54 protein-coding genes and 1 tRNA gene (2 of these 55 running past the window's edge) are annotated in these 56,211 nt (G+C 63.6%); 27 read left to right on the forward strand and 28 right to left on the reverse strand.

Translation table 11 applies throughout. The features are described 5' to 3' along the window. Positions 1–1,019, reverse strand: the start of a protein-coding gene (locus AC1TQG_RS10115; RefSeq protein ID WP_482136787.1) for an arabinosyltransferase domain-containing protein. It extends 2,308 nt beyond the left edge of the window; the window shows 1,019 of its 3,327 coding nt (coding positions 1–1,019); the start codon lies at positions 1,017–1,019; its stop codon lies off the left edge, out of view. A gap of 95 nt (positions 1,020–1,114) precedes the next feature. After that, complete coding sequence (locus AC1TQG_RS10120) at positions 1,115–4,444, reverse strand: arabinosyltransferase domain-containing protein (RefSeq protein WP_482136788.1); 3,330 nt, start codon at positions 4,442–4,444, stop codon at positions 1,115–1,117. Between the two features lie 72 nt (positions 4,445–4,516). On the opposite strand from AC1TQG_RS10120, the gene aroQ reads away from it, so the two are divergent. From aroQ to AC1TQG_RS10135, 3 genes are all read left to right on the forward strand, one after another. Further along, positions 4,517–4,981 carry a type II 3-dehydroquinate dehydratase gene (gene aroQ / locus AC1TQG_RS10125; protein ID WP_482136789.1) on the forward strand — a complete coding sequence of 155 codons (465 nt, stop codon included), beginning with the start codon at positions 4,517–4,519 and terminating at the stop codon, positions 4,979–4,981. A 323-nt stretch (positions 4,982–5,304) separates the two neighbouring features. Next, positions 5,305–6,228 (forward strand): phosphatase PAP2 family protein, encoded by a 924-nt coding sequence (locus AC1TQG_RS10130; RefSeq protein WP_482136790.1) that lies wholly within the window; start codon positions 5,305–5,307, stop codon positions 6,226–6,228. Next, entirely contained in the window at positions 6,225–7,808 is a 1,584-nt protein-coding gene (locus AC1TQG_RS10135; RefSeq protein WP_482136791.1) for a hypothetical protein, read from the forward strand. The genes AC1TQG_RS10130 and AC1TQG_RS10135 overlap by 4 nt, the downstream gene beginning before the upstream one ends. A 146-nt stretch (positions 7,809–7,954) precedes the next feature. Here the strand turns inward: AC1TQG_RS10135 and AC1TQG_RS10140 are convergent, their stop codons facing one another. From AC1TQG_RS10140 to dprE1, 5 genes are all read right to left on the reverse strand, one after another. Next, a complete protein-coding gene (locus AC1TQG_RS10140; RefSeq protein WP_482136792.1) occupies positions 7,955–9,118 on the reverse strand; it encodes an HNH endonuclease signature motif containing protein in 1,164 nt (387 codons plus the stop codon). Positions 9,119–9,404: 286 nt separating this feature from the next. Next, positions 9,405–9,968: a dihydrofolate reductase family protein gene (locus tag AC1TQG_RS10145; RefSeq protein WP_482136793.1), complete on the reverse strand. Its 564-nt coding sequence runs from the start codon at positions 9,966–9,968 to the stop codon at positions 9,405–9,407. Positions 9,969–10,113: 145 nt separating this feature from the next. After that, entirely contained in the window at positions 10,114–11,997 is a 1,884-nt protein-coding gene (locus tag AC1TQG_RS10150; RefSeq protein WP_482136794.1) for a galactan 5-O-arabinofuranosyltransferase, read from the reverse strand. A 4-nt stretch (positions 11,998–12,001) separates the two neighbouring features. Next, positions 12,002–12,763, reverse strand: a complete 762-nt coding sequence (gene dprE2 / locus AC1TQG_RS10155; protein ID WP_482136795.1) for a decaprenylphospho-beta-D-erythro-pentofuranosid-2-ulose 2-reductase — start codon at positions 12,761–12,763, stop codon at positions 12,002–12,004. Between the two features lie 34 nt (positions 12,764–12,797). Further along, positions 12,798–14,219 carry a decaprenylphosphoryl-beta-D-ribose oxidase gene (dprE1, locus tag AC1TQG_RS10160; protein ID WP_482136796.1) on the reverse strand — a complete coding sequence of 474 codons (1,422 nt, stop codon included), beginning with the start codon at positions 14,217–14,219 and terminating at the stop codon, positions 12,798–12,800. Positions 14,220–14,294: 75 nt separating this feature from the next. On the opposite strand from dprE1, the gene AC1TQG_RS10165 reads away from it, so the two are divergent. Continuing rightward, positions 14,295–15,089 carry an SDR family oxidoreductase gene (locus AC1TQG_RS10165; protein ID WP_482136797.1) on the forward strand — a complete coding sequence of 265 codons (795 nt, stop codon included), beginning with the start codon at positions 14,295–14,297 and terminating at the stop codon, positions 15,087–15,089. An 11-nt stretch (positions 15,090–15,100) separates the two neighbouring features. Here the strand turns inward: AC1TQG_RS10165 and AC1TQG_RS10170 are convergent, their stop codons facing one another. After that, positions 15,101–16,636 carry a phytoene desaturase family protein gene (locus AC1TQG_RS10170; RefSeq protein WP_482136798.1) on the reverse strand — a complete coding sequence of 512 codons (1,536 nt, stop codon included), beginning with the start codon at positions 16,634–16,636 and terminating at the stop codon, positions 15,101–15,103. Between the two features lie 257 nt (positions 16,637–16,893). Here AC1TQG_RS10170 and AC1TQG_RS10175 point away from each other — a divergent pair, with 257 nt between their 5' ends. Beyond that, positions 16,894–17,331 (forward strand): DUF4259 domain-containing protein, encoded by a 438-nt coding sequence (locus AC1TQG_RS10175; protein WP_482136799.1) that lies wholly within the window; start codon positions 16,894–16,896, stop codon positions 17,329–17,331. Here AC1TQG_RS10175 and AC1TQG_RS10180 read toward each other — a convergent pair. Continuing rightward, positions 17,309–18,271 carry an LLM class F420-dependent oxidoreductase gene (locus AC1TQG_RS10180; protein WP_482136800.1) on the reverse strand — a complete coding sequence of 321 codons (963 nt, stop codon included), beginning with the start codon at positions 18,269–18,271 and terminating at the stop codon, positions 17,309–17,311. The genes AC1TQG_RS10175 and AC1TQG_RS10180 overlap by 23 nt on opposite strands. A 166-nt stretch (positions 18,272–18,437) precedes the next feature. On the opposite strand from AC1TQG_RS10180, the gene AC1TQG_RS10185 reads away from it, so the two are divergent. Beyond that, positions 18,438–19,817 carry a WS/DGAT/MGAT family O-acyltransferase gene (locus tag AC1TQG_RS10185; RefSeq protein WP_482136801.1) on the forward strand — a complete coding sequence of 460 codons (1,380 nt, stop codon included), beginning with the start codon at positions 18,438–18,440 and terminating at the stop codon, positions 19,815–19,817. Positions 19,818–19,833: 16 nt separating this feature from the next. Here AC1TQG_RS10185 and AC1TQG_RS10190 read toward each other — a convergent pair whose 3' ends face one another. From AC1TQG_RS10190 to AC1TQG_RS10200, 3 genes are read right to left on the reverse strand one after another with little or no spacing between them, the layout of a single operon-like run. After that, entirely contained in the window at positions 19,834–21,111 is a 1,278-nt protein-coding gene (locus tag AC1TQG_RS10190) for a lysine N(6)-hydroxylase/L-ornithine N(5)-oxygenase family protein (protein WP_482136802.1), read from the reverse strand. A 5-nt stretch (positions 21,112–21,116) separates the two neighbouring features. Next, positions 21,117–21,965, reverse strand: coding sequence for a GNAT family N-acetyltransferase (locus tag AC1TQG_RS10195; RefSeq protein ID WP_482136803.1), 849 nt, complete (start codon positions 21,963–21,965; stop codon positions 21,117–21,119). Further along, positions 21,952–23,553, reverse strand: coding sequence for an MFS transporter (locus AC1TQG_RS10200; protein ID WP_482136804.1), 1,602 nt, complete (start codon positions 23,551–23,553; stop codon positions 21,952–21,954). The genes AC1TQG_RS10195 and AC1TQG_RS10200 overlap by 14 nt, the downstream gene beginning before the upstream one ends. 332 nt (positions 23,554–23,885) lie before the next feature. Between AC1TQG_RS10200 and AC1TQG_RS10205 the strand changes: the two genes are divergently transcribed. Then, positions 23,886–24,311 (forward strand): GtrA family protein, encoded by a 426-nt coding sequence (locus AC1TQG_RS10205; RefSeq protein ID WP_482137313.1) that lies wholly within the window; start codon positions 23,886–23,888, stop codon positions 24,309–24,311. A gap of 16 nt (positions 24,312–24,327) precedes the next feature. Here the strand turns inward: AC1TQG_RS10205 and AC1TQG_RS10210 are convergent, their stop codons facing one another. Next, positions 24,328–25,005: a DUF4352 domain-containing protein gene (locus AC1TQG_RS10210; RefSeq protein WP_482136805.1), complete on the reverse strand. Its 678-nt coding sequence runs from the start codon at positions 25,003–25,005 to the stop codon at positions 24,328–24,330. 155 nt (positions 25,006–25,160) lie between these two features. Between AC1TQG_RS10210 and AC1TQG_RS10215 the strand changes: the two genes are divergently transcribed. Both AC1TQG_RS10215 and AC1TQG_RS10220 read left to right on the forward strand, forming a co-directional pair. Next, the gene (locus AC1TQG_RS10215; protein WP_482136806.1) at positions 25,161–26,390 is read left to right on the forward strand and encodes a sensor histidine kinase; all 1,230 of its coding nucleotides are present in this window, start codon (positions 25,161–25,163) and stop codon (positions 26,388–26,390) included. 45 nt (positions 26,391–26,435) lie between these two features. After that, positions 26,436–27,089, forward strand: coding sequence for a response regulator (locus AC1TQG_RS10220; protein WP_482136807.1), 654 nt, complete (start codon positions 26,436–26,438; stop codon positions 27,087–27,089). A gap of 1 nt (position 27,090) precedes the next feature. Here the strand turns inward: AC1TQG_RS10220 and AC1TQG_RS10225 are convergent, their stop codons facing one another. Further along, positions 27,091–27,969 (reverse strand): LLM class flavin-dependent oxidoreductase, encoded by an 879-nt coding sequence (locus AC1TQG_RS10225; RefSeq protein WP_482136808.1) that lies wholly within the window; start codon positions 27,967–27,969, stop codon positions 27,091–27,093. Between the two features lie 105 nt (positions 27,970–28,074). On the opposite strand from AC1TQG_RS10225, the gene AC1TQG_RS10230 reads away from it, so the two are divergent. From AC1TQG_RS10230 to AC1TQG_RS10240, 3 genes are all read left to right on the forward strand, one after another. Next, positions 28,075–28,410 (forward strand): YciI family protein, encoded by a 336-nt coding sequence (locus AC1TQG_RS10230; RefSeq protein WP_482136809.1) that lies wholly within the window; start codon positions 28,075–28,077, stop codon positions 28,408–28,410. Further along, a complete protein-coding gene (locus AC1TQG_RS10235) occupies positions 28,407–29,618 on the forward strand; it encodes an RNA polymerase sigma factor (protein WP_482136810.1) in 1,212 nt (403 codons plus the stop codon). The genes AC1TQG_RS10230 and AC1TQG_RS10235 overlap by 4 nt, the downstream gene beginning before the upstream one ends. Before the next feature lie 106 nt (positions 29,619–29,724). After that, positions 29,725–30,213, forward strand: a complete 489-nt coding sequence (locus AC1TQG_RS10240) for an SRPBCC family protein (RefSeq protein WP_482136811.1) — start codon at positions 29,725–29,727, stop codon at positions 30,211–30,213. 65 nt (positions 30,214–30,278) lie between these two features. Here AC1TQG_RS10240 and glfT1 read toward each other — a convergent pair whose 3' ends face one another. The 4 genes from glfT1 to AC1TQG_RS10260 form a co-directional block, all read right to left on the reverse strand. Beyond that, on the reverse strand, positions 30,279–31,181 hold the full coding sequence (gene glfT1 / locus AC1TQG_RS10245) for a galactofuranosyltransferase GlfT1 (protein WP_482136812.1): 903 nt from the start codon (positions 31,179–31,181) through the stop codon (positions 30,279–30,281). Further along, entirely contained in the window at positions 31,174–31,971 is a 798-nt protein-coding gene (gene wzt / locus AC1TQG_RS10250; protein ID WP_482136813.1) for a galactan export ABC transporter ATP-binding subunit Wzt/RfbE, read from the reverse strand. Before wzt ends, glfT1 begins: the two co-directional genes overlap by 8 nt. A 4-nt stretch (positions 31,972–31,975) precedes the next feature. Then, entirely contained in the window at positions 31,976–32,812 is an 837-nt protein-coding gene (wzm, locus tag AC1TQG_RS10255; RefSeq protein ID WP_482137314.1) for a galactan export ABC transporter permease subunit Wzm/RfbD, read from the reverse strand. Between the two features lie 83 nt (positions 32,813–32,895). Then, the gene (locus AC1TQG_RS10260) at positions 32,896–33,438 is read right to left on the reverse strand and encodes a bacterial proteasome activator family protein (RefSeq protein WP_482136814.1); all 543 of its coding nucleotides are present in this window, start codon (positions 33,436–33,438) and stop codon (positions 32,896–32,898) included. Between the two features lie 92 nt (positions 33,439–33,530). Here AC1TQG_RS10260 and AC1TQG_RS10265 point away from each other — a divergent pair, with 92 nt between their 5' ends. Further along, entirely contained in the window at positions 33,531–34,727 is a 1,197-nt protein-coding gene (locus tag AC1TQG_RS10265; protein ID WP_482136815.1) for a cysteine desulfurase-like protein, read from the forward strand. An 83-nt stretch (positions 34,728–34,810) separates the two neighbouring features. Here the strand turns inward: AC1TQG_RS10265 and AC1TQG_RS10270 are convergent, their stop codons facing one another. Next, positions 34,811–35,779 carry an NAD(P)H-quinone oxidoreductase gene (locus AC1TQG_RS10270; protein WP_482137315.1) on the reverse strand — a complete coding sequence of 323 codons (969 nt, stop codon included), beginning with the start codon at positions 35,777–35,779 and terminating at the stop codon, positions 34,811–34,813. Positions 35,780–35,925: 146 nt separating this feature from the next. On the opposite strand from AC1TQG_RS10270, the gene AC1TQG_RS10275 reads away from it, so the two are divergent. The 6 genes from AC1TQG_RS10275 (at position 35,926) to AC1TQG_RS10300 (ending at position 40,496) form a co-directional block, all read left to right on the forward strand. After that, positions 35,926–36,411: a MarR family winged helix-turn-helix transcriptional regulator gene (locus tag AC1TQG_RS10275; protein WP_482136816.1), complete on the forward strand. Its 486-nt coding sequence runs from the start codon at positions 35,926–35,928 to the stop codon at positions 36,409–36,411. A 13-nt stretch (positions 36,412–36,424) separates the two neighbouring features. Then, positions 36,425–36,512, forward strand: a tRNA-Ser gene (locus AC1TQG_RS10280). A gap of 305 nt (positions 36,513–36,817) precedes the next feature. Beyond that, on the forward strand, positions 36,818–37,132 hold the full coding sequence (locus AC1TQG_RS10285; protein WP_482136817.1) for a hypothetical protein: 315 nt from the start codon (positions 36,818–36,820) through the stop codon (positions 37,130–37,132). Positions 37,133–37,158: 26 nt separating this feature from the next. Beyond that, on the forward strand, positions 37,159–38,481 hold the full coding sequence (locus AC1TQG_RS10290) for an acyltransferase family protein (RefSeq protein WP_482136818.1): 1,323 nt from the start codon (positions 37,159–37,161) through the stop codon (positions 38,479–38,481). Then, the gene (locus tag AC1TQG_RS10295) at positions 38,478–39,383 is read left to right on the forward strand and encodes an SGNH/GDSL hydrolase family protein (RefSeq protein ID WP_482136819.1); all 906 of its coding nucleotides are present in this window, start codon (positions 38,478–38,480) and stop codon (positions 39,381–39,383) included. The genes AC1TQG_RS10290 and AC1TQG_RS10295 overlap by 4 nt, the downstream gene beginning before the upstream one ends. 207 nt (positions 39,384–39,590) lie before the next feature. Then, a complete protein-coding gene (locus AC1TQG_RS10300) occupies positions 39,591–40,496 on the forward strand; it encodes an exodeoxyribonuclease III (RefSeq protein ID WP_482136820.1) in 906 nt (301 codons plus the stop codon). An 18-nt stretch (positions 40,497–40,514) separates the two neighbouring features. On the opposite strand, the gene AC1TQG_RS10305 is transcribed toward AC1TQG_RS10300, so the two are convergent. Beyond that, on the reverse strand, positions 40,515–41,237 hold the full coding sequence (locus AC1TQG_RS10305) for a LysR substrate-binding domain-containing protein (protein WP_482136821.1): 723 nt from the start codon (positions 41,235–41,237) through the stop codon (positions 40,515–40,517). A 47-nt stretch (positions 41,238–41,284) separates the two neighbouring features. On the opposite strand from AC1TQG_RS10305, the gene AC1TQG_RS10310 reads away from it, so the two are divergent. Then, the gene (locus tag AC1TQG_RS10310) at positions 41,285–41,656 is read left to right on the forward strand and encodes a DUF5997 family protein (protein WP_482137316.1); all 372 of its coding nucleotides are present in this window, start codon (positions 41,285–41,287) and stop codon (positions 41,654–41,656) included. A 73-nt stretch (positions 41,657–41,729) separates the two neighbouring features. On the opposite strand, the gene biuH is transcribed toward AC1TQG_RS10310, so the two are convergent. Both biuH and AC1TQG_RS10320 read right to left on the reverse strand, forming a co-directional pair. Beyond that, on the reverse strand, positions 41,730–42,455 hold the full coding sequence (gene biuH / locus AC1TQG_RS10315; RefSeq protein ID WP_482136822.1) for a biuret amidohydrolase: 726 nt from the start codon (positions 42,453–42,455) through the stop codon (positions 41,730–41,732). Positions 42,456–42,495: 40 nt separating this feature from the next. Continuing rightward, on the reverse strand, positions 42,496–43,851 hold the full coding sequence (locus tag AC1TQG_RS10320; RefSeq protein WP_482136823.1) for a cytosine permease: 1,356 nt from the start codon (positions 43,849–43,851) through the stop codon (positions 42,496–42,498). A gap of 194 nt (positions 43,852–44,045) precedes the next feature. On the opposite strand from AC1TQG_RS10320, the gene AC1TQG_RS10325 reads away from it, so the two are divergent. Continuing rightward, on the forward strand, positions 44,046–44,768 hold the full coding sequence (locus AC1TQG_RS10325) for a GntR family transcriptional regulator (protein ID WP_482136824.1): 723 nt from the start codon (positions 44,046–44,048) through the stop codon (positions 44,766–44,768). Here AC1TQG_RS10325 and AC1TQG_RS10330 read toward each other — a convergent pair. Further along, on the reverse strand, positions 44,688–45,743 hold the full coding sequence (locus AC1TQG_RS10330; protein ID WP_482137317.1) for a beta-ketoacyl-ACP synthase 3: 1,056 nt from the start codon (positions 45,741–45,743) through the stop codon (positions 44,688–44,690). The two genes, AC1TQG_RS10325 and AC1TQG_RS10330, sit on opposite strands and share 81 nt — an antisense overlap. A gap of 247 nt (positions 45,744–45,990) precedes the next feature. Here AC1TQG_RS10330 and AC1TQG_RS10335 point away from each other — a divergent pair, with 247 nt between their 5' ends. Next, positions 45,991–47,016 carry an alpha/beta hydrolase gene (locus AC1TQG_RS10335; RefSeq protein ID WP_482136825.1) on the forward strand — a complete coding sequence of 342 codons (1,026 nt, stop codon included), beginning with the start codon at positions 45,991–45,993 and terminating at the stop codon, positions 47,014–47,016. 13 nt (positions 47,017–47,029) lie between these two features. Here AC1TQG_RS10335 and AC1TQG_RS10340 read toward each other — a convergent pair whose 3' ends face one another. Next, positions 47,030–47,944 carry an oxygenase MpaB family protein gene (locus AC1TQG_RS10340; RefSeq protein WP_482136826.1) on the reverse strand — a complete coding sequence of 305 codons (915 nt, stop codon included), beginning with the start codon at positions 47,942–47,944 and terminating at the stop codon, positions 47,030–47,032. A gap of 132 nt (positions 47,945–48,076) precedes the next feature. Beyond that, the gene (locus AC1TQG_RS10345; protein WP_482136827.1) at positions 48,077–48,664 is read right to left on the reverse strand and encodes a TetR/AcrR family transcriptional regulator; all 588 of its coding nucleotides are present in this window, start codon (positions 48,662–48,664) and stop codon (positions 48,077–48,079) included. A gap of 71 nt (positions 48,665–48,735) precedes the next feature. Here AC1TQG_RS10345 and AC1TQG_RS10350 point away from each other — a divergent pair, with 71 nt between their 5' ends. The 3 genes from AC1TQG_RS10350 (at position 48,736) to AC1TQG_RS10360 (ending at position 52,411) form a co-directional block, all read left to right on the forward strand. Beyond that, on the forward strand, positions 48,736–50,166 hold the full coding sequence (locus tag AC1TQG_RS10350; RefSeq protein ID WP_482137318.1) for a guanine deaminase: 1,431 nt from the start codon (positions 48,736–48,738) through the stop codon (positions 50,164–50,166). Between the two features lie 8 nt (positions 50,167–50,174). Beyond that, on the forward strand, positions 50,175–51,131 hold the full coding sequence (locus AC1TQG_RS10355; RefSeq protein ID WP_482136828.1) for an antibiotic biosynthesis monooxygenase: 957 nt from the start codon (positions 50,175–50,177) through the stop codon (positions 51,129–51,131). Positions 51,132–51,496: 365 nt separating this feature from the next. Beyond that, positions 51,497–52,411 carry an alpha/beta hydrolase gene (locus AC1TQG_RS10360; protein ID WP_482136829.1) on the forward strand — a complete coding sequence of 305 codons (915 nt, stop codon included), beginning with the start codon at positions 51,497–51,499 and terminating at the stop codon, positions 52,409–52,411. 14 nt (positions 52,412–52,425) lie between these two features. Here the strand turns inward: AC1TQG_RS10360 and AC1TQG_RS10365 are convergent, their stop codons facing one another. Then, positions 52,426–53,142 carry a GAF and ANTAR domain-containing protein gene (locus AC1TQG_RS10365; RefSeq protein WP_482136830.1) on the reverse strand — a complete coding sequence of 239 codons (717 nt, stop codon included), beginning with the start codon at positions 53,140–53,142 and terminating at the stop codon, positions 52,426–52,428. A gap of 241 nt (positions 53,143–53,383) precedes the next feature. Between AC1TQG_RS10365 and AC1TQG_RS10370 the strand changes: the two genes are divergently transcribed. After that, positions 53,384–53,830, forward strand: coding sequence for an Hsp20/alpha crystallin family protein (locus AC1TQG_RS10370; protein WP_482136831.1), 447 nt, complete (start codon positions 53,384–53,386; stop codon positions 53,828–53,830). Between the two features lie 83 nt (positions 53,831–53,913). Then, a complete protein-coding gene (locus AC1TQG_RS10375; protein WP_482136832.1) occupies positions 53,914–54,957 on the forward strand; it encodes an isopenicillin N synthase family dioxygenase in 1,044 nt (347 codons plus the stop codon). A gap of 72 nt (positions 54,958–55,029) precedes the next feature. Here AC1TQG_RS10375 and AC1TQG_RS10380 read toward each other — a convergent pair whose 3' ends face one another. Continuing rightward, entirely contained in the window at positions 55,030–56,022 is a 993-nt protein-coding gene (locus tag AC1TQG_RS10380; RefSeq protein ID WP_482136833.1) for a magnesium transporter CorA family protein, read from the reverse strand. 27 nt (positions 56,023–56,049) lie between these two features. Further along, positions 56,050–56,211, reverse strand: partial view of a D-alanine--D-alanine ligase family protein gene (locus AC1TQG_RS10385; protein ID WP_482136834.1) — the 3' portion only. It continues 927 nt past the right edge of the window; the window shows 162 of its 1,089 coding nt (coding positions 928–1,089); the start codon falls outside the window, past its right edge; it ends in the stop codon at positions 56,050–56,052.

Here is a 56,211-nt window from a genome sequence, read left to right on the forward strand (position 1 = left end):
CGCGAGAGGATGAACCAGGACGCCAGACCGGCCAGCAGCGAGGGGATCCGCATCCACAGACCGGATGTCGACACCTCCGACCAGGCGGCGAGGAACGAGTAGTACCAGTCGAACGGGGCCTCGGCGATCCCGTAGAAGCGGTAATAGTTGGCCAGGTAGCCGGCCGATTCCGAGGCCCGGCCCATGTTCAGGATGTAGCCGTCGTCGGGCGATCCGGCGCCGAGGAAATGCCAGATCACCAGGACCGCGGTGACGGCGAGGTCGCTGACCCGCGGCCGCAGCAGTCGCTTCCAGGTACGTTTCCCGATCCGGCGGTGGTAGCCGTCGATCCGGTCAAGCAGGGCCAGGCACACCAGTGAGATCGCGATGGCGATCAGGCCGAGGACCAGGACGATCGTCTTGATCGCGGTCGGGGAGCTGTCGAAACGGTTGTCGACGGTGGTGGTCGCCGAAAGTCCTTGCGCAGTAGCAGCTTCCACGTCACCGGTGGACAGGTCGGTGAATACGCCGTCGAATTGCGGACGCGAGTCGATCCCGAGGAGGCCTGCGGGACCGAGCCCGACGAACTCTGCGCCTGCACCGGTCGGCGTCGACCAGACGTGTAAGTCGCGGCACTGCGGGGTGCCGATGTCGGCGCGCGCTGCGGATGTCGCCAGTTCGTTGCGGAACACCACCGAGACGGAGTTCGCAGACGCGTCGACCACGAGGGCGTTCTGGTTGTAGCGCTCGGCTCCCGGCGGCATGGTCGCCAGGACCAGTCCGCCACCTTCTGGCAGCGTCCCGATCAACGAACAGGGGATCGTCGCGTCGAAGGCCTGCGGGGTCTGCGCGATCAGCGGCGCGGTGACCGATGCGGTCTCGGGAGAAAGCTGCTGGCCGGTGGGCCATTCGATGGTCGCGGTCGACTGTTTGACGGGTAGCAGGGGAGAGACCGCGCAGAACACGATCCCCACGAGACCGGCCACTATTGCGACCCAACGGACTGTCCCCGCACTGGGGAGGTGAGAGGACACAGGCACGAGAGACGATGGTATTGCACTGACCTGAGAACCCGTACCTGCCCCGCGACCAGGGCAAGGTCCGGTTCGTTCTCAGGGTCGGTTCGTTCTGGGTCTCAATAGCGGATCGGTGCCGGACTCCACAGACCCGAGCGGGTTGCGGTTCCCAGGTCCAATTTGGCCACCGTGGCGGGTTCACCGAACGGCTCGTACCGCACCAGCGAACCCCAGTCGCGACCGATGTCGCCCTCGAGGTAAGACGGCACCGTCGTCTTGTCCAGGGCCACCTCGATCCATCCCAGCGGTCCGCCACCGAAGGCATCGGACCACGCACCGACGGCCGCGGACAGGTCTGCGCCCGGTGCGATCCGCCACTTCGGGATCTCGGCGACGCCGTACTTGTGACCGAACGGACGCTGGCACGGGAAGGCCAGTCCGTTGGTCCAGTCGATCTGTACGGGCGCCTTGCTGCCGACCATCGCCTGCAGCGTCTCCAGCCGCGGTACCCGGGGTGGGGTCACGGCGATGAAGTTGTCCTGGGCCAGATTTTCGTCCTTGGCCACGATCCTGATGGCCGTGGTGTCGGCCGGGAACGAACTGCGGTAGGTGCGCAGGTCGCGCCACGACGGACGCGGGCCCGGATCGATCAGGTCGACCTCTCCGGCCACCTGGTAGTCCTCGTTGAGGTCGCCCGAACCGGTCGAGTACTCCAACTTGATGTGCTCGATGTCGAACTGGCCCGCCACGGCCATCGTGACCAGCGGGGTGTCGGCGGTGCGCGCAGGCAGTCGGTACCACGATGAGGTCAGATACGAGGGGAACTGGTCGTCCTGCGAGTAACTGCCGAGGACCGGTGTCTTCGCCGGGTCGAGCCCGAACGGCAACTTGGCCGTGCTGCCGTTGATCCCGGCTTGGTCGGACTCGCCGCCGCCCGTACCGCCTGCGTTCGAGTTGAGGACGTCGGGCGAGGCCGCGACATTTGCGCCGAGAACACCGAGGCTGCCGGCGCTGGCGGTCGAATTGAGTGACAGCGGCAGGCCGTTGGGTGTGAACCCGGACGTTGCCGGGGGTACGCCACCGGCGGGCTGGGTGCCGGACAGACCGTCGACGATGTTGCCGTTCACCGGTTCGAGTAGATCTGCGGAAGGATCGGGCTCGACGAGGACCTTGTCGGCCATCCCGCAGACCTCACCGGTCAACGCATCGATGTTGGACGAGGGGACCGAGAACGACCCGCTCTGCTTCACCGCCGAGGCCATCGAGGTGGCCAGCAGGAAGACGACTACAAACATGGCCGCGATGGCCAGTGGTGAGGCGGCGAGCGTGCCCACCCACCGGCGGCGGCCGCTGGTTTCGGGTGTGTTTGCCGTCTCGGGTTCCCGGAACGGCTCCCGGAAATGGAACCAGAAGGCGGCCAACAGGGCCAGCACGCTCAGGAACAGCAGCAGGCTACCGAGGGCGACGCCCATCCGTACCGGGAGCACGCCCCACGGCATACCCCAGTTGGAGACGTAAAACGACGCGTTGGGTGCGGTGAACGACAACCCTGTGACGAACAGGACCAACGCGACGAACAGCGTCCGGTTGCGCCGGGCATGCATGGCCTCGGCGCTCACGGCGATCGCCGCGATCGCGGCCAGCGCAGCGGCCAGACCCGCGAAGACACCGAACTGGTGCGTCCACTTGGTGGGCGTGAACATCAGGAAGATCAGCGATGCGAACGTGATCCCGACGATGCGCCGCGACGGGCCGAGCGCGGTTCCGGGGATCCGGCTCTTGCGGATCAGCATCGCACCCGAGACCACCAGGCCCACCAGCATCGCGAGCACGGCGAACCGGCGACCCACCGAACCGTTGGCGGAGAACTCGAACAGCGCCGTGTAGCGGTCGAACTCGTTGTACCAGCTCAGTGAGGGTCCCAGTGCCGTCTTCATACTCGTCGACTGGGTGAACGCAGCGAGTGTGAGGTCGGAGAACACCACGAACATCACGAAGACGCCGGCGGCGCCGATCGGCGCGAGCAGCGCGAGGTAGCTCCGGACTCCGCCGCCGATGGTCTTGGCTCTCTTGATGAGCGACATCACCATCGGGCGGGCGCCGGCGATCAACGCGGCCACGGCCATCAGGCCGGTCGGACCCGCGGCGAGACTGAACGCGCCGATGGTGCAGGCCACCGCCGCAGGCAACATCCGACCGGTGGCGATGGCACGTTCGACCGAACACCAGGTCAGCAGTGCGCCGAGGCAGATGATGGGTTCGGGACGCAGACCGTTGTTAAACGGGAACCACGATGCCATGAACACAAACGCTGCGGTCCACGGCACGATGCGATTGACGGTCGCCGCGCGTCCCAGCCGGGGTAGCACCTCATGGGAGATGATGAGCCACACCAGGATTCCGCATACCAACGCGGGCAGCCGCATCCACGGGCTGGCGGTCGTGACGTGCGCGAGCCATCCGAAGACTTGGTAATACCAGCCGAACGGAGCCTCGGGTGCGCCGTACCAGCGGTAGTAGTTCGCCGTATATCCGGCATCCTCGGCGACCCTCGACATGGTCAGGATGTAACCGTCGTCGGACGTGTTGACGCCGACGATGTGCCAAATCAGCAGGCCGCCGATGACCACGGCATCGCGGGCGTTGAATCGCCACCAATTCTGCGGCAGGATCCGTCGGTGTCTACGGCCGTCGGTGCCGTCGAGGACGGCGAGTGCGCCGAGTGAGATCAGAGTCAGCACCACCCCGACCGCGATGGCCATCCACTTGAGCACCGTGGGAGCCGTTGTGTAGCGATCGTCGATGGTCGCGTGCGCCTTCAGGTCCGGCAGGGTGCTCGCCGAACCGGTGAGGTCGGTGTAGACACCGGTGAGCTGCGGGCGCTGATCGCCATCGGTGGTCTCGCCGACCAGCGGCTCGCCCTCGGCGTTCGTCATGCCGACGAACTCGGCCCGCACCGACTCGAAGGTCGCGGTGACGTTGATGCTCTGGCAGTCCTGCGACCGGATCTGGGCGAGGGTGGCGGAGGCGACCGGGGTGTTGCGGACCACGACCTCGACGGACTGGCGATCCAAAGCGTCGGTGGTCTGGCCGGACTTGCGAATGAACAGGCCTCGGGCGACCGATTTCTCGGCCTCCTTCGGGAGGGTCGAGACCAATACGGTCTGCCCTGGTTCGGTCAGCTGGTCGAGGGCAACGCAGGGCACCGAGATCTCGAGGTCGATCGGCACATAGGACACCAGTGGTGCCAACACCGATTCCAGCTTGTTCTGCTGCGGCCAGTTCAGATCGGCTGTGGTCTGGGTGACCGGGAGCAGCGGAGTGAGCAACGCAAGAAGGATTCCGGCAAGCCCTGCGATGATCGCGGTGATTTTCGCGATACGGACCCGGTCTCGGCCTGCGGTGCCGACAGATGGCGGCGTCTTGTCTGTCTCGGCGGCATCTGGCACAAGGACTGATGCTATCGGTCCTTGCGTGTCGGATTGACCAGCGGTGCGGTGGCGCGCAATACACTTTGCGCAATGAGCGAAAAACTGGGCGCGATGAGCGAAAAGCTGCCTGTCCTGTTGCTGAACGGTCCCAATCTCAACACGCTCGGGACCAGACAGCCCGAGGTGTACGGCTCCGACTCACTCGACGACGTGGTGGCGCTCGCGACCTCGACCGCTGCCGAGTACGGATTTACCGTCGATGCGCGCCAGACGAACCACGAGGGCGAGATGCTGGAGTGGATACAGCAGTCCCGGGGGCAGGTCAGCGGAATCGTCATCAATCCGGGCGCCTGGACCCATACCTCCATCGCGCTGCGAGATGCCCTGGTCATCCCGGAGGTACCGATCATCGAGGTACACATCAGCAACGTGCATGCCCGCGAGGAATTCCGGCACAAGTCGTACGTTTCCGGGATCGCATCGGGCGTTGTGGCCGGTTTCGGGGTTCGAGGATATGAGTTCGCGATTCGCCGGATCATCGATCTGATCGGCTGAACCTGACGTCTCCCGCCCGACCGACAGTGTGGTCAGGGTCACGCCCGATGGTGCAGAATGACCCCAGTACGCGGGGCCGAACCCGAAAGTGGACACGTTCGCCCTGTTCAGCGACTCTCGGGCGGCGCGTGGGAAGGATGTGCAGAGCTCCTCGGTTATGATCCAGCAGAGCCTTTGCGCCCACTCGGGCGTTGGATCTGTACGGAGTTGTGTCGGGCCGTGGTGTGAACGAGGTAGTTTCGCGGTCGGTCCCTTTCGAATAGGGACCCGCGTGTTTCTGAGTTGTCTAGGTGTGTGGAGGGTTCTATGCGGGAGTTGTGTGTATGACGCTCCGCGATGACCGCCGACCCGCCACTGCCGATCCGAAGAGCGGTGTGGTCGGCGCCGCGGAGTACGAATCCGCCGAGTTCGACGCGGCAGAATTCGATACTTATGAGTCCGAGCTAAGGCAAACCGGCTTCCGGGCAGTCGCCACTCGTGTCAACCGCTACCTCGCCCGGCCCCGATGGTGGCTTGAAGTCCTCATGCTCGGATCCCTGTACACGGTCTATTCGCTGATCCGTAACAGCGTCGGCGACGTGGCCGACCAGGCCTACCGCAACGCCAACGACATCCTCCGTTTCGAAGACGCCTGGCACATCGCGCTCGAGCGGCCGCTGAACGAATTGGTCCACACCACCGGGTGGCTGGCGAATATCGTTGCCCTGCAGTACGCGACCCTGCACTTCTGGGTCACCCCGGCCGTGTTGATCTGGTTGATGTTCCGGCGCAAGGAGCACTACCGCAAGGTGAGCGGTGTCCTGGTCCTCACCACCGGTCTGGCGCTGATCGGCTTCTACTGCATGCCCACGGCACCGCCGCGTCTGCTTGCCGACGAAGGCTTTGTCGACATCATGGCGCAGACCGCATCGTGGGGATGGTGGCCCGCATCCGGTGCGCCCGGAAGCGACGCGATCTCGAACCAGTTTGCCGCCATGCCGTCGTTGCACTGTGCCTGGGCAACGTGGTGCGGCATAGTCCTGTTCTGCTTCGCGAAGTGGAAGTGGCTGCGGTTCGTCGGTTTGCTCTACCCGCTGACCACCTACTTCGTCGTGATGGGTTCGGGTAACCACTTCATCCTCGACGTGATCGCGGGCGTGGCCCTGCTTGCCGTTGCCGCGCTGATCATTTACGCACCTGCGCTGCTGCGTTGGTGGCGCCACCGATCGGCGGTCACGCCGGCCATGTCTGGAGTGCCGCTCGGATGAGTCTTCCGGCGGCCACGCCACTGTTGCGCTGGCGGCCCCTGTGGCCGATGGTGTTGGCGGCGGTGGCAATTGTGACGCTGTGGCTTGCCCACCCTACGGTTGGTGACCTGCAAGCAGCCATCGCCCGGGAAGAGGCCGCTCGTTCGGGTGTCGGCCTGGGCTACTGGTTCGGTTGGTACGGAGGCGTATCCCCGGGAAGCTATTCACTCATCGTCCCGGCCCTGTCGACGGTGACCGGATCGCTGCTCCTGTTGTGTATCGCGACGGCGATCATCGCGTTGCTGTCGATCCCGCTCTCCAAAGGTGGAACCCACGCCACAGCGTTGATGTGGGCGATCACGATCGCCGCTGTTCTCAACATGTTGTCGGGACGGGTCGCGTTCTCTGTTGGCGCGGCGATCGCCCTGGCCTCGATACTTGCCTTCCGGCGAAACCTGTTGCCGCTGACGGCCATCGGTCTGCTGGTGGCGGGTTTGGCCAGTCCGCTCGCGCCGGCGTTCGTCGGATTGGCGGCGTTACCGTTCGCTCTCGGCAAGGATGCCCGGGCCCGCAAGGTCTGGTGGATTCTGGGTGGGGCCGGGCTCGGGGTCGTCGTGCCGTTTGTGATGTTCGGTGCGCCCGGCGCACAGGGCTTTCCGGCCACCACCTTGTTCTGGATGGCGTTGATAGCGATCGGCGCCTCGTTTGTGCTGACCATTCCGCCGGCCAGGTGGATAGTGCCGCTCGCGAGCGCGGTGGCGATCTTCATGTTCCTCGTCCCGACCGGGATCGGTTCCAACCTGAGCCGGTTCTTTTGCCTTGTGCTGCCGTGTATCTGCTTGTTCTATTCGAAGAAGTCATTGAAGGTCCTGGCGATCGCCCTGGCGCCGGCATTGATCTACGCCGTGTTCGTGGCGTCGGCTGATCAGGTGGTCGGTGCGGATTCCGGTAAGAGTGAGACCTCGTACACACCGCTTCAGTCGCTGTTGCTCGCACAACCGGAGATCGACAACCATCGCGTGGAGCTCGTGGATGCCACGACTCATGCCGGGGCACACAAACTCGGCCTGGACATCAAACTCGCGCGCGGCTGGGAGAATCAGTCGGACTCGCGGTACAACCCGATCTTCTACGAGAAGGATGCGCTGACGCCGGAGTCCTACCAGGGCTGGCTGGCCGAGAACGCCGTCGCTTTTGTCGCGGTCTCCGCAGATCCGTTGCGGCAGTTGAAGGATGAAGCCGCGTTGGTGACCGACGGCCTGCCCTATCTCGATCGCATGTGGGGCAACGACGACTGGACGCTCTACCGCGTCGAGCATCCGAGACCGATCGTGCCGCTGCCACTCACCGTGGTCGAGTCGTCGCCGTCCAAACTCGTGCTGGACGTTCCCAATTCAGATGCGCATCCAATTCAGTTGCGCTACAACAAATATCTCGTTGCACGTAGCAGCGTCGACGAGTCCGTGTACGCCTGCATCGAGGAAACCGAGGACAGCTGGGTCACTCTGCAGGCTGCGGTGCCCGGCGAATACACCCTCGAAGGACTTCTCTCTGTCCGTGGTGTGGTCGGCGCCCAACCTGCAGACTGCGGCGAGTCCTGATTAGTGGCCCCCCAAGGGCCCACACTGTGTAGTTGTCAAAGATCTTGCAGTTCACAGGGTTAGCTGTGTTGCATTGGTGGTTCTGGCAAATGTGCTGTCACAGGGTTGTTATCGGTCTGGCGGTTCCTGTTCCGGTTCCGCCGTGCTTATGCGGCGAGGGGCTCGGAGGTCAGGGTGCGACGGGCATGCGATCTCAGCGGTGTCTTGCTCGCATCATCTGATGCAACAAACCAGGGGTGCCCGTCGTGGCCGATAAATACCGTCCAGCCGCGGTGGTGGATGTATCGGTGGTGGCGTCGGCACAGCAGGACCATGTTGGTCAGGCTGGTGGTTCCGCCGTTGCGCCAGAAGTCGATGTGGTGGGCGTCGGTGTAGCCGGCAGGGCATCCGCAGCCTGGGAATGCGCAACCGCGGTCTCGCGCGATCAGTGCTTTGCGGATCGCCGGGGTGACGGTGCGGTGCTCGCGTCCGACATCGAGTGGTACCGAGTCGTTGTCGAGCAGGGTTTTCGTGATGACTGAATCACAGGCGACCATCTGCGCGGTCGATGTCGATGCCGGTCCGGTCCATTCGAATGTCGCCGGCAGTGCTGGTGCTTTCGAGCTGACACCCCGCAGTTGTATCGCCTGCAAGTATTCCGGCGAAACAGTCACCACCACATGAGGTTTGGCGCCTCCGCGGGTGGGACGGTCTTCTTGATCGAGGTAGGAATCCAGCAGCCGTTCCAAAGCGTCCGCGCGGATCTGCGCGTTGGATCGGGGATCGGGTGATCCATCAGGCTCGGGCACCGGCTTCGACAACGGATCGAGCGCGACCCGAAGCTTCTCGCCCAACAAGTTGTCCAGATCCAACGTGCCGTGACTGCGCCCATCGTCACCGGTCCCGAGCGAGAACTCGTTGAGCTCATGGTTCTCGGCATCGGGTATCGGCTTGTCGGGCGGTGATAATGCCAACGCCATATGACGTGCCCGGGCCGACACTGCTGCCAGGGTGGTGGTCAGTGCTTCGGTCAGTAGCCCGCGCACACAGTCGGCGCGATCGCTCTCGGGAAGGTCAGGGTTTCGTCGTTCAATATGGTTCAGCCCCTTCACAATCGAATCTACATGCTGACCGGACAGCGCCCCGTCGATACCATACGAGGCGACCGATGGAATCCCGACGAGAGCCTTACCCACTCGCACGTACCGGTGCGCGACCGCAGGTGCCATCCCGGCCTGCTGTAACCGTCTCGCGGTCGAACCCTCACCTGACTTCTGCGCTATCCCACGCCGGTCGAGTTCCCCGACCAGACGGAAAAGTATCTGTTCCACAACATGATTGAGTCGAATTACCGCCACCGTGCGCGATGATATGTCGTTATCATCCCCGGTGACCAAGGCTGCATCCCCTGCCAGATCTGACGCTCTGGCGAACATTCCCCCGAAGTCCATGACTCGAGATTACACCCAGAAAGCCATTCGCACAAGCGTTCGAAATGTGTTAATTCGACTGCACTGCAATATCTTTCGCAGATCTTACGTTCTCGGCCCGTCAGTGTAACGAGGGGCTATGACATTGATGACGATGTCGGCGTAGGAACGAACCGGCCCAACGCGCTCAGCGTCTCGTCTCGTACCGGGTCATAACCACCCCGCCGGGAAACGTCCGCGTCTCCACCAGATTCAGGTTCACCCGGCTATCCAGCGTGGTGAAGAACGGCGTGCCGCCGCCCACCAGGACCGGGTGGGTCACGATCGTGTACTCGTCGACAAGCCCGGCCCGCATTGCCGCCCCGGCCAGCGTTGCACCACCAACCCTCATCGGCTCGCCGTCCTGCGCCTTGAGCCGGGTGATCTCCGCGACCGCGTCGCCGGTGACCAGGCGGGTGTTCCAGTCGACCTTCTCCACCGTCGAGGAGAACACCACCTTCGGCGTGTCCCGCCAGTTCCGCGCGAACTCGATTTCCGCCTTCGTGGCATTGGGCTGCTGGTCGCCGGTCGGCCAGTGGGAACTCATGGCCTCCCACAGCTTGCGCCCATACAGCAACAGGCCGACCGCCCGCTCCTGATCGAGCCACCACTGGAACAGCTCGTCGCTCGGCGCGCTCCACCCGAGGTCGTCGCCGGGCGCGGCGATGTAGCCATCCAGTGTCAGGTTCATGCCGTAGATCAGTTTCCGCATCGCGCTCTGCCTTCCGTCAGCCGGTGTCGGAGGTTTAGACCGGTTCAGCGTACGAAACTGATCGGTGTGAGCGCTGGCTCGCAGGTAGTCCTCGCATTCGGGGCACAGCGTCGCCTACGCGGACCAACCTCATGCGATGGAACAGCTAGTTCCGGACCACCAGAACGAACGGGCCGATGTTGGTGACCGTGAAGCGTGGATCGTCGAAGACATTGGGGTTGAAGGTCACCGTGTACCGGCGAACATTCGGGTCGTTGGGGTAGACGTCCTCGGCCAGGCGCAGTGCGTAACCCTCGGCGCTGTAACGGAACAGGAAGACCGTCGGCGGCAGCCAGGGCGAGGAATCCAATTGCCCGATCAGAATGTCGGTGGTCTCCGATTCCGACCATGCATTGATCGCTGCGGCGCGTTTGTCGAACTCCGCCAACGGGTTTGCGTAGTGCGAGGTCAGCCCCTGGAATCCGAAGTACGGATAGATCGACAGGAATCCGTAGTCGGCGGTCAGGACGATGGTGTCGGCCTGTGGCCTGCCCGTCTGTTCGAGGATCACGTCGTTGATCTCCGGGAAGTAGGCCTGTGCACCCGGTGGTCGCTGATCTGCGCGTTCGCCGTAGCCGTCGGTGTCTGTGTACGCGACGGTGATCTCGGCGGCCAGATGGTTCGGGATGCTCTGCCCGACCGCGATGGCGGCGAGGGTCGCCATGATGGCGATGGCGGTGCGGACGTCGCCGAAGCGGCGGACGACGTAGCCGGCGAGTTCGGCGAATCCGTAGACCCCGGCGACGCCGAGGATCACCGTCAGAACCGGCTCCATGCGGAACGAGAGCAGCGTGGTGCCGGTCGCGGTCAGGGCCATCGACAGCAGGCAGAACAGGTAGATGGAAAAGACGGTGATGCCGTATGCCAAAGCGACGGTGCGCGTGCGGAATCGGAGCACGATCCAGATCAGGCCGACCATGGTCAGCGCGCCGATCAGAGACCAGTGCAGCATCGGGGTCGGTAGCACCGCACCCGAACTCGGCAGATAATGCTCAGCGGTACCGCCGGAGGCGGGCTTGTTCCTCAGCCTGTCGATCAGGTACGGCGCCCAGACGATCAACGCGACCAGACCGGCGATGACGCCCATGACCAGCAGGCGCAGGACGTAGTCCCGGACCGCACGCCACCGGGCCGACCGGATGGCGCTGCGTGGAATCGTCTTGTTGGACTGCCCGAACCAGGCCGCCAGCACGAAATAGAGCGCCATCAGGACAGCGGTCATCGCATAGAGGCCGGTGTAGAGCGTGTAGAAGGTGGCGCTCAGACCGAGGAACAGTCCACCGGCCAGGATCGCGGGCCTGCTACCCGAGCGCAGTCCGTGCAGGAGGGTGATCAGCATCGGTGCGCCGATCATCACCAGAACGGCCGCATACGGTTCGGGACTGACGGACATCAGCGTCAGAACCGTGGATGCCAAGGTGACGGCGATGGCCCGGTCGGTACGGATCATGCGCTGCCACAACGCCATCGCGACCGCTGCTGCAACTGCGATCGAGATGATCGACCACGGTTTGTACGCTTCCCAGGCGGGCTGACCGGTCAGGTCGGCGTACCGGCCACCGAGCCAGAACCAGCCGGCCGGGTAGTACGGCGGCAGGTCGGCATACGTCATGTCCGCCAGCCGGGGGCTGTTGGTCAGACGCGTCAGGTATTCGGTCCGGAACTGTTGATCGACAGAGATTCCGAACAGGTAGAGCTTGGTGGCACCCAGCGGCATCGCCAGTGTGACCGCCGCAAAGGACGAGATACCCACCCATGACAGGGGTTTGATCAGACGGCCGGCCTTGCCGGTCCGCGACAGCACCACCGCGATCAACAGGATCACGATGGCCGCCACCTGGCCGGTGGTGGTCAGCGCGGTCGCGACATTCGACGAGTTGAATGCCGGCCAGTCGACCTTCGAGATCACGGCCAGGCCGGCGCCCGAGACCACGAGGGCCACGATGGCCGCGCCGATCAGATCCCCTATCGAGGACAGATGGGTCCGCATCGGCTCAGATGGGAAGCTTGCGGAAGATCGGGCGCGGGATGTGCCGGAGGATGATCATCACGAAACGGAACGGCCCCGGTGCCCAGACCAGTTCCTTGCCCTTGTCGGCCGACGTCACGGCCAGCTTGGCCACATCTTCCTTGTTGACCGTCAGCGGCGCTTCTTTCACATGCGCCGACAGCCGGGTGCGGACCATGCCGGGGCGGATGACGAGTACTCGGATGTTGTACTCGCGCAGTGCCTCGCCGAGGCCGAGGTAGAAACCGTCGAGGCCGGCCTTGGTGGAGCCGTAGACGAAGTTGCTGCGACGCACCCGTTCTCCGGCCACCGAGCTCATGGCGATGATCTGGCCGTGGCCCTGCTCGCGCATCTTCTGCCCGAGGAGCACGCCGACCGAGACTGCTGCGGTGTAGTTGATGGTGGCGGTGAACACGGCTTTGCGCTGGTCCTGCCACACCTCTTCGTCGACGCCCTGGACGCCGAACGCCACGATGGCAACGTCGATGTCGCCGCCTGCGAACGCCTGGTCGATGACGGCGGGGTGCGTCTCGGGCTTGAGTGCGTCGAAGTCGATGCGCTCCACGGACGATGCGCCTGCGGCCTTCATGGTCTCCACGGCCGCCTCACCGGCGGGGTCGCCGGGCATGGTGGCCAGCACCACGCGCATCGGCCCCTTCTTGAGGTACTCGGCGGTGATTGCCAGACCGATCTCGGAGCTTCCGCCGAGGATGAGCACGGACTGGGGGACGCCTACGGCGTTGATCATGAATGTTCCTGTCTACGTTGAGAGTATTTGTGGCTCAGGCGAGTTCGAGGCGTCGAGCCATGTCGGAGATGAACACTCCGGTCGGATCGATCCGGCGACGGGTTGCGATCCACGAGTCGATCTCGGGGTACATGGCGTGGAAGTTCTGCGCGGAGGTCCGCGAATCCTTGGCCGTGTACAGCCGTCCGCCCATGGCCATCACCCGACGGTCGAGTTCATTGAGGAACTCGCCGAGCCCGCGCTTGATCGGGAAGTCGAGGCAGACGTTCCAGCCGCGGAACGGGAAGCTCAGCGGCGCCCGGTTGCCCTCGCCGAACAGCTTGATCACGTTGAGGAAGCTGACGTGTCCGGATGCCTGGATGTCGGCGATGATCGATTTGAATTCATCCTCGTTGCCGGTGGGCACGATGAATTGATATTGCGTGAATCCGCCACCGCGTCCGTAGGCGCGATTCCACTCTCCGAGGACGTCGAGCATGTGATAGAACTGCGGCAAAGTTTTGACCTGACCGGTTTTGTTCGATCCGATCCGGTAATACGCCTCGCCGACGATCGAGAAGTCGAGTTTGTTGGCCAGGCCCTTCGGGAATACGTCCGGCAAGGTCAGCAGTGGCTTGCTGACGAACTTCAGCGGATCCTTCTGCAGTTTCGGCGGGAGTTCTTCGAGCTTCGCGAGGTTGCCACGGCTGAAGGACCCGCGTCCCAGCTTCGGTGGCTTGCTGATCGAGTCGAACCAGCCCGATGCGTACTCGTAGCCGTCCTCGAAACCGTCTTCGAGGTGCAGTGCGATCGTCTCGTCGAGGTTGGCCGTGGTGGCGGTGTCGGCGATGAAGTACGCGCTTTCGGTGCGCTTGAGCTGCACCTTGGCCCGCAAGATGATGCCGGTCAAGCCGATTCCGGCGACCGTGGCCCAGAAGAGTTCACCATCTGGATCGTCGGAGGTGCCCGACGGTGTGAGCGTCAGGACGCGACCGTCGGCGACGAGCAGCGTGATCTCGACCACGTGCTGCCCGAACGTGCCTGCGCTGTGATGGTTCTTGCCGTGGATGTCGTGGGCGATCGCACCGCCGATGGTGACCTGGCGGGTACCCGGCAGCACCGGGACCCACAGCCCGAACGGCAGGGCGACGGCCATCAGCTCATCGAGCGAGACGCCGGCGTCGAGGTCGACGATCCCGGTTGTGTCGTCGATCGAGTGGATGCGCTTGAGCTGCGTCATGTCGATGGTCAGGCCACCGATGTTCTGCGCGGACTCGTTGTATGAGCGTCCCAGACCGCGTGCGATCACGCCGCGGCGCAGGTAGGACGGCTTGTCGGCATTGGCATCGGCAACCTGTGCGACAGCCTTGGCGATCACCTCGACATCAGGTGTCGCCAGCACGTGACCCTCGATCGGCGTCGTACGGCTCCAGCCGACGAGCTTGCGGGTTTCAATGGGCAATTCAGCGGTAGACATCGATTCAGAGACTACCTGGGGTGGAACAGTCGGCCGCGATGTCTGTGTGACAACCAACGATGGTAGGAATCAGGTATGACCACACGATGGGTGTTCATCACCGGAGCCGCAGCGGGTATCGGGCGCGAGAGCGCGCTGACCTTCGCACGCAGAGGATATTCGGTCGGTGCCTATGACATCGACGACGCCGGACTGGCCACTCTCGCCGCGGAGGTTGCCGGGGCCGGTGGGCAGATCGTCACCGGCCATCTCGATGTGACCGATGCCGAAGAGTTCGGTGCCCGCCTCGACGAGTTCGCCGAGCACAGTGGCGGTCGACTCGATGTGTTGCTGAACAACGCCGGGATCTTGCTGGCCGGGGCTTTCCAGGACATTCCGTTGGCTGCTCAACACCGGCAGATCGACATCAACGTCAAAGGCGTGACAAACGGCTGTCACCAGGCTTTTCGGCATCTGAAGAACACTCCGGGCTCCGTGGTGGTCAACATGGCATCGGCCTCGGCGATCTACGGCCAGGCCGAACTGGCCACCTACAGCGCCACCAAGTTCTATGTCCGCGGTCTGACCGAGGCACTCGACATCGAGTGGGGTGTCCACGGGATCCGGGTGATCGCGATGTGGCCACTCTTCGTGCAGACCGCGATGACCGAGAACGTGTCGACGGGCACCACCGACTCGCTGGGGATCCGGCTCGGACCCCAGGACGTGGCCGATGCGATCGTGGCGGCGGTGGAGGAAACCAGCGTCGACAAACTCATCCACCGGGTGCACTACGCGGTGGGCAGGCAGACCAAGGTGATGACGGTCGGGTCGCGGTTCTCCCCGGCGTGGTTGACGCGACTGGTCAACAAACGTCTCGCACATACGTAGAGCGAGACCATTCAGGGTTCGAGGACCGCTGCAGCCGCATTGTGTCCCGGGATTCCACTGACCCCGCCGCCGCGTCTGGCTCCGGCCCCGGCGATGAGGAGGCGGGGATGCTCGGTCTCCACACCCCAGGTCCCCACGGCATCGGCGGTCGGCGCCCACGGCCATTGCAGTGGCCGGTGAAAGATGTTGCCGCCGGGCAGGCCCACGTCGTCCTGCAACTCCAGCGGGGTCTTCGCCTCGATACACGGGTCGCCGTTGATGTCGACGGCGATGACGTCGGCGATGGGTTCGTCGAGCACAGAGTCCAGCGCGGCCAGAGTTGCCTGCACCGCTTGGTCTTTGGCGCCCGCAGCGGCGAACAACCCGGGCGGCATGTGCAGGCCGAACAGGGTGAGAGTGTGCATGCCGTCGAGTGCGCTGCCGAGGATCGTGGGGTCGGACAGTGTATGGCAGTAGATCTCACAAGGTGGTGTGGTCGGAATGGAACCGGCCGCGGCCTGCTGATGTGAGCGTGCGAGGGCCTCGAAACCCTCGTGCACATGGAAGGTCCCGGAGAACGCGACTCCCGGTGCGATGGACTGATCGCGAAGCTTCGGCAGACGTCGCAGCAGCACGTTGATCTTCAATTGCGCACCCTGCGGCGGCGGCCCACCGACTGTCGGGGTGTCGAGCAACGTGTCGAGGACCGCGGGCGCACAGGCGGCATGGATGAACTCGGCCGACGCGGCACCGCCGGGCCAGCCGACCCGGCCGTCGATTGCATCGATGGCAGTCACGTCGACACCGGTCCTGATCTGCGACCCGGCCGCGACGGCCGCCGCCGCCAGCGCGCCGGACACCGCACCCATGCCGCCGACGGGGACGTCCCAGTCACCGGTGCCGCCCCCGATCAGGTGATAGAGCAGGCAGATGTTCTGTAGCAGTGAGGGGTCGTACAGATCGGCGAACGTGCCGATCAATCCGTCCGTCGCGACGATCCCGCGCACGATGTCGTCTGTGAAGGTGTTCTCGATGATGCTGCCAAGGGGCGTGCTGGTCAGCGCGTCCCAGAGATCCATGGATTCGAGGTCGGATCCGGCGATCGACGCCATCTCGCCTGCGCTCATCAGCGGTCGCAGCATGGTCGGGAAAACGCCCTCGGCGATGGTGGACATCACGGCGTAGAACTTCTGCCAGGCGGCGAAGTCCCGGTCCGAACCGGTGGCGGCGCGAAACGACGCTGCTGTGGCCCGGTCGTCGGCGGTGTCGACGAGGATTCCGCGGCTGGGGTCGACGGGCAGCGGGGTATATGACGAATAGCGTCGTCTGACGAGTGTGATGTCGAGGTCGAGATCGGTGATGATCTGCCGGGGCAGCAGCGACACCAGATACGAATAGCGAGAGAGCCGGGCCTCCATGCCGGGGAAGGGCCGGGCAGAAACGGTTGCCCCGCCGATGTGATCGGACCGCTCGAGAACCAGCACCTTACGACCGGCACGTGCGAGGTAGGCGGCCGCGGTGAGGCCGTTGTGGCCGGCCCCGATCACGATGTCGTCGTAGGTCTCCATGCGGTCATGATGCCGCGGCCTGCGTCCCGCTACCAGGCGCTCTGGTCAGACGGGCAATTGTCACGGTGTCTTTATCCGGCCCGGTGGCATTTATCTTGCAGCCAGATCTGAGAACACCATGAGCGTTTATCCAGGCGAGCGCGCCGAATATTGAAATGCGGCGATGAACGCTGAAATAACGGGCGAACCACCACATCCGGTATTATCTTTGCTGTAGGTAATTACCGGTACTTGTTCATCACGTGAGGGGCATCGAAATGCAGATCTGGGGAACCGGAGCATTCGACAACGATGCCGCGACCGCTTGGGTGGGCAAGTTCGACCGCGCCGCTGCAGCGGCGAGACCGATTGTGGCGCGTGCCGCGTTGTCGGCGGTATTCGATCGCAACGACGAGGCTGTCGGATTCACGGCTCTCGCGGCCGCGACGACGGTGGCAGCGGCGCTTCCTGGTAGTCCCCTGCTTGTTGCCGGTATTGGTCCAAAAACACTGGCGGACAGTGAATTCTCGGTGTCAGCCGAGCTCTCTGATCTCGCTCTGGCGGCACTGAAACGGGTCGGTTCTTCCACCAGTGAGTGGTCTCTGGCATGGACCCGCGCCGGACGTCTCGATGACGCGCTCGCAGTCCTCGACGCGGTGATCGACGAGTTGGAAGAACGGTCAGAGCGCGGTCTCAGAGTGCGCGCAGCTTCTTGAGCAAAGGTTTTGCTGCCTCACTCAAGAAGGCGTCCTGCGTATTTCCGCCGATCTGTACCAGCGCGACGTCGGTATAACCCGCCTCCAGAAAAGGTTTGACGCTCTCGGCCAATTCATCGAGGTCGGGTCCACAGGCAATCGATGAGGCGACGTCTTCGGGCCGAACATATGCGGTCGCGCCACTGAAACCTGCGGGGGTGGGCAAATCGGCGTTGACCGACCATCCACCGGCGAACCAGCGAAACTGGTCGTGGGCCCGGGCAATCGCGGTGTCGCGATCGTGATCCCAGCAGATCGGGATCTGGCCGATCTTCCTGGAGTCGTCGGGGTGGTGCCGGACCCATGCGCTGACCAGATCGGCCTCGGGTTCGGTGGAGATCAGATGATCGCCAAGCGGTGCGAGCTTCTCGATCAACTTGTCGCCCGACACCGCGAGACCGATGGGTACCCCATCGTCGGGCAGATCCCAGATTCGGGCGGAATCGACACGAAAGTACTTGCCATCGTGGGTTACCAGCTCACCGGTGTGGAGCTCTCGGATGATCTCGACAGCCTCGACGAACATGTCCTGACGCTGGTCCACAGCGGGCCAGCCCTGGCCGACCGTGTGCTCGTTGAGGTTTTCGCCGGAACCCAGACCGAGGATGAAACGCCCATCGGCGAGTAATTGCATCGTCGCTGCCTTCTGCGCGATGACGGCGGGGTGGTACCGCATCGTCGGTGCGGTCACGTAGGTCGCCAGATCGACGCGTTCGGTGACGTGGGCGACAGCACCCAACACGCTCCAGGCGTAAGGCGCGTGGCCCTGTGACACCAGCCATGGCGAGTAGTGATCGCTGGCGACCTCGAAGTCGAAACCTGCATTCTCGGCGGCCGCCGCGTAGCGCACCAGGTCCTTGGGGCCGCTCTGTTCTGTCATCAACGTGTATCCGTAACGCATACCCCGAAGGGTTCCCCGTGTGCTCGCAGGCAAAACCTGGCCACGTGGTACGCCGATCGGATTGCAGGCATGTACAAACCCGGTGCCGCGGACGGCGGGCTTGTAACGTGTGCCACATGCACGGGGGCGTCGAGTCCTGAAGCACAACCGAAGGTCAGGAGCGCGCATGCCTTATATGCCGATAACCGAATCCATGTTTCTCCTGGCCGAATCGCGGGAGCATCCGATGCACGTCGGAGGCCTGCAGTTGTTCGAGCCGGTGGACGGTGCCGACGACCTCTCCGAGCGGATGTTCGAGACGTTTCAGGCACAGACCGAGGTCCACCAATTGTTCCGCAAACGTCCGGCCTCGCCGGTGGGCGTCATGGGCACCGTGCGGTGGACCCATGACAAAGAAGTCGACCTTGAGTATCACGTTCGGCGAACCGTCCTCCCTCGTCCGGGCCGAGTGCGTGAACTGTTGCGGTACGTCTCGGCCAATCACGGCGCGCTCCTGGACCGGCATCGTCCGATGTGGGAGCTGCACCTCATCGAGGGGCTCGCCGACGGACGCGTTGCGATGTACACGAAGATCCATCACTCGCTGGTCGACGGGGTCTCGGCCCTGAAGCTGCTCGAGAAAACCCTGTCCCCTGATTGCGGCGCCCGGACGGGCCGGGCGTCGTGGGATCCGGAGTTGTTCGTTCCCCGGCCCAAGGCGCCGGACCTGGGCTCGGAGGAGTCCAGGAGTCTGCTCTCCGAGGGATTCAAGATCGCGGGTGAGCTCGTGGGTTTCCTTCCGGCTTCTGCGCGGGTCGGACTTCGGGCCATGCGAGACGCCAACCTGATGGTGCCGATGCAGGCGCCACGCACGATGTTCAACGTCCCGATCGGAGGCGCCCGTCGGTTCGCAGGCGAACAGTGGTCGACCACACGTCTGCTCGCGCTGGCATCGGGGCTGGGGATCACGCTGAACGATGTGGTGATGGCGATGTGTGCGGGCGCGTTGCGCTCGTATCTGATCGATCAGAACGCCCTGCCCGACGACCCGCTGATCGCGATGATGCCGGTGTCGATGCACGCCAAGGATGACGACTCCTCGGAGGGCAATGCGATCACCGCGATCCTGGCGAACCTCGCAACCGATCAACCCGATCCGGAACGCCGGCTGGCGACCGTGATCGATTCGACGAGGGCCAGCAAGCAGGTGATCCGGGATCTGAGCCCGCTGCAGGCGATGGGGTACGGCGCGGTCATCGCCGCCCCGCTCGCATTCTCGACTGTGCCCGGGTTTGTTCGGCTGACTCCGCCGCCATTCAACCTCATCATCTCGAATGTTCCTGGGCCGCAGCATGATCTGTACTGGAACGGCGCCAGGCTCGCCGGTGTGTACCCGGCGTCGATCGCGATGGACGGTCAAGCCCTCAACATCACCGTTGCCACCAACGCTGACATGGTGAACTTCGGGGTGACCGGTGCGCGTGCGGAGGTCCCGAGCCTGCAGCGGATCCTGACCCACCTCGACACCGCATTGGAAGAGCTCGAGAAGCTCTGCGGCGCCGACTGAGGGCCGGGCCGCCAGGTCAGGGCGTCGGAGGGTTCACGATCGAGTGGACGATGTCACCCGAGCGAATGGCGATGTTCGACAGCAGGGTGGAGGTGAACCCGTGTGAATGTTCCACGCCGCCATGGAGATACAGGTTGCCGGCATGGTTGCCCTTGCGTTCCACGCGGTAATCGCGGGTGACGACAGGCAGTCCGGCCTCATCGAAGCAATAGTCGTCGGTGGCGTCGCCCAGCAGGTCGGCGAGGCCGACCGACCGGAATCCGGTGGCGTACACGATTGCGTCGGCGGTGACGGTCTCGGAGGCGCCCGTCGGCAGGTGGCTGATGGTGGCCCGGACACCGTTGCCGGTTTCCACGGTCGTCCTGGGGTCGAGCCGAGATGCGCCGCGGACGAACAAACGTCTACGCCCGCTGACCTTTTCCTGGTACTCGCGCGCATAGAGGTCGTTGATGACGTCCGAATCGACGGCCGAGTAGTTGGTGCCTTTGTGGTAGCTCATCAGCTGCTGGCGAACCTGCGGCGGCGCGAAGTGGAAATCGTCGACGGCCGCGGGATCGAACACGCGGTTGGCGAAGGGGCTGTCGTCGGCCGGGGTGTAGCCGTACTTTCCGAAGACCGCGTGCACCTCGCACGTCGGGTACGTCTCGTGGAGATAGCCCGCCACCTCGGCGGCGCTCTGCCCGGCGCCGACCACCACAAATCGCTGATGGGTCAGGGGCGGCAGGTCGCCAAGGCGGGCGAGCAGGTTGTGACTGTGCCACTGGCGCGGCGACGGCGTCACGAAATCGGGTAGGACACCGGTGATCCCGCCCCCGGCGACCACGTTGCGGGCCGTCACCTCGGCAGTGGTGCCGTCGGTGTCGCGAACCTCGACCACGAAGTGGTCGCCATCTGCGCGAACGCCGCAGACCATCGAGCCGAAGGTCACCTGCTCGGAGACCTGGTCCGCCGCCCACTCGAGGTAGTCGGCGAACTCGGCCCGGGACGGGAAGAAGGTCTGATGGTTGACGAAGTCGACCAGCCGGCCCCGGCACTTCAGGTAGTTGATGAAGGTGTACTGGCTCAACGGATTACGCAGTGTGACCAGATCCTTGAGGAAGGACACCTGCATCTGCGCGCCGGGGATCATCATGTCCGGATGCCACTGGAATGAGGGCTTGCTCTCGAAGAACCGTGCCTGCAGCGGTGCGCCCGACGATGTCTCGTTGTGCTCGTTGACGGCAAGCGACAACGCCAGATTGCTTGGGCCGAAGCCGATTCCGACGAGATCGACTATCGCGGAATCGCGCGTCATGTGGTTCATTCCTTAGGTCGTGAAGAAATATCGGCGGACTGACGGGCTGCCAGTGCCTCGGTCAATCGCTGCAGATACCGATGATTGAGTTCGGTACGCGACAGGAGGACCGCGAAGTCGGCCATGTCGAAATCCGGATCGTACGAGGGAGGGCCGCAGACGGCAGCGCCAATTCGCAGGTACCCCTGCAACATCGGTGGAATCTTGACCCGGCCGGGGGCGGTCTCGATGTCGTCCAGGGACCGGCCGCCGACGTTCACCGGATTCTTGGGGGTGACTCGGAGTTCGGGCGCGGTGATGCTGCGTTTGTACGCGAAGTCGCGGACCTTGCGGACCAGGGATCCGCGCGGTCCGCCGTCTTCCATCTGCACCGATGCGCAACCGATGGCGTGTTCGTGTCCGGTGAGTTCCTGGTACTGGAGGATTCCGGCCCACAACAGGCCCATGACGGCTCCGCTGCGGTGATCGGGTCGGACGGCGGCCCGGCCCAGCTCGACGAGTGAGGGTCGCAGCGCGTCGAGACCGGGGCTGAACTCGAAGACCGTGTCGGTGAACGTTCCCCCGGCCGCACTGGCGCCGTCGGGAAGCAGGAGTCGGTAACAACCGACCACCTCACCGGTGCTCTCCGCGCGGGCGACCAGGTGATCGCAGTACGGGTCGAACCGATCGACATCGATCATCTGCCCGGTGTGCTCGCCACGGACCGCCTGCGGCAATGCTGCCCCCATCTCGTCCGCGAACGACTGATACCGCAGGCGTTGGGCGGCTTCGATATCCGCCGGATTGGTCGTCAGGCTGATCGAGTAGCCGGCCTCGGACGCGGCCGGAATCAGCAACGTGTCAGTGGTGGACATGTGGTTCCTCTCGGGGCTGCTCCACGGCAGCCGGATTCGATACGTGGTCGCGGCGGATCAACGCGTAGACGATGACCGTCAGGACGGTCGCCGCGGCGGCGGCGGCCATCAGGGCCGCCTGCAGACCGGCGGCCGAAGAGTCGCGAGCGATCCGGCCGAGTTCGGGTAGTGCCAGGGCGTATTGGTCGGGGATGAACTCGAGGATCGCCAGTCCCGCACCCGATCCCAGTGCGTCGGAGATCATCGCGGTCTGCTCGGCCGACACGTCGACCTGTGTTCCGGCGATCGTCATCGACGCGAGGTCGTCGCGGGCGCGCGAGGCGGCGAACTGCGTGAACAGCGCGCCCATTCCGGCGATGCCGATCACGGTTCCGATCTGGCGGGCGGTGCTGACCACGCCCGTTGCCATCCCGGATTCGGATTCATCGACAAATGACAGCGCGGCCTCGGAGGCGATGGCGCTCATCATTCCCACGCCGAGTCCGGCGATGATCGAACCGGTGATGAAGTGCGTCCACCCGGTGTCGCCAGAGATCCCGATCGTCGCCCACAGTCCGGCGGCGATCAGGGCGATGGAGAGCGGAACCACGTGCCGCAGCGCCAGCCAGCGCGTGACGACCATGCCGATCGGTGCGCCGACAACGCACGAGATCGTGAGTGGGAGGGCCCGCAAACCGGCTTCAAAAGGGGTGAATCCCAACGTGTTCATCAGGTAGAGCGCGAGATAGTTGGTCGCGGCGATGAGGGTTCCGGAGGTGGCGAACGCGGCGAGTGAGACTCCGGCGAAACCTGGCCTGCGCACCACAGCCAGATTTATGAGCGGATCGGTGGTTTTCGCTTCCCAGAGCACAAACGCGATGGCGAAGAGTGCTGCAACGCAGAACAGTCCGAGGATCAGCGGTGACGTCCACCCCTGGACATTGCCTTCGATGATCGCGTAGACACCGGCGCACAGCGCGACGCTCAGTGTCGCCGTGCCGATGAAATCGATCGCGCGGGTGCCGTCACCGCGCGATTCCTGGACTTTCCAGCCGGTGACGGCCAGCGCAACGATCCCGAGTGGGATGTTGATGATGAAGATCGCAGGCCATCCGAACGCGTCGACGAGCGCGCCGCCCAACAACGGGCCTGCCGCGCTGCCCGCACCCATGACGGCCCCGTAGATCGCGATCGCGATCGAACGCCCCCGGCCGGCCGGGTAAGCCGCGGCTATCAGGGGCAGCGAGACACCCAGCATCATCGCGCCACCGAAACCTTGGACACCACGAACGAGGTTCAGGGTGTTGATGCTCTCCGACAACGCACAGCCCAGCGACGCCAGGACGAAGATCGTCAGTCCGATCTGGAAGATCCGCTTGCGTCCCAGCCGGTCTCCGAGCGTTGCTGCGGTCAGGAGGAATGCGGCCATCGGGAGTGCGTATCCGTCGACGACCCACTGCAGGCCACTCAGGTCGGCGGAGAGGTCGGACTGGATGTCAGCGAGTGCCGCCGACACGATCGTCATGTCGAGCAGCAGCATGAACACGCCGATGCAGACCACGGTCAACGTGGTGCGGGCGTGAACGACTCGATCGTTCAGCGAAAACAAGGGCGCCTTTCGACGCGCGCATGATCAACGCACGTGGGGACGAAACCGGAAACCAAAAAATTGAGAATTGATGCGGGCTGAATGGCGAGATGCAGAATATTGCAATTGGTTGTCTTTGTGCAAAACGCCCGGATGTGGACGATAGGCCCCCCAGTGGCCAATTCGCAAACCACGTGGACTTCTTGAGTTTTGCAATTCTCTTGATTTCTTATTCGACGCCGTGTTCATTCGGGTTCTGGGCCAGGTGGCCAGCCGTGAGTGTGGCCGATCTGCCCAGCCGCTAGGGTGTCTGGGTGGTAGAAGAGCAGGCCGAGGGGCGTAAGACAACCGAACTGGCCGCCGCGGCAGTCGAGACCCCGAAGCCGGCCGGTGGCGATTTGAAGACCCAGGTGGTCCGATTCGTCATCACCGGCGCGGCGTCCGGAGTCCTCGACTTCGGGTTGACCTTGCTCTTCCAGCATGTGCTGGGTTTCCCGGAATGGGCCGCCAAGTCGATCGGCTTTGTGTTCGGCACCACGATGGCCTATCTCATCAACCGGAGATGGACGTTCCGCGCCGAACCGAGTGTGGCCCGCTTTGTGGCCGTCGCACTGCTCTACCTGGTGACCTTTGTGGTTCAGGTGGGGATCTACACCGTGTTGTCGCGAATCTGGGACGACACGGTGCTGTGGAGCCTGGTCGCCTACGTGGTCGCCCAGGGCACCGCAACCGTCATCAACTTCGTGGTCCAGCGGATGGTGATCTTCAAGATCCGCTGACCGCGACCCGCCTGCACTACAGGGTGTTGACCCACGCCAGGCGATCTGACGACAGCGAGAACGTGTCTTCGAACAGCACCACGTAGGTGCCGGGGCCTGCGCCGTCGCGTGCTTCGAAACAGATGTCACCCGCCGTTTGGCCGCCGGGCGCGATCTTGCCCGAACTCAGCATTTGCTTCGAGGGTGCAAATGTGGCGTCCCGAATGGTTCCGGTGGCGTCCTGCAGACTCCAATCGATATAGCCATTGAAGTCATTCTGCTTCGAACCGACATTCTTGATCGTTACGCTGCTGCACAGGTAATTGCCGAAGTCGGAATCGGCGCTTTCCAAAAGGGAAACGGTATATGCCAGATCATCGCGGGTAATTGTGTCGCCACCGGCTGCTGCGGTGTCGTCGTCTAATTTACCCGGGAATTGGGGTCCGGCCTCGCTCTCGGTTTCGGTCTCGGCGGCCCCGGTTGTCGAGGCTTCCGCAGAGGTCTCACCCGAGGCCTTGGTGACGCTGGTTTCGGTGTCACCGCCGCTGCCGGCGACGATCGCGGTACAGGCGCCGATCATTAGAATCGGCACACCGATCACGACCCAGGGCCAGACCTTGCGCTTCTTCTTCGGCGGCTGCTGGTACGGACCCGGGGTGGGGTTGTAGGGCTGGTTGTAAGGGTTGTTGTCGCCTGGCAGGCCGGGATTGGTCATGGCAGATCCTCCTGAGGGGGTGGGGGTTGGCGTGGTGAGAACAGCAGACCGCAACCGGACATGGGGTCGCCTCGTCCAAAGGGACGGCGCCTCTCATACATTCGGACGGAGATTCAGCCGATGCGGTCCGTTCGGTGGATCGTGAAACGTCAGAGATGAGCCGTAGCCTCCATACCGTGACAAAAACTTCCGGCGAAACGATCCGGCGCCGGCTGTGGACCACCGGCGCGGTCGGCTTGAGTGTCTTCGGTTCGATTCTGGCGGTGGCGCTCACCGAAGAATCGGAGAGTGTCCCGGTGTGGAACTCCACCATTGGGTTGCTGTTGAACCTGGTGGGGGCCGTAGCGCTCATCTGGCGGCACCGGTACCCGATACCCGTGCTGGCGGTCTCGGTCATCGGGCCGATGTTCTTCTCGACCGATGCCACCGCGGCCCTCATCGCGCTCTATGCGCTGGCGCAGGCCGAGCGCGGGATCAGGCTTGTCCTGGCTGCGTTCGCCGTCTACCTGGCCTCGAGCGTGTCTCTCACCTACGACACCATGCGGACCCGGGACAACTCGATTCTGACCATCAGCTCCCCGCGGCCCGAAGAAGGCGCGCCGAGCCCGGATTGGGATGTACCGCTGTGGATTCCGTGGATCGTCGCGGCGATCCTGGTGGCCATCGTCGTGACCGTCGCGCTGCTGCGCCATACCCAGGTCGAACTGGCCCAGGTGAAACTGAGTCGGGACCGGGCGACGAAACAGACCGACGTGATGCGTGACGAGATGATCCGCACCGAGGAACGAACCCGCATCGCGCGCGACATGCACGACACCCTGGCGGCAAGCCTGAGCCGGATCTCCTTGATGGCGGGGGCAGTTCAGGTCGGCGGAACCGACAATCCGGAGAAGATCGCCAACAACGCGTCGCTGATCCGATCGACCGCGCACGATGCCCTCGACGACCTCAAGAACATCGTCGGAGTCCTGAGGGGTTCGGCTCCGCAACACAGTGGCCACCAGGGGATCGATGCAGTTGCCGAGTTGGTGCAGGGTGCGCGGGCGGCCGGTCTGCACGCCACCCTCTACACGGACCTGTTGCCCGGCGACGTCGGCACCGTCTCCGGTCATGTCACCTACCGGGTGGTGCAGGAATCACTCACGAACGCGCAGAAGTACGCGGGGGATCAGACGATTCGGATCTCGATAGTCGGCGCCGGTGAACACGGGATCCGCATCAACATCTGCAATCAGCTCAGCAGCCGTCCGCCGCTGGTCCCGGTTGGATCGCGGTCCGGGCTGCGTGGGCTCGCCGAACAGGCAAGGGACATCGGCGGGACGTTCCATGCGGGCGTGGTGGGAGGCGAGTTCGTCACCGATTGTTGGTTGCCCTGGTATTCGTAGTGCCACGAGTCCGCTGTCGGTGCGGGGTAATACCCTGGGCGCACCATGACCGGACCACACCGCATCACCGTGCTGATCGCCGACGACGATCCCTTTGTCCGGCGCGGTGTCTCAGATATCTTTGCCGCCACCTCGGACATCGTTGTCGTCGCCGATGTCGATGACGGTGACCAGGTCTTTGGCGCGGTCGCGCAGTTCCGGCCACACGTGGTGCTGATGGATCTGAAGATGAAGCGAATGGGTGGTCTCGATGCCACGCGCGCGCTGATGACCATGCCGAATCCGCCGCGGGTCATCGCGATGACCGCCATGGATGTGGACGACCTTGTGGTTCAGGCGGTCTGCGCGGGTGCACACAGCTTCCTGAGCAAGGATGAACCACCACTGACGTTCCAGCAGTCGGTACGCGCGGTCGCGGCAGGCAACACGTTGTTCAGCCAGGAGTCGTTGCGTCGCATCACCGGCGGCCGCCCGCAGACCGGGGTTTCCGTTCGGTCCGCGGTCGACAAGTTGAGCGGCCGTGAGCGAGACGTGCTGCGCGCGATGGCCACCGGAGCCCCCAACGCCGCCATCGCCTCGGAATTGTTTCTCAGTGAGACGACCGTGAAAACCCATGTGTCGGCGGTCTTCACGAAACTCGGTGCCCGCAACCGGGTCGAGGCGGCGCTGGTGGCTTTTCGAGCGGGCCTGGTGAGTTGAGCTAGCCGTTGACCTTGCTGATCACCGAATCGGCGAACATGTTGAGGTGGTCGATCTTCTTCTGCAGCGGCTCGGTGTCGTTGCCGACGATGTAGGGGATCCGGAAGCCGACGATCACGTCGGTGATGCCCTTGTCCTCGAGGCGTTTACATCCGTCCGGGGTGTAAGCGTCCATGGAGATCACATGAATCTCGAAGGGGTCATTGGTCTTTCCCTCCCCTTTGCGGATGTCCTGGATCTTGTCGAGCAGTGCGTCGAGTTCCTCGGGTTGCCCGCCGCCGTGCATCCAGCCGTCGCCGCGGATCACCGCCCGTTTGAGAGCGAGGTCGGCGTGTCCGCCGACCAGTAGCGGAATAGGTTTGGTGGGAACCGGATTCATCTTGATCTTGGGGATGTCGTAGAACTCTCCGTGGAACTCGAAGTACTCGCCACTGCTCAGTCCGCGGATGATGTCCATGCATTCGTTCATCCGCCGGCCCTTGCGTTTGGGGTCGACGCCCATGATGTCGTAGTCCTCGGCCCAGGGGCTGGTGCCGACACCGAGCGCAAAACGGTTGTTGGTCAACACCGCAACCGACATCGCCTGCTTTGCCACCAGCGCTGGTGGCCGCACGGGCAGCTTGAGGACAAACGGATTGAATCGGATCTTCTCGGTGACCGCGCCCATTGCCGCCGCCATCACAAACGTCTCGATGAACGCCTTGCCGTCGAGAAACTCGCGGTTGCCGTCTTCTGTGTATGGATACGTGGAGTCCGATTCCTCGGGGTACGCGATCGAATCGGGGATCGTGAAACCCTCGTAGCCCGCCTCCTCTGCTGCCTTCGCCAGTGGCAGGTAGTAGCTCGGATCGGTCATTGCCTCCGCGAATGTGAACCGCATGATCCTCCTAGAATCGTCCTGCGCCCATACTAGAACGAGTTCTATTTTCGTGGTGGAGATCGGTCACCCTTGTTGCGCTGCGGATCGGTGCGGTATATGTGGCAAATGAAATATGTGCTTCTGATCTGCGACGACGAAAAGGATGCGCCCTCCAACGAGGAAATCGCGGCCGACCCGGCGTATCAGGAGTGGGACGCAGAGGTTGCGCGACGAGCCGTCCAACATGGCGGTGCCCGGCTCCGCCCCACCGCAGATGCGACCACGGTGCGGGTTCGCGACGGTGAAACGCTCATCTCCGACGGCCCGTTCGCGGAGACGAAAGACTTCGTCGGCGGTGTCGACATCATCGAATGCGCAGATCTGGACGAAGCGATCGAGATCGCGGCGGGACATCCTTATGCACGTCGAGGATGCGTGGAAGTACGACCCGTCTGGGAATGACCACACCCGACGAGGTTCGCGCCGCGGTCGAAACTGCATATCGACGCGAGTGGGGTCAGGTGGTGGCGACCCTGATCGGGTTGACCGGAGACTGGGACCTCGCCGAGGAATGCGCGCAGGACTCATTCGCCGCCGCCGTGGCGACCTGGACGCGCGATGGTGTCCCACGCCGCCCTGGAGCGTGGCTCACCACGGTGGCCCGTAACCGGGCAACCGACCGGCTGCGTCACGCCACTGCCGAAACGGCGAAACTACGCCAGGTCGCGGCGCTGCCCATGGAACCGGCTGCGCCGCAGGAGATTCCCGACGAGCGATTGCGGCTGATCTTCACGTGTTGCCATCCCGCGCTGCCGTTCGCGGCTCGCGTCGCCCTCACGTTGCGCACACTGGCAGGTCTGAGTACGGCCGAGATCGCCGATGCACTCCTGACCTCCGAATCCGCCATGGCGCAACGACTTGTGCGGGCCAAGCGCAAGATTGCGGAGGCCGGTATCCCGTACCGGATCCCGCCGGTCGAAAGCCTTCCGGAACGGTTGTCCGCGGTGCTCGCAGTGCTCTACCTGATCTTCAACCAGGGCTACGACGAGAAGGATGAGCGCCGCGCACTGGCCGGTGAGGGCATCCACCTTGCCCGGATGCTGGTCCGTCTGATGCCCGACGAGCCGGAACCCCGCGGATTGTTGGCGCTGATGCTCCTGCTCGAGGCCAGGCGCGAACAGCGTTTCGAGGCCGACACGCTGGTCCCGCTGGAGGACCAGGACCGCACCCGGTGGGACGCTGCACTCATCGCAGACGGCGTTGCCGTGCTCGACGGTGCGCTGACGATGCGGCGCCCGGGCCCATACCAGGTCCAGGCCGCGATCGCCGCCTGTCACGCGACCGCAGCCGACACCTCCGACACCGACTGGCCGCAGATCGCGGTCCTCTATGCCGAACTCGCACGCATGACACCGTCTCCGGTCGTGGAACTCAATCGTGCGGTGGCCATCGCCATGGCGGACAACATCTCTGCCGGTCTGAGCCTGATCGACGAGCTCACCGAGGCGGGGGAGCTCGAGGGCTATTACCTCCTTCCCGCGGCTCGCGCCGATCTGCTTCGCCGTGACGGCCGGGTGACCGAGGCCGCGTCGGCGTATCGCGAGGCATTGTCGTTGGCGCCGACGGACGCCGAACGTCGCTACCTGGACCGCCGTCTTCGCGATTTGTAGATGGCTTCAGTCGCGACGCCGGTGAAAAGAATTCTTGGACGATGTCGATCTGGGCCCGGGTGCTTCGTCGGTGGGGTGTAACCCACCGAATGGAGAGGCAGAACAAATGTCGAACAAACAGTATTTGAGCGCCACGATGAACGTCGATCGCTCGCCTGAGGAAGTCTTCGAGTCCATCGCCAACGTGCGCGGATGGTGGTCGGAGAACATCGTCGGCGGCACCGCCGACCTCGGCGACGAGTTCGTCTTCACCGACGACACCAAGTTTGCGGGAGAGATGGCCCTCACTTCGAAAGAGGGCATCCGATTCTGCAGGTTCCATCTGACCGACGTGGTCCCCGGGAAGCGGATGGTCTGGCACGTGCTGGATTCGGTCTTGACCTTCATCGATGACAGGAACGAGTGGACCGACACCAACGTCGTCTTCGACATCACCCCCACACCGGGCGGTGCGACACTCGAGTTCACCCACGAAGGTTTGACCGAGGACTCCGAGTGCTTCGAGGCCTGCTCGCGCGGGTGGGGCTTCTACATCACCGAAAGCCTGCCGCAACTGATCACGACCGGTACCGGGAAGCCCATCGGGCGGTACTGATCACGCGAAACCGAAAGGGAGCCAGGTGATATCAGACTTCCGAAAACTTCTGTGTCACCTGCTTTTCAGGGTTTGCCGAAGCGCTCGCGACGTCCTAGTGACTGCAAACGCATCCAGTTCTTGAACCCGGCCACGTCACGTTGCTGCACAAGGAAATACCAGCCGAATCGTGCGTATTCCTGGGGTAGGAGTCTTCGCATCCCGGGCCTGCTCATCAAATAGCCGCGATTGCGGTATGTGAAAAACCGCTTGGTCTCGTTGTCGGGGTACTGGGTGTGCATCCGGCCACCGAGGATGGGGCGAAACTCGCCGCTGCCGTCCGGATGAAGGTATGCCGTGGTCAGGCAGGTTCCGAAGTTCAGCCCGGAACGCACGAGGCGCCGGTGCATCTCGACCTCGTCGCCGCGGACGAACAAGCGCAGGTCGGGCACACCGACCGCGTCGATGGCGGCAGCCGAGAACAGGGCACCGTTCATCAGGGATGCGATGCCCGGCAACAGATCTGAGGTCTCGCCGTCGGCGAAGAGTTCGGACCGTTTGCGGCGCCACACCAGGCCGCGACGCAGCGGGAATGCCAGGGTTTCGGGGTTGTCGATGTTGCAGACAACCGGCGAAACCTCGTCCAGCTGATGGGCGTTGGCGCACTCGAGCAGCTCCTGCAGGACCTCGGGGCCTTCGGGGCGGCCATCGTCGTCGGCGCACCAGACCCAGTCGGCACCCAGCGCCAGGGCCTGCAGCATCCCGAGGGCAAAACCGCCTGCACCACCCAGATTGTGGGCCGATCCGATGTAGGTCACCGGAACCGGTTGGGCAGCAACGAGTTCGGCGACAGCGCTGTCATTGTCGTTGTCCACGACCACCAGGTGATCGATGGGGCGGGTCTGGTTGGTCAGCACGATCAACGACTGCTCGAGGAGTTCGAGCCGACGGTGGGTCACCACCACGGCGATGACCTTGGGCTCAGGCATCCTTTTCGACCTCGGCCAGGACTTCGCGCACGTGCCGGGCGGCCTCGGGACCTTCGTAGGCGCCGACCACCTCTTCGATGCCGCCGTCCATCCGGATTGAGCCGTGATCGATCCACAGCGCGCGATCGCAGAGCTGGGCGAGGAACTCGTTGGAATGGCTGGCGAAGACCAGGATGCCGGACCGTTTCACCAACTCCTGCAACCGGACCCGGGCCTTTTTCATGAACTCGGCATCGACGGCGCCGATACCTTCGTCGAGGATCAGGATCTCGGGGTCGATCGAGGTGACCACACCGAGTGCAACCCGCACCCGCATGCCGGTGGAGTAGGTACGCAGCGGCATCGACAGGTAGTCACCGAGTTCGGTGAACTCTGCGATGTCGCCCATCTTCTTGAGCATCTCGCGACGGCTCATGCCGAGGAACATGCCACGGACGACGATGTTCTCGTAGCCGGAGATCTCAGGGTCCATGCCGACGCCGAGGTCGAAGACCGGTGCCACACGGCCCTTGATCGCGCAGGCGCCGCGGGTGGGTTCGTAGATGCCGGACAACAGCCGCAGCAGTGTCGACTTACCGGCACCGTTGTGTCCGACCAAGCCGATCCGGTCACCATGCGACAGATGCAGGTTGATGTCTTTGAGGGCCTCGACCACGATCACGTTGGATTCGTTGGACCCGATCACACCACCGGCCCGGCCGAGGACGGACTTCTTCAACGACCTGGTCTTGGCGTCGAAGATCGGGAAATCCACGCAGGCATCCCAGGTATCGACTCGAACTTGACTCATGACCTCACACCCAATACGCCACGCGGGCACGGTAATTACGCAGAACCAGCAACGCCAGCGCCCATCCGACGGCGGTGCATGCGATGACGATCAGCCAGTGGTAGAGCGCCACCGATTCACCCAACAGCGGACCGCGGGTGATCTCCAGGTAGTGATACATCGGGTTGATCTGGACAAGTTTGACCCGGCTGGAGTTGGCGCCGACGTTCTTCTCGAGGTCGACCGCACTCCAGATGATCGGTGTCATGAAGAAGATGAGCTGAACAGCAGTGGTGAGCAACTGGCCGATGTCGCGGAAGCGGGTCGACAGGATGCCGAACACGATCGACACCCAGATCGCGTTGACCACCAGCAGTGCGATGCCGGGTATGACCAGGATCACGGTCCAGGTCACCGGCTGCGGGAAGATGATCAGCAGGACCGCGTACAGCGGGATGTTGTGCGCGAAGATGATCAGCTGACGCCAGGTCAGCCGGTAGACGTGCACGCTCAGCGGAGCCGGGATCTGCTTGATCAGGCCTTCGTTGCTGGAGAAGAGTTCGGCGCCTTCGAGGATCGATCCCTGGATGAAGTTCCAGAAGATGAATCCGAGCATCACGTACGGCAGGAAGTCGTGGATCTCGTTGCCGAAGAGCTGCGAGTAGAGCAGGCCCATGGCGACCGCGGTGACCGCGGTGGCGATGGTGATCCACAGCGGACCCAGCAACGACCGGCGGTAACGCTGCTTGATGTCCTGCCAGCCGAGGAGCAGCCAGAGTTCGGAATGTTTGAAGCCGGCCGAGAGGTCGCCGAAGGCCCTCCGGAGCGACCGCGAATCGGACTCCGCTGGTGGGGGCCGCATAGGTACTTCGTCGGCTGCTGTTGACACGAGAGTCGAGCCTACCGTCACCGCGCCGGGGGCCATCGCCCCCGTGGGGTCGAGCGTCAGAGGTACTGACCGGTGCCGGCCGCACCGTGCGGTCCGCCGGGGCCCCCGCCTGCGAAGGGGCCCGACGGGGGCAGCTGGCCCTGCCGCATCTGTTCGAGCTGGGCACGCGCGGCCATCTGCTGGGCGAACAGCGCGGTCTGGATCCCGTGGAACAGGCCTTCGAGCCAGCCGACGAGCTGCGCTTGAGCGATCCGCAGCTCGGCATCGGAGGGGACGTCGTCCTCGGTGAACGGCAGTGCGAGCCGTTCGAGTTCGTCGCGCAACTCAGGCGAGAGCCCGTCCTCGAGTTCGAGGATCGACGACCGATGGATCTGTTTGAGCCGGGCGCGACTGGCGTCGTCGAGCGGTGCCGCCCGTACCTCTTCCAGCAACTGCTTGATCATGGTGCCGATCCGCATCACCTTCGCGGGCTCGACCATGGCGCGCATGCCCTCGTCGTCATCGCTGGTGCCCTCTGAGCCGGCCGGCGGGACCACAAGGATGCCGTCGTCGTCGTTGACGCCTGCGATCGGACGCTTGTTGAGATTTTCATCGGTCATCGGTTCATTGTCCTGATGTTGAGCGGCGATTGCACGCAGTTGCCCAGACGAGGGGCATTGCGGTGTCGCGGTGACCGTCTATGGTGGCTGCCATGGCTTATGACGTCGCCCGCGTTCGGGGACTGTTCCCGTCGCTGGGTGACGGTTGGATACATCTCGATCCGCAGGCAGGAATGCAGATTCCCGACTCGGTGGCGACAACTGTGTCGAAGGGTTTTCGATCCCTGGTCTCACAGCCAGGTGGCATCTACCCCGCGGCCCGCAAGTCGGCGGGGATCATCGATGCGGCTCGTTCGGCGGTTGCGGATCTGGTCGGTGGCGATCCCCGCGGAGTGGTGCTCGGACCGTCCCGTGGACACCTGCTGAACGTGCTCGCCGAAAGTCTCAACACCCGGGTGTGGCTCGGATCGGAGGTGGTGGTCAGCCGGCTCGACGACGAGGCGAACGTGCTGCCGTGGCTGCGTGCCGCCGATCGTTTCGGCGCCAAGGTGAAATGGGCCGAGGTCGACATCGAGAACGGTGAACTGCCGGTCTGGCAGTACGACGGGCTGGTCAGTCGGTCCACGAGCGTGGTGGCCATGCCACTGGCGTCGTCGACGATCGGGTCGGTGGTCGACGTCGCCACCGCAGCCGCTGTGGTCCACGCGATCGACGGACTCGTCGTCGTCGACGCAACCAGCGCAGCTGCATACATGTTGCTCGACATCGAGGCGCTCGGCGCCGACGTCCTGGTGGTCAGTGCTGACCGCTGGGGTGGACCGGCAACGTCCGCGCTGATCTTCCGCGACCCCGAGATGTTGTCCCGCGTGAGGTCGATGTCGCTGGACCCGGATGCGCAAGGTCCGGCACGACTGGAGATCGACGGACATCAGCACGCACTGCTGGCCGGATTGGTCGCTTCGATCGAACACCTCGCCGGACTCGACGAATCGGCCACCGGTACCCGGCGTGAGCGGTTGGTGACCTCGATGACGGCGCTGAGTGAATACACACAACGACTGCTGCAATACCTGCTGCGATCGTTGGGGCAGTTGAACCTGGTGAATCTGGTCGGATCGGCCGCCGTCCAGATACCGGCGGTCAGCTTCACCGTGACCGGGGTGACCGCCGACAAGGTGGTTCGACGGCTGGCCGACAACGGGATCTGCGCACTCGCCGATGTGAACAGCCGGGTGCTCAGTGGCATCGGCGTGAACGACGTGGGCGGTGCCGTCACCATCGGCCTCGGTCCGTACTCAACGCCCTACGAAATCGATCAGCTGGTGCGCACTTTGGGATCGCTCGGCTGACTTTCGCCATTTTTCGGCCCCCACAGAGGGCACCGAGGGCGTACTGCCCTCGGGCACCTCTGTAGGGATGAAATCGGCAGCACTCAGAGCGTGAGCAGAATTTTGCCCGACACCTGACCCGACTCGAGCAGCACATGGGCGGCGCCGGCCTCGGCTAGTGGAAATGTCGCTCCGACAACAGGTTTGATCCTGCCGTCGGCGATCAGCGGCCAGGTGGTGGCGATGGTGTCGGCGACGATGGCGGCCTTGTCGGACTGTTCCCGGCCGCGCAGCGCGGTGGCGTGGACGGTACCGCGCTTGCTCAGCAGTTGGGCGATGTTCAATTCCGCTTTTACGCCACCCTGCATGCCGATGATCACCAGGCGGCCGTCTTTGGCGAGTGCAGACACGTTGCGGCCCAGGTACTTTGCGCCGATGATGTCGAGTATCACGTCGGCGCCACCATGTTCGGAGATCACCTCGACGAAGTCGTCGGTTTTGTAGTTGATGGTGATGTCGGCGCCGAGGTCGCGGCACAGTTCGAGCTTGTCATCCGAGCCGGCCGTCACGGCAACCGTTGCGCCCAGCGCCTTGGCCCACTGGATGCCGTGGGTGCCGATGCCACTTCCGCCGCCGTGCAGCAGGACGAGTTCACCCGGCGCCAGGTGGGCGGTCCGCTTGAGGTTGGACAGCACGGTGCAGGCCACCTCGGGTAGCGCCGCGGCCTCGATCAGATCCACAGAGGCCGGAATCGGCAGCAGGTGTTCGGCGGCGACCGCGACGTATTCGGCATAGCCGCCACCTGCGATCAACGCGCAGACGTCCGTTCCGGTGGTCCAGCCGACCACTCCGGGGCCGAGTTCGTCGATGGTTCCGGAGACCTCCATGCCGATGATGTGGCTCGCGCCGGGCGGTGGTGGATAGTTGCCCTGCCGCTGCAGCAGGTCGGCCCGATTCACGCCGGCCGCAGCCACTTTGATCAGCACCTCTCCCGGACCCGGGTGGGGCTTGTCGACCTCGGCCACGATGAGGTTCTCGGCCGGACCGAATTCGGTCACGTTGACTGCGCGCATTGAGGTCATCCCTCTACCTTTACTCGGCAGGTGCGGCCGGGCGATAGGTGGTGTCCGTAAGCCGCACATTTAATGGCAGTAAGGTCCCCATTTGTAAACGCTCAATCCTGGCGCGGTTGGGTCAAAAGTCGTAGTCCGGGGGAGAAATGACAGACAATACAGCTGTGCCCTGGCTCGACGACTCTGAACAACTTGCGTGGCGATCGTTCATGAATGGATCACAGCGCCTGTTCGATGCGATCAACGACGCCCTGGTGGAAACCGCAGGTCTCACATTTGCCGACTACCGCATCCTGGTGTTGCTGTCGGAGTCGGAATCGATGCGGATGAGCGCTCTCGCCGATGGCGCGTTGAGCAGCAAGAGCACCATTTCGCGACGCGTGGACCGGATGGCCGAAGCCGGCTGGGTCGAGCGGATGGCCAAGGATCACGACAAGGACCAGCGCAATCGCGTCTGCCGGATCACCGAGTCGGGCCGGACCAAACTCCACGATGCCGCCAAAGGTCACGTCGTCGCGGTTCGTACCTACTTACTCGATCACCTCGAAGATCACGAGCGCGAAGCCATGGCGACGACCTTCCTGAAGGTCGATACGTGGCTGCGTGAGAACCCTCAGGTCCGCGTGAAGTAGGCTCTTGCCCGAAGGAAGCGTGGCAGAGCGGCCGAATGCACTCGCCTTGAAAGCGAGCGTGGGTGAAACCACCGGGGGTTCAAATCCCTCCGCTTCCGCCAACACCCGATAGTGTGCCGTTTTGGCGAACAAAAGCCCAGGTGGGCTACGCCAAAAGGGCACACTATCGGTGTCTGTGGCGGACCATCCGAACGTATTCAAAGTTCGTCGACTTCGGTCCATTGTCGGAATTTTCTGGTTGTTTGGGATACCTTCTCGTCATGCTCTGAGCCGGGCCGTCGACGGCTGCATTTTGCCCGTCTGACCTCCACTTATACATGTCTCGATGGGGGTTGTTTCATTGTTCAAACAAACGAGGAGAAGGCCTGTGGCGATGAGGTTCAAGCGGTCTTGCGCGGGTGCGTTCGTGGCGATTGCGGCAGTGAGTGCTCTGGCGGCATGCGGGTCGGACGACAACTCGACCGACGCCCCGCCGTCCTCGTCGGTGTCAACGACCATTTCGTCGGTGCCCACCACCTCCACACCGGCGTCGTCGACCGCTCTGGCGCCATCGAGTGAAACCGTGGCGCCACAGACCGAGGCCCCGGCCCCGGTCGAGGAGCAGACCCAGGTACCCCAGGAACAGGCGCCCGTCGAGGCTCCGCAGCAAACACAAGAGCAGCCTCAGGAGCAGGCCCCACCGCAGCTGCCCGCCGGCGGCGGTGGTCGTCCCGGGTACTGATCAGGTTGACGTCCAGGGCAGACGATGTGCGTATCGCGAACGCCGAACAGTCTGCGAGCACGAGTGATCCGCGGCGGTCGGCCGACGACCCGAACACGCGTCCCGCAATAGCTCGTGGTGCGCGACTGCCGTCGCTGACCGGGATGCGCTGGTGGGCCGCGTTGGCCGTGTTCGTGCTGCACACGCTGGTGTTCTTGCCGGTCTACCCGTTTTACGGCAGCGAGCGGTATTGGCATATCGCCGAAGCGGTTCCGATGCAGGTCGGGGCGGCGGGTGTGGCGTTCTTCTTCGTGCTGTCGGGCTTCATCATGTACTGGACGCGGCGTGAGGGTGATGGCGCCGGGGGATTCATGTGGCGCCGCGTCAAGAAGATCTACCCGACCAGCATTGTCGCTGTTGTCCTTGTGTTGCTGGTGGTGCCGGTGCCGATGGGCCGGTCACAGACCTGGCTTCCGTGCCTCCTGCTGATTCAGACGTGGTGGCCGGACTGGACGTCGCTGGGTGGGTTGAATGTACCGGCGTGGTCGCTGGCCGCGGAAATACTGTTTTACGCGACCTTTCCGTTCTTGGTGCCGGTGATGGATCGGATCCGCGAGCGGTACGTACCGCTCGCCATCGCGGGCGTATTTGCCCTGATCGTGGCGCTGCACACCGCCTACTATCTCTTCGCCGACGGATACAAGGGCACCGAGAACTTCTATGGCGCCCGCATCCCTGCGACATTGCCGACCACGACGCAGGAGTACGGCTATAACGCCTCACCGGCATTCTTCGCCCAGGACTATGTGGGCTACTCCGAACACGCCTACTGGTTGAGTTACTACTTCCCGCTGTCGCGGCTGCCGGAGTTCTTCCTCGGCGTCCTGGTCGCCCGACTGGTCGTCTCGGGTAAGTGGCGCAACACCAATCTGTGGTGGCCGCTGACTGCACTGGCGATCGCATTCGGCGCGACGTGGTTTGTCCCCATCAACTACAAGATGAGCGTTCTGATCCTGCTGCCGACAGCCGCTGTGATCGCCACGGCGTGCATGCGTGATCTCAACGCGCAGCGCGGACTCAACTCGACGCGGACCATGGTCTGGTTCGGCGACGTCTCCTACGGCTTCTACCTACTGCAGTATCCCGTCATGCTGATCCTCACCAAATACCTGCTCGCAGGCAGAGCTGTCGGCTTCTGGGGCTGGTTGGGTGCCTGTGCCCTGGCATTTGTCGGGTCACTGGCAGCTGCCGCTCTGGTTTTTCACTTCATCGACAAACCCATCACCAAACGGCGCAAACGAAAACCGTCAGTGGCGCAATCGATTTCCCCGGACCGCGCCGCCGAAACCGTGAAAGAGGTACTTCCATGAATCCGACGACGATGCGATCTCGGGTCGCGCACGTTCTGCTGGTCGCGGTGGCCATTCCTCTTGTCGCCCTTCCGTTTGTCGCTGTGGCGTCGGCAGACCCTGGTGGATCCGCAACAAAGGTCGGTGGGACCGTGACGGCGACCGAGCAACCAGGCCACGTCGTTGTACTCGGAGATTCCTTCGCATCGAACAACATTGACATTTCCGGATGCGGGCAGAGCCCGACCGCATGGCCGCAGCAGTTGGCTGATCTCACCAGTCGGCCGTTGATCAACGAAGCGTGCAGTGGCGCTGCCCTGGCCGAGACCGACTACACGATCGCGGACGAAGCCATCAAAGCCGAAAAACGAGGTGGATTCACCGATTCCACTGCCGCAGTCCTCATCCAGCTGGGCATGAACGGGCCGTGGGAGGGGCTGGATTCCGGTGGCGAGTTCGTTCTTGATTGCCTGGTGGAAGGCGGATGCGACGATACTGCGCCCGTCCTCGCGAAGATCACACCGCAGGCGTACGCAGACAAGGTCGGGCCCGTGGTCGAGTACGTTCGCTACTACGCGCCCAACGCCAAGATCGCCATCGTCGGATACCCCGAGTTGATCAGTCCGGACGATCCCAACGGATGTATCAATGTCGCCGGGATGCCGGTCTCGGTTCCGAATACCAGCGGGATCGGCGCATTCACCGAGCGGCTCCAACTGGCTCAGGCCGGTGCCGCAGAACTGACCGGTGTCGAGTTCATCGACGCTCAGGCCATCACTGCCGGACAAGGGGCCTGCAGCATCGCACCACTGGTCAGTGGGGTCGTGAATCCGCAGGCCAACCCCTTCGGTATCCCGCTGCATCCCACTCCGCAAGGCGATGCGGCGCTCGCGAAAACGATCGCGGGGCAGCTGGGCCTCTAGCCCGCCGAGACGTTTCCTGACCGCTATCGGCGTCATCGAAGGCTCGACCTTCGACAATCTCGACGTCACGGTGGCATGCGGCGACCTGAACCTCTGCCGACCACCGCGCCCTGCTGGTCGAGGTGTGAGGTGGGCCGTCGTCACTGAAGTCCTCTCGCGGTATTCTCGCCCCGCGACTGCGGGACAGATGTGATCGAGGAGGCGACAGTGACACCCACCGGTGGTTTCACCGTCGCATCGTTCAACGTCAACGGAATCCGTGCGGCCCGGCGCCGCGGGTTCGATGACTGGCTGGTTCAGCGCGCCCCGGACGTGGTGGGGTTGCAGGAACTACGGTGCGGGATCGATGACGTCGGCGACTTCGGTGACCACATCGCGTCGATCGACGTCGGTTCGATTCCGGGACGCAACGGGGTGGCGATCCTGACCCGGCACGAACCCGCCGCGGTGCGCACCTGGTTGACGCATCCGCCGAAGGCCAGGGGGCTGTCGGTGTTCGCTGCCGAGGGCCGCTACATCGAGGTCGATCTGGCCGATCGGCCCCTGACCATCGGCAATCTCTACCTCCCCAAAGGCGGCCTGCCCGCCGAACTCCAGCGCCCCGGATCGATGCGTGAGCAACCCGACGGCGGAGTCAAATATGCTCGGAAGCAACGGTTTCTGGCCGGATTCGCCCGCGAGCTCGAGCGCAACCGGCGGGCCGCGCGGCAGGCCGGACGGGAGTTCTTGCTGCTGGCCGACCTCAACGTGGCGCACACCGAACACGACGTGACGAACTGGCGCGCCGCCCGCAAGATGGAAGGCTTTTTGCCGGAGGAACGAGCCTGGTTCGATGAGATCACCGGACCGCGTCGGCTGGTCGATGTGGTGCGCACTCTGCACGGTGACCGTCCGGGCCCGCTCACCTGGTGGAGCTGGGCAGGGGAGTCGTTCGTGAAGGACGTCGGCTGGCGCGTCGACCACCAGCTGGCCACCCCGGGCCTGGCCCGGCGCGCACGTCGGGTCACCGTCGACAAGGAATCCGCGCCCCAACTCCGGCTCTCCGATCACGCCCCGCTGATCGTCGAGTACGACGACGTTTGCTCGGAGAACTCACCCTCGCTCGGGTTGTGACGCGAGCGAGGGGTGAGATCAGCGGCGTCGGCCCTTGCCTGCCGGCTTCCCCGAGGCTTGGCGGCGCGCCTGTTTGGCCAATGACTTCTCCTTGGCAGAGCGCTTTGGGGCGGGGACGGAGCTTCCCCGCGACGAGCTGGATTTACGTCCACGCACGATGCCGATGAACTCGTCGGCGAGCTCGGTGGTCGGGGCCGGCCACAACAGGCCGACGGATCCGGCCGGTGCGTCGGTCACCGGGCGAAAGACAAGATCCTTGCGATGATGCAGTCGGGCCAGCGATTGCGGGACCAGTAGGACGCCGGTGCCCGCTGCGACGAGTTCCATTGCATCGCCGGTGGTTTCCGGTTGATGTTCGACTGCTGTTCCCGGCCGATTCGACATCACGATGGGCTCGTCGAGCGGCCACAGGAGGTGTTCGTCGGCCAGGTCGGCAACGCTTATCTCATCGCCAACGGTGAAGACGTGGTCTTTCGGCACGACCACGACGGTCGTCTCCTCGTAGAGCTCGATCGTGTGGTGCGGCCCCGGGTCGCCGTGGCGCAGTGCGTCAGGCAGGCGGGTGATCGCCATCTGCACCCGCCCGTCACGGATTGCGTCAGCGCACGCGGCGACGTCCATCGCGATGAGTTCGAGAGGCGTTTGTGGGATTCGTTCACTCCAGGTACGAACCCACTTGCCGGGTGTCACGCCGGGCACGTACGCCAGCCGAAATGAGGGGGCGTCGTCGGGTGTGGTCACGCCAAGAGGCTACCGCCCGATACCCTTGACAGATGAGTTCGCAGTCGATGAAGCCGGCCACCGCCGCCAAGAAGTTGGACGTGTACCTGCCGGCGACGCCCGCCGAGTTCCAGGAGGGCACCATCACCCGGGAGGAACTCGATGCGCTGCAGGCGGACCCGCCGGAATGGCTGCGCGATCTGCGCATCAATGGGCCCCACCCGAAGAACCTGGTGGCGATGAAACTGGGGATCTCGAAGGGCGCTCTCGTACGCCACGGCATCACCGAGGCGCTGACCACCGAGCAGATCAACGCCCTCCTGTCCGAGATGCCCGACTGGCTCGAGGCCGAGCGCGCTACCCAGATCGAGGTTCGCAAGGAAGCGGCTACCGAAAAGCCGGCGCCTGCCGACCGGCCGCGCGCACGAAGAAGGAAATAAGTATCCCGATGATGGTGGCTTTCGGCGAGTAAAAGCCCCAGGTGGGCCTGGCCAAAAGCCACCACCGTTGGCCCTACCCCGCGACCGCCGCGACGGTTTGAGAACCCAGGGCCGCGAGAAGATCGTCCGACGACGCGACCGCGCCGAAGACGCCACCCTGCATGGTCACCATCTGCAGGGCCGCGCGGTGATTCGACGGATCCGTTGCTCCGGTGCAGTCGGAGAGGACAAGGCATTCGTAACCGCGGTCATTGGCCTCGCGCATCGTGGTGTGCACGCAGACATCGGTGGTGATTCCGGTGAGGATGATGTGCGTGATTCCGTTGCGGCGCAACACCAGGTCGAGATCGGTGGCGTAGAACGCGCCTTTCCCCGGCTTGTCGATGATCACCTCGCCGTCGATGGGTGCGACTTCGGGCACGATCTGCCAACCCTCTTCACCGCGCACCAGGATCCGGCCGCAGGGGCCTTCGGCCCCGATCTCTGCCCCGATCTGTGCGGACCGCCAGCGTTTGTTCTCCGGCAGGTCGGAGAGATCGGGACGGTGTCCTTCACGGGTGTGGATGACGGTCAGTCCCGCGGTGCGGGCGGCGGCCAGCACCCGGGCCGTCGGCTCCAGTGGTGTGCGGGTGAGGGAAAGGTCGTAGCCCATTGCGTCCACGTACCCGCCGGGGCCGCAGAAGTCGGTCTGCCAGTCGATACACAGCAGGGCGGTCGACTCCGGTCGGAACGAACCGTTGTACGGCCAGGCGTACGGAGTGGCGCCGGGGAGGGTGGGGAAGGCGGAAGCGGTTGTCACAGAGTTCCTTTGACGAGATCGGGTGGTGTGTGATCGCTGGTCACGCGGCGGACGGGACGGTCGCCGGACGGATGATGCGATCGTGTGCGAGAGCTGTGAGTGTGGCGACCACAATGCCCACGACGACCACGCAGAGTTCGGGCAACAGATAGTGGGCGGCGAGAGCGGCGGCCGCGCCGAGGCCCCATGCGATGAAGGCGCCGGCCTCCCAGGCTCGGTCCGAACTGCGGGAAGCCTTGCGGCGCAACATTTGATCGGTGATCAGCACTGCGCCGAGTGGCGGCACGACGACGCCGAGCAGGTTCAGCCATTCCTCGAAGTGACTCCAGACCCCTGCCACCGCGAGGGCGACGCCGATCGCACCCAGCAGCACGGTCAACGGCCGCATGCGGACACCGGTCAGCTGACTCCAGCCGACCGCGCCGTTGTACAGGCAGTGCGTGCACACCGACCCCAGATTGATGAATACGAATGCCACGGCCAGTGGGACGAGTACGCCGCCGTGATCGATCAGGATGTTCAGGAAGCTGCCACCGGCGGTGCCGGGATCATCGGAGGCACCCATGGCCACGATCACTCCGCCGATCGTCAATGCGATGGTGTTGCCCACCGGGAAAGCGCTGAATGCGGCGAGGAAACCTTCTCGGCCGTTCTTTGACCAGCGGGTGAAGTCGGCGGTCATCGTGCCCGAGTCTGCGAACAGCGCAACAACCAGCGTGACGGCGGCGCCGAAGCTGAGCGCGCTTGCGCCTGCCCCACCTGAGTACGAGGCGAAATCGGAGGCACCCGGCGTCGAGGAGGCCTCGACGATCGCCACGATCCCCAGCACCAGATACAGCGGCGCCGCGATGATCCCGATGACCGTCAGTGCGCGGATGCCCAGGAGTGTGGCCAGGAGATAGCCGACTCCGGCGATGAGCGCGATCAGGGTCGCGTTCCAGCCCATGCCGCTCTCGAGCGTCGACCCGGTCAGCCCGGTCTGGAAGGCGAACCAGCCGATCACGACAGTGGCCAAGAAGGCGGCCGGAATGCGGTAGCCGCGGGCGCCGAATGTGCGGGCCGCCATCAGCGCGAAGTTCTCGCCGGTCTTGCCTGCCTGGTGGCTCAGGATGCCGACGTAGGCCATCAGGATCAGATTGCCGGTGAGGATCGCTGCCATGCCGAGCCAGAAGCCGAGCGAGTACACCACCATGCCGCCGAAGACCGCGCAGGTCAGGATCATCGGGAAGCCCAGCCATACCGCCGACACCGAGAACAGTGACTTTCGTGCTGCGGTCGGAACCGGTCGGTCCTCGTACTCCTCGAAGGGGTCGACTGGTGGCGGGTTTTCGAGCGTGTCTGTGGCGGGTATGTCGGCGCCCGAATCGGCGTCGATCGTGCTCGCGTGGGGGGTCATGGAAGTCCTTCCGAGAAGGTGCGTGCGATTTCCTATAGGAAACAGTCCCTACTGTCGTTTTGGGTTTCGCGTTTGTGAACTGGTTGTTAAACCGACTTCGGGCGGTATTTTGTGGTCCTCGCGGGACTATTCGTCCGTGGTCAATGCGACTGTGAAGCCCGCGGGTGACAACAGTTACATATAGGATTTCCGTCATGCCCCCGAAGACGCCTGCCGAAGCGGTGCCGGTCGCCGACCTGATCAGGGCGGACGTGGAAGAAGAGATTCTCACCGGCCGTATGACGCCGGGAAGCAAGGTCAATGCGGACGAGCTCGCTCGTGTTCGCGGTGTCAGTCACATACCGGTCCGGGAGGCACTACGTGCGCTCGAGGCTGACGGATGGGTTGTCCGGCGCCACCATCGAGGTACGTTCGTCCGCGAACGGGACCGCGATGAGATGGCCGACCTGTTCGAGGCGCGGCTCATCGTCGAACACCAGGCGACCCGATTGGCAGCGCAACGTCGTACCTCGGAGCAGCTGACGGATCTCGAAGAGATCGTGGCACGGCAGGCCGCCGCCGAAGATCCCGCAGTCCTGGCCGCGATCAATGCGGAGTTCCATGTCGCCATGGCGTCCTGTGCACAGAACGCAGTGTTGTCGTCGATGGTCACCGACCTCAACAAGCGGGTGCGCTTTTTCTATCTGCCCGCTGCGGGGAGTCGACGCGGGGACTCCGTGTCGGAGCATCGCGCGATCCTCGCCGCCATACGTGATCGCAGACCCGACGACGCCGCCGAGTTACTGGCCGAGCACATCCGCGACACCCGCGATGACGCATCCCGTCGGCTCGAGCGGCTAGAAGCTCGCCTCGAACGGGGCCGGGGGCAGGGTGACGACCTGGCCGGCGTAGCTCAGGCCGGCGCCGAAGCCCAATAGCAACGCTGTCTGGCCGCCTTTGGCCTTGCCGGTCACCAGCATCTCTTCGATGGCCAGCGGGATCGATGCCGCTGAGGTGTTTCCGGTGGTCTCGATGTCGTTCGCGACCGGAACATCGTCGGGTAGACCGAGATTGGCCTTCATCAGCGTGTTGATGCGGGCGTTGGCCTGATGCGGGATGAAGATCTCGATGTCTTCCTTCGCAACTCCGGACTGTTCGAGCACTCGTCCGAGTGCCTTGGGCAGAGTGATTGCCGCCCAGCGGAATACGCGACTGCCCTGCATCTCGACAACCATCCGGCCGACCGGGTCGGTCTCGGGATCCTTCGACTGAAACGCTTCGGCGCGGTCCATGTACCCGGGGATGTCGTAGTTCTGCGAGATGGCGTCGCTGTTCTCGCCGTCGCTGCCCCAGACGGTGGGGGAGATGCCGTTCTCCTCGCTCGGGCCGACCACCACCGCTCCGGCTCCGTCGCCGAAGATGAAGGCGGTGTTGCGGTCGGTGGGTTCCATCACCACCGACATCGTCTCGACCCCGATCACCAGTACATGCTGGGCCGAGCCGGACCGGATCATGTCCGTCGCCAGTCCGAGGCCATAGCCGAAACCACCGCAGCCGGACGCGACGTCGAAGGCCGGGATCCCGTTGATACCGAGGTCAAGAGCCACTACCGGGCCGCCATGGGGAATTTTTGTCTTCCAGCTGCCGGTCGCCAGGATCAGTGCGCCGATGTCTTTACGATCAATGCCGCTGTTCTTGATGGCGCGATCGGCGGCCGCGACAGCCATGGACCGTGCGGTCTCGTCCCCGCTGATCCATCGACGGCTCCGGATTCCGCTGCGTTCGAAGATCCATTCATCCGTCGAGTCGAGGATCTCGCACACTTCGTCGTTGGTGACGATCCGTTTCGGTCGGTACGCGCCGATCCCCAAAATCGAGACGTTGCGATGGCCAGTGGTTGCCGCGATGTTCATGCCTGATCCGAGCCCCTTCGATCGGTTCACCGAGTTCATCGATTTTTCGCAGGGTACGCGCTCTCAGGGCCTGTGCGGGGGAGGCGCTACGCCTTCAGTTCCTGTCGAAGCAAATGTGATTGGTTGCGCGCCAACTGTCATCGTAGGGCGCCTGGGTGGAGCCGTACCCACCCGTCGGCTACATTCTGCAAAGGGGTGGGGTTCGGTGCGTAGTGCACCGAGCATTTCGAAAGGCTGACCAACCTCGATGCGCATCACCTCCACACTCGGGGCTCTCGCTCTGGCTTCACTCGTCGCTCTGACCACTGCAACATTTGGTCCGGGCGCCGCCTCGGCGAACATCGGCGAGGCCGGTTCGCAGGCCTACATCACCAGTATCGAAACCCTCACGGACCAGCATCGGGTGATCAATGTGTATTCGCCTTCGATGGACTCCATCGAAGCGCTTGATGTGCTCGTCCCAGCCGACCGCAGTGAGCCGAGCCCAACCCTGTACGCGCTCAACGGCGCAGGCCAGGGTGTGGTGGAGAAGTCCGGTTGGTTCGAGGCCACCGACGTCGTCGACTTCTTCGCCGACAAAGACGTCAACGTGGTCTCCCCGCGGGGCGGCACATTCAGTTACTACGCCGACTGGATCAATGATGACCCGGAACTCGGTCACAACAAGTGGGAGACGTTCCTGACGAAGGAGCTGCCGCCGGTCATCGACGCCGAACTCGGCACCACGGGTGTCAATTCCATCATGGGCATGTCGATGAGCGGCTCGTCCTCGTTGTTCTTGGCCGCGCTCAGCGGTGACCTCTACCAGGGCGTCGCATCGTTCAGTGGATGCGCCCGGACCACCGATGTCGTCGGACGCGAATACATGAAGTTGGTCGTCGAGACCCGCGGCAAGGGCGATATGACGAATATGTGGGGCGAGCCGGAGAACCCGCTGTGGGCCGAGCACGACATGTACCTCAACGCAGACAAGCTCCGTGGCAAGACGATCTACCTGTCGAGCCGAAACGGGCTGCCCGGCAAGTACGACAACGAAGACAACGTGCGGCTCAACGGCCAGGTCAACAGCCTCACGGACCAGATCGTCCTCGGCGGCGGTATCGAGGCCGCAACCGGCCTGTGCACCCGACAGGTCGCAGACCGGCTCAGTGAACTCGGGATCCCCGCGGTGACCGATCTTGATCAGCCCGGCAGCCATTCCTGGGGCTACTGGGAAGAGGACCTGCGCAAGTCCTGGCCCACGCTGGCGGCCTCGATGGGTATTTCTGCCTGAGGCTTTCGGTGACTCAGCGGCCGTTGTGAATGCGGCGCGGGTCGACACCTTCGCGTTCCCAGCCGGCTGCCGCGTACTTGACGTATAGCCGGCGCACGGGAAGGCGGTTGAAGATCGGATTCGCCGCGCGCATGGCTGCGGTGAAGCGGTCGTAGCGCTTCTGCATCTTCGGGTTCCACTCCAGCTCGCAGACATCACGCATCTGCTGGGGCACGGTGCCGATGACCACGGTGCGGACGGCGGCGTTCAACGGACGTGACAGCACCATCCAGATGGGCGCCGGAATCGACTTCGGGCGGGGAAGCCCTTGGCGGAGGTATCCGGTGGCGTAGGTGATCGTCTTTGTCGGCACAAAGCGGTCCAGCATCGAGTCCCAGTACTCGCAGAATTCCGTGTAAGTCTGCGGCTCGTTGCGCGAGCTGACACCGTAGAGGCGGTACCAGGCTTTGCCTTCTTCGAAGATCTGCGCCTTCTCGGCGTCAGTCAGCCGGCGGATGAACGTGTCGGCCGTGTAGATGACCTGGTCGATGAATGTTGCGTGCGCCCAATAGAACAGCTCGGGATTGAGTGCGTGATAGCGCGATCCGTCGCTGTCGATCGTCCCCTTGATCGGCTTGTGGAAGTCGCGGACCCGGCGGCCCCACTCGTGGGGGTTCGCGCTGTAGATGGTGTTCATGATCGGCGGCACCGTGCGCTGCGCGCGGCCAAGGAAATCGGAGAAGATCACCGAGTGGTCTTCGACGCCTTTGGCGAGCTGCTCGATGCAGTTCTCGGTGCCGGCAGTGCGCTGGAAACAGAATGCGCTGCGGATGTCGCCGGAGAACTTCCAGACCAGCGAGTCCGGGCCGAGCGGCGGTGCCGAGTCGGCGTCTCGATCGTCGATCGGCATGGGCGTGGCTTCGCGAACCGCGCTCTCAAATGCTGTCATGGCGCCCCCCTGTGATGACACAACTATCTTTATCTGTTTCAACTGCTCCAACGGTAACAGGTTTCATCGCCGGTCATGCGCTGGGATTGCGGGTATGAAAAGGGGCTGTGAGACGTCAGGCGAGTATCTGTGTCACCAGATCATCGGCGCGAGGAACTTCTCCGCGAAGTGACGGGTGGCGACGGCATCGGTCAGGTCGAGCGCGCGGGAGCGGGACATCGCGAAGGAGGCCACGAGGCGCATCTGCAACTCGGCGGCGAGTCTGAGGTCGTCCGCAGGCATCGAAGCACCGGCCTTGCGCAGTGTGTGCGCGATGGCGTCGCTGAACGAGTCGATGACCGCGTCGGACTGCGATCGCTCGAATCCGATCAACAGGTCGAGCGCCTCGGGTTCGTCCGCGATCAGCCGCCGGGCAAGCGGGTTGGTGCGGAAAGCCTCGATGGTCTGGGTGAAGGCTTCGACCACGGCAGCGCGGGGGTCGAGGCCCTCGACCGAAGCGGCCACACCACGCATGAAGTCTGCTTGCATCCGCGCTCCGACGGCCGTGAGAAGGTCTTCCTTGCTGGGAAACCGGCGGTACAGAGTGCTCCGGCTGACCTGGGCCTGCTGTGCGATCCGTTCCACGTTGGCGCCACGGACGCCCATCGAGGCGAACTCCGCGACTGCCGCCGTGAGTATCGCCTCTTCCTGTTCCTGCTGAGTTGCGTTGGTGCGTTGCACCTTTTCAACCCTACCGATCCGACTTCGATGCATGTTTGACGACATTCATTTCTGGCGACCGCCGAGCGCGAATGGCGCCGGGGTGCTTTAGTGATTCGGTGAAGCACCTCTATCGCGGACAGATCTTTCATATCGCGGGTTCGCCGAAAGTGACCACAGCGCACGACGCCCTTGTCTTCATCGAAGACGGCGCTCTTGTGGTCGATGAAAACGGCACCATTTCATGGTGCGGCGAATTCTCCTCGCTCCCAGATGAACACGACCATTCGGTGGTCGTCGACTATCGGCCCGGATTCATTCTTCCCGGGTTCGTCGACACCCATATTCATTTCCCGCAGACGTTCGCCGGTGATGCCTACGGCGGTGGGCAATTGCTGGAATGGCTCGAGCGGTGCATTTTTCCTTCCGAATCGAAACTCGGCGATCCCGAGTTCGGGCAGCTGGCCGCCGCCGAGTTCACGCGCAGGCGGGTCCGGGCCGGGACCACCGCTGCGATGGTGTTCGGATCGGCATTCCCCCATGCGCAGGACGCATTGTTCGAAGAGACACAGCGACGTGGCCTGCGCATCGTCAGCGGTCGCGGGATCCAAACCCGCGGACCCGATTCCGCGGGTCCTCTGCTGACAAGCGAAGAGAAGGCCATCGAGCTGACCGCGGCAGAGGTCGACAAGTGGCATGGCGCCGACACCGGAGACGTCGCGACCGCACTGTTGCATGTCGCACTCGTGCCGCGGTTTTCACTGTCTGTGACACCGACGACGCTGGCGGCACTCGGTGAGCTGTACACCGACCTGCGATCGAAGGGCGTGTACGTCCACACGCACCTGAACGAGAACAATCGTCCGGGTACCGGAGAGGTCGATGCGACCAAGGCGGTCTATCAAGTCGACAGCTACCTCGACACCTATGACGGAAAGTTCCTGCCGGGTTCCAAGATCGGTGGTGACTCGCTCCTCGGACCACGCACGATCATGGCGCATTCGGTGCATTGCCAGGACGGAGAACTGGCCCGCATGGCCGAGACCGGAACCTCGATCTCGCATTGCCCGGTCTCGCAGCTGTTCCTGGGGTCGGGCACGATGCCGTGGCTGCGGACCGTGGCGTCCGGAGTGAACATTTCACTCGGCACCGATCACGGTGGGGGCGATGAATGGCTGATCTCGCGAGTTGCCAACGACGCCTTCAAAGTCCACATCACCGAGCCCGGTGATGCCGGGGTCTCGATGCATCCGGCGGAAATGCTGTTCGTATCAACCCTTGCCGGCGCCCGCGCGCTCGACATGGAAAACCGGTTCGGCAACTTCGACGTCGGCAAGGAAGCCGACTTCATCGTGATCGATCCCGAGCAGTGGCCGCCGCTGTACAACTCGGTCACCCATGGTGTTCGCGCTGACGATGCAGACTTGGCCCGGGATCAGTTGCTGTTTGCGCTCCTCATGCAATTGCGTGAACCCGCCATCGCATCGGTGTACGTCCAGGGTCGCAAGATCGACGAGGACTGATTCCGTAGATGATCGAAACATCCGGTGAGGCAACCGTTTTTGTTGCCTTTCACCCGGTCTCCGACAACGACTTCGCGGATTGGTCCGGGCAGGTGCGGGTGATCGCGGAGAATGCGGTCGGCTACCGGCACCTCGCGGTGGCCGGAGATCGGCAACCGGCGGTGGCGTTGACGTTTGCTGACGAGGCATTGTTGCAGGCGTGGCTGGATTCACCGGCGTGGTCACGGTTGGTCAAGGTGGGGGCAAGTTGCGGCATCCGCCGCGAGTTCAGCGACCTGGTCACCGTCGACGGTGAACAACCACCATCCGGGGTGGGCATCTTCGTCCACCGGGTGGAACCGGCGAACGTGGCCGGGTTCATTGCGGCGCAACGCAAGTTGATGGATCTGAGTGCAGCCGCACCGGGTTTCGAGTACTCGATTCTCACCGGACCACGCCTGGCCCACGACGGAATCGAAGAGTGGACCGCCGTGGTCAAGTTCCGAACCGATGCTCTGCTGACCCGGTGGCGTGATGCTCCCGAACGTGCGCAGGCCCTTGGCGAACTACGGTCGAATCTCGAGCAAGACTTCTCTTCGTCGTTCGAGGCGAACTCGTTCGGTTCGATCGTGCGGGTCGCCGACGGCCGATCGGCGGCAACACCCGAATGGAAAGTCGGGATGATGGTGCTGCTGGTGCTCTACCCGACAGTGATGGTGCTGTCGCGTTTCGTGGGGCCGTACTTCGACCAGTGGGGCGCCGAGCCCTGGCTGTCCATGTGGCTCAGTCAGATTCTGTCGGTGTCGCTGCTGACGTATCTGTTGATGCCCATGGCCACCGCGGCGTTCTCGTTCTGGCTGGATCCGTTTCGAGGATCGTCACTCAAGGTGTCGATCGTCGGTGTCCTCGTGGTGGTTGTGCTCTACGCCGCCACCCTCGCGTTGTTTGCCAACGTACGGTGGCTGCAATTCTGGGACTATGCCTGAGCAGATAACTGCTGCGGCACTTGGGTAGTGCCTGGCCGGACCTCCCCGTCCGACCAGGCACTGGTCTGGGGGGATCAGCGGAAGATGGTCTTGACGCTCTGGTAGGCGGACATCGCACCGTTGACGTCGATGAACAGCGCACTGACGTGGACGGCCTCGGCGGTTCGGGTCATGATCGATCTCCTTACGATGCGGATCATCCTCTCGCCAGACAGTGTGCCACGTTCTTCAGGTGAGAATCGCTGTTTACATAAATACGTTCGATATGGGTCTGAACTGCGACAACTGATGTCCGTATTGGCCGGATCCCGTGTTCGGTGAGTCACCTACGGTCCTCTTTGTCGGTCGCGCAGTACATTGGGCCGATGGCAGTCGATGATGCGACCTCAGCCTTACTGGCCCGCTTGGCGGAGGCCGGTGAACCGCGGATTCGGCAGCTGCCGGTGGCGCAGGCCCGCGAGGTCTTCGCTGCCCTCGCCGAGCACTTGGAGCCGGGTCCAGATCTGTACGCGGTTGCCCAGGACACCGTGGTGGCCGATGACGGGTACCGGATTCCGGTGCGCGTCTACAGCGCGACCGAACAGCCTCGTGGGGTGATCGTCTATTTCCACGGTGGTGGTTGGGTGCTCGGATCCACCGCGGTATATGACTCGACCCTGCGGCGGCTGGCTGCGATCGCCAATTGTGTTGTGGTGTCGGCTGATTATCGCCTGGCGCCCGAGTATCGATATCCCACTGCTGCACATGACGCGTGGGATGTGACGAATTGGACGGCAGCGAGTTGGCCCACTCTGCCGCTGATTGTCGCGGGAGACAGCGCAGGCGGCAACCTGGCCACCGTGGTCGGACAACGCGCTGTCCGTGAATCCGGTCCCCTCATCGTGTTGCAGGTCCTGATCTATCCCATCGCCGACCATGATCTGGATACGGTCAGCTACCTCGATCCTGCGAATCAACTACTTCTGGACAGAGATTCGATGATCTGGTTCTGGAATCACTACGCGCCCGATCCGGACGTTCGGAACCAGGCGGACGCGTCGCCACTGCGGGGAGTCCTGGTCGGGTCCCCACCGGCGCTGGTGCTGATACCCGAATATGACGTTCTGCGAGACGAGGGTGAAGCGTACGCCGTGGCGCTGGGGGACGCGGGAGTGCCGGTGCAACTCAACATCTTTGACGGCCAGATGCATGGGTTCGTCCAGTTCTCGGGAATCCTGCCTGCGGCCGACAAGGCGTTGGGGCTGATCGCCGAACAAGTCACTGCGGTCACCGGCGGGTGAGCATCGGCCGGTGGTCACACGCAGGAAGAGTCTGCATCAGGCAGGAGGATGTCGGAACCGGCCTCCACCACTTGGCGGGCGAGTACGGCAATTCTGATGTTGGAGTCCTGCGAGAACCTCCGGAGAAGTGCGAATGCCTGATCGGCATTGATGCCGAACCGTTCCATGATCATGCCTTTGGCCTGCCCGATCACGTCCCGGCTCTCGGCCGCGAGTTGTAACTGTTCGTTCTCGCGTGAGGCGGCGAAGGTGAGAGCTGCGTGGGCCGTGAACAACTCGCCGATCACCTTGGAATCGGCATTGAATCCGCCGACAGTGCGGCTGTACATGTTCACGGTCCCGATCCTGTTCGCACCCGCGTCACATGGAAGGCAGAGCATGGCACCCAAACCGGCCGCGGCTGCCGATCGAGCGAATCGGCCCCACCGCGCGTCTCGGGAGACATCCTCGATCAGCACGGTTTCGTGGTGACTTACCGAGTGCAGGCTGGGTCCCTCTCCGAGGCTCATCTGTAGGCCGTCGCAGGTGCCCGCGAACCCATCGACCGCCACGGTTCGTTCGATCGACTCGTTGCTCGCGATGACGATGCTGACACCGTCGGCGGCCGGCATCAGATGCTTCGCCTTCGTTGAAATCGCCTCTGCGAGCGCGCGGATGTCACCGCGTTCCGCGTAGAGCTCTCGGGCGATCACAGCCAGTTCCGCGGGGAGGGTTGTTGTGTTCTCGTTCATGGCCATCCCTTCGCGCTGCACGAATACCCGATGTCGATATTAGCTCCACGACGGACGGTGCACACCACGCCCCCTGTCTGTCGGAGATGGCCAATAGGTCTGTGCGGCAGTGACTCCCGTCAGAAATTTGTTGGGTGGAAGTACTTGGCACGCCCGCTGCGGAGTGCTAAAACTATCGGGCACAGTGATTTGGTCGCCCGCCAGGGTGGCGGGCCATGAGCGACGTAGGAGGTGGGTTGCTGTGCTTCGTTTTGATCCTTTCAGTGATGTTGATGCGTTGACCCGCGGATTGCTGGGTGCCAGGACCGAGGGGACGGGATCTTCGCGAACTCCCCGATTCATGCCGATGGATCTGTGCAAACTCGATGGGCACTATCTGCTGACGGCTGATCTTCCCGGCGTGGATCCGGGTTCGGTCGATGTGAACGTCGACAACGGTGTTCTGACGCTCTCGGCACAGCGCACCGCCAGGTCCGATGACGGCGTGCAGTGGTTGACCAATGAACGGTTCTTCGGAAGCTATCGTCGCCAGCTGTCCTTGGGTGACGGAATAAACACCGCCGGAATCAGCGCGCACTACGACAATGGTGTTCTCTCCGTGACCATCCCGATCGCGGAGAAGGCCAAGCCCCGCCGTATCGAGATCGAACACTCCGACAGTGGTCGCTCGATCGAGTCCAGCGGCTGACAGCACGGAGAGATCCTCGCTCGACATGCGGGCTCCGTAGGCGCTGAACTAACGTTGACGCAAGCGCTGCGGAGGAGTTTTGGATGACATCTGATTTTGTGGTTCCCACTGTCGACATCACGGCATACGTGGGTGGGGGAACTGCCGCCGAGCGGGCTGTCGTCGCTGAACGCATCGACGCGGCCTGCTCGGCGGTCGGTTTCATTCAGATTGTCGGACACGGTGTTCCGAACGCGGTGTCGGATGCTTTCGCTGCCGCGATGGATGATTTCTTTGCGTTGCCGCTCGACGTCAAGAAGGCATATCGGACGCCTCCGCGCATCAATCGCGGTTACACCGCGCCGAAGTCGGAGTCCTTGTCACTGAGTCTCGGTGTCGAGTCTGCCGATCGAATGAACGATTTCTTCGAAGCCTTCAACGTGGGGTCATGCGCGGCCGACTACCCCGATCATCACCTCCCGCACGACGACTACGCCGAAAACCTCTGGCCGACAGAGGCTCCGGCATTCGAGGCGGGGGTATCGGCCTACTACACCGAGGCGGCCAGGGTGGCACGCACGCTCACCCGGATCTTTGCCGATGCCCTCGATCTGGAGCCCGACTTCTTCGCCGGGTTCACCGACCATTCCCTCGACGTATTGCGGATGAACAACTACGCCTTACCTCCCGGCGAGATCGACCTCGGCGGTGAGCTGACCGGAATGGGTGCGCACACCGACTATGGGATCGTCACCGTCCTCTGGGCTGACCAGGTGAAAGGTCTTCAGGTTCTCGGCCACGATGGGATCTGGCACGATGTCGCACCCGCCGACGGTGCGTTGCTGGTCAACCTCGGCGACCTGATGGCGCGCTGGACCAACGAACGCTGGATGTCCACGCTGCATCGCGTGAAACCGCCAATTGTCAACGGCGTCATCGAACGTCGACGTTCGGCGGCGTTCTTCCACGACGGCAACATCGACGCGACCATCAGCACCCTGCCGTCGTGCATCGGCGAGGGCAGCAAATACGAGCCGGTGACGGTGGCCGATCACCTTGCGGCCAAGCTCGCCGGATCACGTGCCGGGGTGGCCAACGCCGCGGCCGAACGAGAGGCCGCCCGGGTCCGGGCTTCTACGGCTCCCTGACCCCGATGATGTGGCCTTTTGGCGGCGTCCACCTGCGGGTTTGTTCGCCAAAAGGGCACACTATCGGGGCGCCTACAGCCAGTCCTTACGCCGGAAGAGCGAGTAAAGAACCGCCACGGAGGCGACGATGATGGCCACGCTGATCGCGAGGCCGAACGAGTTGCCGAATCCCGGGAATCTGACGTTCTGACCGAAGAACCCGGTCACCGCTGTGGGCACCGCGATGATGGCGGCCCACGAGGTCAATTTTTTCATCACCGTGTTCAGCCGGGCATCCTGCAGTGACAGGTTTGTCTCGAACAGTGTTGTCACCATGTCGCGCAACGACTCTGTCCATTCGGTGGCGCGCAGGACGTGGTCGTACAGGTCGGTGAAGCTCGCATCGAGAGCCGGATTGGCTCTGTTCTCGAGCCGGTTTCGCTGGATCAGGTTGACCACTTCGCGCATCGGGAGCACCACCCGGCGGAGTTTGACGAGGTTCTTACGTACCCGATAGGTACGTCGCTGGAGGTCGTGGCTGTTGTTGTTCTCGTCGAAGAGCAACGACTCGAGATCCTCGATGCTGTCGTCCAGCATCTGGACCGCGTCGAAGTGACCATCGACGACGACGTCGAGCAGTCCATGGACCAGCACCCCGATGCCGAGCTTCTCATCATCCATCGCATCCCAGCGCTGCGTCACCACGTCCATATCGAAGCCCTCCGACAACCGCACCGTGATCAGCACGTTCTCCTTGATGAACATGGAGATCCGATGGGTGTGTAAGGCGCCGTTGGTGGACAGCGACGGATCTTCGTGGATGTCCACGCCGTAGACGGTCATGAACTTGTGGTGCGGATAGCTGACCGCTTTGACGCGTTCGGCATCGGCAAGTGCGTCTTCAACGGCCCAGGTGTTGAGATTGAGTTCCTCTGCCAGCTGGCAGAGCGCTTCGTGGCTGGGATTCACCAGATCGGCCCAGGCCAGCGTGGTGTCGTCGGCCAGACAATCGGACAGTGACTCGACGTCGAAGCCGTCCTGGAGTTTGCCGTTTCGCCAGATCCGGCCGCGCACATTTTCGATCACACCTTCGATGGTGCCACCCGGGCTACCTCAGTGGTCGGTGGAGAACCCCGACCGCACCTGGTGTCGCTGCTGCGCGAGCTCGACAAGCCGGTTGATCAGGTCGCTGTAGCCGAGGCCGGACGCCTCCCAGAGCTTCGGATACATCGATGCCGGGGTGAACCCGGGAATCGTGTTGATCTCGTTGAGGAG

The sequence above is a fragment of the Williamsia sp. Y844 genome, assembly GCF_056786475.1.

What these genes read in the sequence shown, in the direction of transcription:
- AC1TQG_RS10190 (WP_482136802.1), bottom strand. Translation starts at nt 21,111, where the DNA reads ATGACGCGCGATTCCGCGATAGTCGATCTCGTCGGAATCGGCTTCGGC.
- AC1TQG_RS10185 (WP_482136801.1), top strand. Translation starts at nt 18,438, where the DNA reads ATGCCTTATATGCCGATAACCGAATCCATGTTTCTCCTGGCCGAATCG.
- AC1TQG_RS10335 (WP_482136825.1), top strand. Translation starts at nt 45,991, where the DNA reads ATGCGCATCACCTCCACACTCGGGGCTCTCGCTCTGGCTTCACTCGTC.
- AC1TQG_RS10350 (WP_482137318.1), top strand. Translation starts at nt 48,736, where the DNA reads ATGGCGCCGGGGTGCTTTAGTGATTCGGTGAAGCACCTCTATCGCGGA.
- AC1TQG_RS10180 (WP_482136800.1), bottom strand. Translation starts at nt 18,271, where the DNA reads ATGCGTTACGGATACACGTTGATGACAGAACAGAGCGGCCCCAAGGAC.
- AC1TQG_RS10265 (WP_482136815.1), top strand. Translation starts at nt 33,531, where the DNA reads ATGGCTTATGACGTCGCCCGCGTTCGGGGACTGTTCCCGTCGCTGGGT.
- dprE1 (WP_482136796.1), bottom strand. Translation starts at nt 14,219, where the DNA reads ATGTCTACCGCTGAATTGCCCATTGAAACCCGCAAGCTCGTCGGCTGG.
- AC1TQG_RS10275 (WP_482136816.1), top strand. Translation starts at nt 35,926, where the DNA reads ATGACAGACAATACAGCTGTGCCCTGGCTCGACGACTCTGAACAACTT.
- AC1TQG_RS10210 (WP_482136805.1), bottom strand. Translation starts at nt 25,005, where the DNA reads ATGACCAATCCCGGCCTGCCAGGCGACAACAACCCTTACAACCAGCCC.
- AC1TQG_RS10175 (WP_482136799.1), top strand. Translation starts at nt 16,894, where the DNA reads ATGCAGATCTGGGGAACCGGAGCATTCGACAACGATGCCGCGACCGCT.
- AC1TQG_RS10145 (WP_482136793.1), bottom strand. Translation starts at nt 9,968, where the DNA reads ATGCGGAAACTGATCTACGGCATGAACCTGACACTGGATGGCTACATC.
- AC1TQG_RS10325 (WP_482136824.1), top strand. Translation starts at nt 44,046, where the DNA reads ATGCCCCCGAAGACGCCTGCCGAAGCGGTGCCGGTCGCCGACCTGATC.
- AC1TQG_RS10130 (WP_482136790.1), top strand. Translation starts at nt 5,305, where the DNA reads ATGACGCTCCGCGATGACCGCCGACCCGCCACTGCCGATCCGAAGAGC.
- AC1TQG_RS10365 (WP_482136830.1), bottom strand. Translation starts at nt 53,142, where the DNA reads ATGAACGAGAACACAACAACCCTCCCCGCGGAACTGGCTGTGATCGCC.
- AC1TQG_RS10340 (WP_482136826.1), bottom strand. Translation starts at nt 47,944, where the DNA reads ATGACAGCATTTGAGAGCGCGGTTCGCGAAGCCACGCCCATGCCGATC.
- wzm (WP_482137314.1), bottom strand. Translation starts at nt 32,812, where the DNA reads ATGCGGCCCCCACCAGCGGAGTCCGATTCGCGGTCGCTCCGGAGGGCC.
- AC1TQG_RS10220 (WP_482136807.1), top strand. Translation starts at nt 26,436, where the DNA reads ATGACCGGACCACACCGCATCACCGTGCTGATCGCCGACGACGATCCC.
- AC1TQG_RS10170 (WP_482136798.1), bottom strand. Translation starts at nt 16,636, where the DNA reads ATGGAGACCTACGACGACATCGTGATCGGGGCCGGCCACAACGGCCTC.
- AC1TQG_RS10165 (WP_482136797.1), top strand. Translation starts at nt 14,295, where the DNA reads ATGACCACACGATGGGTGTTCATCACCGGAGCCGCAGCGGGTATCGGG.
- AC1TQG_RS10150 (WP_482136794.1), bottom strand. Translation starts at nt 11,997, where the DNA reads ATGCGGACCCATCTGTCCTCGATAGGGGATCTGATCGGCGCGGCCATC.
- AC1TQG_RS10135 (WP_482136791.1), top strand. Translation starts at nt 6,225, where the DNA reads ATGAGTCTTCCGGCGGCCACGCCACTGTTGCGCTGGCGGCCCCTGTGG.
- glfT1 (WP_482136812.1), bottom strand. Translation starts at nt 31,181, where the DNA reads ATGCCTGAGCCCAAGGTCATCGCCGTGGTGGTGACCCACCGTCGGCTC.
- AC1TQG_RS10330 (WP_482137317.1), bottom strand. Translation starts at nt 45,743, where the DNA reads ATGAACATCGCGGCAACCACTGGCCATCGCAACGTCTCGATTTTGGGG.
- AC1TQG_RS10225 (WP_482136808.1), bottom strand. Translation starts at nt 27,969, where the DNA reads ATGCGGTTCACATTCGCGGAGGCAATGACCGATCCGAGCTACTACCTG.
- AC1TQG_RS10355 (WP_482136828.1), top strand. Translation starts at nt 50,175, where the DNA reads ATGATCGAAACATCCGGTGAGGCAACCGTTTTTGTTGCCTTTCACCCG.
- AC1TQG_RS10320 (WP_482136823.1), bottom strand. Translation starts at nt 43,851, where the DNA reads ATGACCCCCCACGCGAGCACGATCGACGCCGATTCGGGCGCCGACATA.
- dprE2 (WP_482136795.1), bottom strand. Translation starts at nt 12,763, where the DNA reads ATGATCAACGCCGTAGGCGTCCCCCAGTCCGTGCTCATCCTCGGCGGA.
- AC1TQG_RS10310 (WP_482137316.1), top strand. Translation starts at nt 41,285, where the DNA reads ATGAAGCCGGCCACCGCCGCCAAGAAGTTGGACGTGTACCTGCCGGCG.
- AC1TQG_RS10235 (WP_482136810.1), top strand. Translation starts at nt 28,407, where the DNA reads ATGACCACACCCGACGAGGTTCGCGCCGCGGTCGAAACTGCATATCGA.
- AC1TQG_RS10240 (WP_482136811.1), top strand. Translation starts at nt 29,725, where the DNA reads ATGTCGAACAAACAGTATTTGAGCGCCACGATGAACGTCGATCGCTCG.
- AC1TQG_RS10270 (WP_482137315.1), bottom strand. Translation starts at nt 35,779, where the DNA reads ATGCGCGCAGTCAACGTGACCGAATTCGGTCCGGCCGAGAACCTCATC.
- AC1TQG_RS10260 (WP_482136814.1), bottom strand. Translation starts at nt 33,438, where the DNA reads ATGACCGATGAAAATCTCAACAAGCGTCCGATCGCAGGCGTCAACGAC.
- AC1TQG_RS10195 (WP_482136803.1), bottom strand. Translation starts at nt 21,965, where the DNA reads ATGTCCACCACTGACACGTTGCTGATTCCGGCCGCGTCCGAGGCCGGC.
- AC1TQG_RS10230 (WP_482136809.1), top strand. Translation starts at nt 28,075, where the DNA reads ATGAAATATGTGCTTCTGATCTGCGACGACGAAAAGGATGCGCCCTCC.
- AC1TQG_RS10295 (WP_482136819.1), top strand. Translation starts at nt 38,478, where the DNA reads ATGAATCCGACGACGATGCGATCTCGGGTCGCGCACGTTCTGCTGGTC.
- AC1TQG_RS10375 (WP_482136832.1), top strand. Translation starts at nt 53,914, where the DNA reads ATGACATCTGATTTTGTGGTTCCCACTGTCGACATCACGGCATACGTG.
- AC1TQG_RS10215 (WP_482136806.1), top strand. Translation starts at nt 25,161, where the DNA reads ATGAGCCGTAGCCTCCATACCGTGACAAAAACTTCCGGCGAAACGATC.
- aroQ (WP_482136789.1), top strand. Translation starts at nt 4,517, where the DNA reads ATGAGCGAAAAACTGGGCGCGATGAGCGAAAAGCTGCCTGTCCTGTTG.
- wzt (WP_482136813.1), bottom strand. Translation starts at nt 31,971, where the DNA reads ATGAGTCAAGTTCGAGTCGATACCTGGGATGCCTGCGTGGATTTCCCG.
- AC1TQG_RS10360 (WP_482136829.1), top strand. Translation starts at nt 51,497, where the DNA reads ATGGCAGTCGATGATGCGACCTCAGCCTTACTGGCCCGCTTGGCGGAG.